The 56,361-nt window shown below is 61.4% G+C and carries 54 protein-coding genes, 1 tRNA gene and 1 pseudogene (1 of these 56 only partly in view); 31 read left to right on the top strand and 25 right to left on the bottom strand.

Annotation, left to right across the window (positions count from 1 at the left end; all coding sequences use genetic code 11):
* On the top strand, positions 1-617 hold the 3' end of the coding sequence (gene accC, locus AB2B41_RS02795; RefSeq protein WP_367876222.1) for an acetyl-CoA carboxylase biotin carboxylase subunit. 736 nt of this gene lie to the left of the window's left edge; only the last 617 of its 1,353 coding nucleotides appear in the window; its start codon lies off the left edge, out of view; its stop codon occupies positions 615-617.
* A 6-nt stretch (positions 618-623) separates the two neighbouring features.
* On the top strand, positions 624-1,259 hold the full coding sequence (aat, locus tag AB2B41_RS02790) for a leucyl/phenylalanyl-tRNA--protein transferase (RefSeq protein ID WP_367876221.1): 636 nt from the start codon (positions 624-626) through the stop codon (positions 1,257-1,259).
* Here the strand turns inward: aat and AB2B41_RS02785 are convergent.
* Together AB2B41_RS02785 and AB2B41_RS02780 are read right to left on the bottom strand one after the other, a co-directional pair.
* Positions 1,223-1,576, bottom strand: a complete 354-nt coding sequence (locus AB2B41_RS02785) for a DUF2155 domain-containing protein (RefSeq protein ID WP_367876220.1) — start codon at positions 1,574-1,576, stop codon at positions 1,223-1,225. The two genes, aat and AB2B41_RS02785, sit on opposite strands and share 37 nt — an antisense overlap.
* Positions 1,577-1,601: 25 nt before the next feature.
* Entirely contained in the window at positions 1,602-1,985 is a 384-nt protein-coding gene (locus AB2B41_RS02780) for an NADH:ubiquinone oxidoreductase subunit NDUFA12 (RefSeq protein ID WP_367876219.1), read from the bottom strand.
* Between the two features lie 180 nt (positions 1,986-2,165).
* Between AB2B41_RS02780 and AB2B41_RS02775 the strand changes: the two genes are divergently transcribed.
* Positions 2,166-3,935 carry an FkbM family methyltransferase gene (locus AB2B41_RS02775; protein WP_367876218.1) on the top strand — a complete coding sequence of 590 codons (1,770 nt, stop codon included), beginning with the start codon at positions 2,166-2,168 and terminating at the stop codon, positions 3,933-3,935.
* On the opposite strand, the gene AB2B41_RS02770 is transcribed toward AB2B41_RS02775, so the two are convergent.
* The 3 genes from AB2B41_RS02770 to AB2B41_RS02760 form a co-directional block, all read right to left on the bottom strand.
* Positions 3,932-4,294: a RidA family protein gene (locus AB2B41_RS02770; RefSeq protein ID WP_367876217.1), complete on the bottom strand. Its 363-nt coding sequence runs from the start codon at positions 4,292-4,294 to the stop codon at positions 3,932-3,934. The genes AB2B41_RS02775 and AB2B41_RS02770 overlap by 4 nt on opposite strands.
* Positions 4,295-4,728: 434 nt before the next feature.
* Positions 4,729-5,994, bottom strand: coding sequence for an ATP-dependent Clp protease ATP-binding subunit ClpX (gene clpX / locus AB2B41_RS02765; protein ID WP_367876216.1), 1,266 nt, complete (start codon positions 5,992-5,994; stop codon positions 4,729-4,731).
* A gap of 123 nt (positions 5,995-6,117) precedes the next feature.
* Complete coding sequence (locus tag AB2B41_RS02760; RefSeq protein WP_367876215.1) at positions 6,118-6,768, bottom strand: ATP-dependent Clp protease proteolytic subunit; 651 nt, start codon at positions 6,766-6,768, stop codon at positions 6,118-6,120.
* 129 nt (positions 6,769-6,897) lie between these two features.
* On the opposite strand from AB2B41_RS02760, the gene AB2B41_RS02755 reads away from it, so the two are divergent.
* Together AB2B41_RS02755 and AB2B41_RS02750 are read left to right on the top strand one after the other, a co-directional pair.
* A complete protein-coding gene (locus AB2B41_RS02755) occupies positions 6,898-8,100 on the top strand; it encodes an FAD-binding domain-containing protein (RefSeq protein WP_367876214.1) in 1,203 nt (400 codons plus the stop codon).
* Between the two features lie 128 nt (positions 8,101-8,228).
* Complete coding sequence (locus tag AB2B41_RS02750; protein WP_367876213.1) at positions 8,229-10,259, top strand: PhoX family protein; 2,031 nt, start codon at positions 8,229-8,231, stop codon at positions 10,257-10,259.
* A gap of 79 nt (positions 10,260-10,338) precedes the next feature.
* Here the strand turns inward: AB2B41_RS02750 and AB2B41_RS02745 are convergent, their stop codons facing one another.
* Complete coding sequence (locus AB2B41_RS02745; RefSeq protein ID WP_367876212.1) at positions 10,339-11,307, bottom strand: zinc ABC transporter substrate-binding protein; 969 nt, start codon at positions 11,305-11,307, stop codon at positions 10,339-10,341.
* Positions 11,308-11,387: 80 nt separating this feature from the next.
* Between AB2B41_RS02745 and AB2B41_RS02740 the strand changes: the two genes are divergently transcribed.
* From AB2B41_RS02740 to pcaG, 6 genes are all read left to right on the top strand, one after another.
* Complete coding sequence (locus tag AB2B41_RS02740; RefSeq protein ID WP_367876211.1) at positions 11,388-11,867, top strand: transcriptional repressor; 480 nt, start codon at positions 11,388-11,390, stop codon at positions 11,865-11,867.
* The gene (locus AB2B41_RS02735; RefSeq protein ID WP_367876210.1) at positions 11,864-12,595 is read left to right on the top strand and encodes a metal ABC transporter ATP-binding protein; all 732 of its coding nucleotides are present in this window, start codon (positions 11,864-11,866) and stop codon (positions 12,593-12,595) included. The genes AB2B41_RS02740 and AB2B41_RS02735 overlap by 4 nt, the downstream gene beginning before the upstream one ends.
* Complete coding sequence (locus AB2B41_RS02730; RefSeq protein ID WP_367876209.1) at positions 12,595-13,389, top strand: metal ABC transporter permease; 795 nt, start codon at positions 12,595-12,597, stop codon at positions 13,387-13,389. The genes AB2B41_RS02735 and AB2B41_RS02730 overlap by 1 nt, the downstream gene beginning before the upstream one ends.
* Positions 13,390-13,452: 63 nt before the next feature.
* On the top strand, positions 13,453-14,622 hold the full coding sequence (pobA, locus tag AB2B41_RS02725; RefSeq protein ID WP_367876208.1) for a 4-hydroxybenzoate 3-monooxygenase: 1,170 nt from the start codon (positions 13,453-13,455) through the stop codon (positions 14,620-14,622).
* Positions 14,622-15,356, top strand: a complete 735-nt coding sequence (gene pcaH / locus AB2B41_RS02720; protein ID WP_367876207.1) for a protocatechuate 3,4-dioxygenase subunit beta — start codon at positions 14,622-14,624, stop codon at positions 15,354-15,356. The genes pobA and pcaH overlap by 1 nt, the downstream gene beginning before the upstream one ends.
* Positions 15,357-15,947 carry a protocatechuate 3,4-dioxygenase subunit alpha gene (gene pcaG, locus AB2B41_RS02715; protein ID WP_367876206.1) on the top strand — a complete coding sequence of 197 codons (591 nt, stop codon included), beginning with the start codon at positions 15,357-15,359 and terminating at the stop codon, positions 15,945-15,947.
* A 46-nt stretch (positions 15,948-15,993) separates the two neighbouring features.
* Here the strand turns inward: pcaG and kynU are convergent, their stop codons facing one another.
* The 10 genes from kynU to AB2B41_RS02665 all read right to left on the bottom strand — a co-directional run bounded on the left by kynU (position 15,994) and on the right by AB2B41_RS02665 (position 27,127).
* A complete protein-coding gene (gene kynU / locus AB2B41_RS02710) occupies positions 15,994-17,184 on the bottom strand; it encodes a kynureninase (RefSeq protein ID WP_367876205.1) in 1,191 nt (396 codons plus the stop codon).
* The gene (locus AB2B41_RS02705) at positions 17,185-18,012 is read right to left on the bottom strand and encodes a tryptophan 2,3-dioxygenase (RefSeq protein WP_367876204.1); all 828 of its coding nucleotides are present in this window, start codon (positions 18,010-18,012) and stop codon (positions 17,185-17,187) included.
* Entirely contained in the window at positions 18,009-19,628 is a 1,620-nt protein-coding gene (locus AB2B41_RS02700; protein ID WP_367876203.1) for an AMP-binding protein, read from the bottom strand. Before AB2B41_RS02700 ends, AB2B41_RS02705 begins: the two co-directional genes overlap by 4 nt.
* A gap of 2 nt (positions 19,629-19,630) precedes the next feature.
* Positions 19,631-20,779 carry an acyl-CoA dehydrogenase family protein gene (locus AB2B41_RS02695; protein ID WP_367876202.1) on the bottom strand — a complete coding sequence of 383 codons (1,149 nt, stop codon included), beginning with the start codon at positions 20,777-20,779 and terminating at the stop codon, positions 19,631-19,633.
* Positions 20,780-20,836: 57 nt separating this feature from the next.
* On the bottom strand, positions 20,837-21,637 hold the full coding sequence (locus tag AB2B41_RS02690; RefSeq protein WP_367876201.1) for an enoyl-CoA hydratase family protein: 801 nt from the start codon (positions 21,635-21,637) through the stop codon (positions 20,837-20,839).
* Positions 21,627-22,100: a MarR family winged helix-turn-helix transcriptional regulator gene (locus AB2B41_RS02685; protein WP_367876200.1), complete on the bottom strand. Its 474-nt coding sequence runs from the start codon at positions 22,098-22,100 to the stop codon at positions 21,627-21,629. The genes AB2B41_RS02690 and AB2B41_RS02685 overlap by 11 nt, the downstream gene beginning before the upstream one ends.
* Positions 22,097-22,816, bottom strand: coding sequence for an SDR family NAD(P)-dependent oxidoreductase (locus AB2B41_RS02680; RefSeq protein ID WP_367876199.1), 720 nt, complete (start codon positions 22,814-22,816; stop codon positions 22,097-22,099). Before AB2B41_RS02680 ends, AB2B41_RS02685 begins: the two co-directional genes overlap by 4 nt.
* Positions 22,813-25,110: a bifunctional salicylyl-CoA 5-hydroxylase/oxidoreductase gene (locus tag AB2B41_RS02675; protein WP_367876198.1), complete on the bottom strand. Its 2,298-nt coding sequence runs from the start codon at positions 25,108-25,110 to the stop codon at positions 22,813-22,815. Before AB2B41_RS02675 ends, AB2B41_RS02680 begins: the two co-directional genes overlap by 4 nt.
* Before the next feature lie 132 nt (positions 25,111-25,242).
* Positions 25,243-26,301 (bottom strand): ABC transporter ATP-binding protein, encoded by a 1,059-nt coding sequence (locus AB2B41_RS02670; RefSeq protein ID WP_367876197.1) that lies wholly within the window; start codon positions 26,299-26,301, stop codon positions 25,243-25,245.
* 4 nt (positions 26,302-26,305) lie between these two features.
* Complete coding sequence (locus AB2B41_RS02665) at positions 26,306-27,127, bottom strand: IclR family transcriptional regulator (RefSeq protein WP_367876539.1); 822 nt, start codon at positions 27,125-27,127, stop codon at positions 26,306-26,308.
* Positions 27,128-27,276: 149 nt separating this feature from the next.
* On the opposite strand from AB2B41_RS02665, the gene AB2B41_RS02660 reads away from it, so the two are divergent.
* The 10 genes from AB2B41_RS02660 to AB2B41_RS02615 all read left to right on the top strand — a co-directional run bounded on the left by AB2B41_RS02660 (position 27,277) and on the right by AB2B41_RS02615 (position 39,146).
* Positions 27,277-28,542, top strand: a complete 1,266-nt coding sequence (locus AB2B41_RS02660; RefSeq protein ID WP_367876196.1) for an ABC transporter substrate-binding protein — start codon at positions 27,277-27,279, stop codon at positions 28,540-28,542.
* Between the two features lie 117 nt (positions 28,543-28,659).
* Positions 28,660-29,592: a carbohydrate ABC transporter permease gene (locus AB2B41_RS02655; RefSeq protein ID WP_367876195.1), complete on the top strand. Its 933-nt coding sequence runs from the start codon at positions 28,660-28,662 to the stop codon at positions 29,590-29,592.
* Positions 29,592-30,440 (top strand): carbohydrate ABC transporter permease, encoded by an 849-nt coding sequence (locus tag AB2B41_RS02650; protein WP_367876194.1) that lies wholly within the window; start codon positions 29,592-29,594, stop codon positions 30,438-30,440. The genes AB2B41_RS02655 and AB2B41_RS02650 overlap by 1 nt, the downstream gene beginning before the upstream one ends.
* Positions 30,437-32,521, top strand: a complete 2,085-nt coding sequence (locus AB2B41_RS02645) for an alpha-galactosidase (protein ID WP_367876193.1) — start codon at positions 30,437-30,439, stop codon at positions 32,519-32,521. Before AB2B41_RS02650 ends, AB2B41_RS02645 begins: the two co-directional genes overlap by 4 nt.
* Before the next feature lie 97 nt (positions 32,522-32,618).
* Positions 32,619-33,389 carry an SDR family NAD(P)-dependent oxidoreductase gene (locus tag AB2B41_RS02640; RefSeq protein WP_367876192.1) on the top strand — a complete coding sequence of 257 codons (771 nt, stop codon included), beginning with the start codon at positions 32,619-32,621 and terminating at the stop codon, positions 33,387-33,389.
* A gap of 2 nt (positions 33,390-33,391) precedes the next feature.
* Positions 33,392-34,294, top strand: coding sequence for a 2-dehydro-3-deoxygalactonokinase (locus AB2B41_RS02635; protein ID WP_367876191.1), 903 nt, complete (start codon positions 33,392-33,394; stop codon positions 34,292-34,294).
* The gene (locus tag AB2B41_RS02630; protein WP_367876190.1) at positions 34,291-34,896 is read left to right on the top strand and encodes a 2-dehydro-3-deoxy-6-phosphogalactonate aldolase; all 606 of its coding nucleotides are present in this window, start codon (positions 34,291-34,293) and stop codon (positions 34,894-34,896) included. Before AB2B41_RS02635 ends, AB2B41_RS02630 begins: the two co-directional genes overlap by 4 nt.
* Positions 34,893-35,750: an SMP-30/gluconolactonase/LRE family protein gene (locus AB2B41_RS02625; protein WP_367876189.1), complete on the top strand. Its 858-nt coding sequence runs from the start codon at positions 34,893-34,895 to the stop codon at positions 35,748-35,750. Before AB2B41_RS02630 ends, AB2B41_RS02625 begins: the two co-directional genes overlap by 4 nt.
* The gene (locus tag AB2B41_RS02620; RefSeq protein ID WP_367876188.1) at positions 35,747-37,663 is read left to right on the top strand and encodes a beta-galactosidase; all 1,917 of its coding nucleotides are present in this window, start codon (positions 35,747-35,749) and stop codon (positions 37,661-37,663) included. Before AB2B41_RS02625 ends, AB2B41_RS02620 begins: the two co-directional genes overlap by 4 nt.
* Positions 37,664-37,727: 64 nt before the next feature.
* A complete protein-coding gene (locus AB2B41_RS02615; RefSeq protein WP_367876187.1) occupies positions 37,728-39,146 on the top strand; it encodes a pyridoxal phosphate-dependent decarboxylase family protein in 1,419 nt (472 codons plus the stop codon).
* Between the two features lie 5 nt (positions 39,147-39,151).
* On the opposite strand, the gene AB2B41_RS02610 is transcribed toward AB2B41_RS02615, so the two are convergent.
* Positions 39,152-40,027 (bottom strand): hypothetical protein, encoded by an 876-nt coding sequence (locus AB2B41_RS02610; protein WP_367876186.1) that lies wholly within the window; start codon positions 40,025-40,027, stop codon positions 39,152-39,154.
* 219 nt (positions 40,028-40,246) lie between these two features.
* Here AB2B41_RS02610 and AB2B41_RS02605 point away from each other — a divergent pair.
* The 3 genes from AB2B41_RS02605 (at position 40,247) to AB2B41_RS02595 (ending at position 42,380) form a co-directional block, all read left to right on the top strand.
* Positions 40,247-40,322: transfer RNA gene (locus tag AB2B41_RS02605), tRNA-Thr, on the top strand.
* Positions 40,323-40,907: 585 nt separating this feature from the next.
* A protein-coding gene (locus tag AB2B41_RS02600; protein ID WP_367876185.1) for an IS5 family transposase occupies positions 40,908-41,665 on the top strand; the annotation gives its coding sequence in 2 pieces (ribosomal slippage) (positions 40,908-41,244 and positions 41,244-41,665; 759 coding nt in all).
* A gap of 118 nt (positions 41,666-41,783) precedes the next feature.
* Positions 41,784-42,380 (top strand): DUF4136 domain-containing protein, encoded by a 597-nt coding sequence (locus tag AB2B41_RS02595; protein ID WP_367876184.1) that lies wholly within the window; start codon positions 41,784-41,786, stop codon positions 42,378-42,380.
* 434 nt (positions 42,381-42,814) lie between these two features.
* Here AB2B41_RS02595 and AB2B41_RS02590 read toward each other — a convergent pair whose 3' ends face one another.
* Entirely contained in the window at positions 42,815-43,282 is a 468-nt protein-coding gene (locus tag AB2B41_RS02590; RefSeq protein ID WP_367876183.1) for a hypothetical protein, read from the bottom strand.
* Positions 43,283-43,486: 204 nt separating this feature from the next.
* Between AB2B41_RS02590 and AB2B41_RS02585 the strand changes: the two genes are divergently transcribed.
* On the top strand, positions 43,487-43,843 hold the full coding sequence (locus tag AB2B41_RS02585; protein ID WP_367876538.1) for an alpha/beta hydrolase: 357 nt from the start codon (positions 43,487-43,489) through the stop codon (positions 43,841-43,843).
* Between the two features lie 84 nt (positions 43,844-43,927).
* Here AB2B41_RS02585 and AB2B41_RS02580 read toward each other — a convergent pair whose 3' ends face one another.
* From AB2B41_RS02580 to AB2B41_RS02560, 5 genes and pseudogenes are all read right to left on the bottom strand, one after another.
* A complete protein-coding gene (locus AB2B41_RS02580; RefSeq protein ID WP_367876182.1) occupies positions 43,928-44,851 on the bottom strand; it encodes an ABC transporter transmembrane domain-containing protein in 924 nt (307 codons plus the stop codon).
* A gap of 395 nt (positions 44,852-45,246) precedes the next feature.
* Positions 45,247-45,360 (bottom strand): annotated as a pseudogene (locus AB2B41_RS02575) (IS110 family RNA-guided transposase); the annotation flags it as partial.
* Positions 45,361-45,381: 21 nt separating this feature from the next.
* A complete protein-coding gene (locus AB2B41_RS02570; protein WP_367876537.1) occupies positions 45,382-46,128 on the bottom strand; it encodes an IS110 family RNA-guided transposase in 747 nt (248 codons plus the stop codon).
* Positions 46,129-46,140: 12 nt separating this feature from the next.
* Entirely contained in the window at positions 46,141-46,848 is a 708-nt protein-coding gene (locus AB2B41_RS02565) for an IS6 family transposase (RefSeq protein ID WP_367876181.1), read from the bottom strand.
* Positions 46,849-47,195: 347 nt separating this feature from the next.
* On the bottom strand, positions 47,196-48,206 hold the full coding sequence (locus AB2B41_RS02560; RefSeq protein WP_367876180.1) for an AraC family transcriptional regulator: 1,011 nt from the start codon (positions 48,204-48,206) through the stop codon (positions 47,196-47,198).
* A 146-nt stretch (positions 48,207-48,352) separates the two neighbouring features.
* Here AB2B41_RS02560 and AB2B41_RS02555 point away from each other — a divergent pair, with 146 nt between their 5' ends.
* The 6 genes from AB2B41_RS02555 (at position 48,353) to AB2B41_RS02530 (ending at position 53,310) form a co-directional block, all read left to right on the top strand.
* Positions 48,353-49,777 (top strand): arylsulfatase, encoded by a 1,425-nt coding sequence (locus tag AB2B41_RS02555; protein ID WP_367876179.1) that lies wholly within the window; start codon positions 48,353-48,355, stop codon positions 49,775-49,777.
* 160 nt (positions 49,778-49,937) lie between these two features.
* A protein-coding gene (locus AB2B41_RS02550) for an IS5 family transposase (RefSeq protein ID WP_367876178.1) occupies positions 49,938-50,695 on the top strand; the annotation gives its coding sequence in 2 pieces (ribosomal slippage) (positions 49,938-50,274 and positions 50,274-50,695; 759 coding nt in all).
* 35 nt (positions 50,696-50,730) lie between these two features.
* Complete coding sequence (locus AB2B41_RS02545; RefSeq protein ID WP_367876177.1) at positions 50,731-50,949, top strand: hypothetical protein; 219 nt, start codon at positions 50,731-50,733, stop codon at positions 50,947-50,949.
* Between the two features lie 36 nt (positions 50,950-50,985).
* On the top strand, positions 50,986-51,657 hold the full coding sequence (locus AB2B41_RS02540) for a sulfatase-like hydrolase/transferase (protein WP_367876536.1): 672 nt from the start codon (positions 50,986-50,988) through the stop codon (positions 51,655-51,657).
* Positions 51,629-52,309: a sulfatase-like hydrolase/transferase gene (locus tag AB2B41_RS02535; RefSeq protein WP_367876176.1), complete on the top strand. Its 681-nt coding sequence runs from the start codon at positions 51,629-51,631 to the stop codon at positions 52,307-52,309. Before AB2B41_RS02540 ends, AB2B41_RS02535 begins: the two co-directional genes overlap by 29 nt.
* Before the next feature lie 539 nt (positions 52,310-52,848).
* Positions 52,849-53,310 carry a hypothetical protein gene (locus tag AB2B41_RS02530; protein WP_367876175.1) on the top strand — a complete coding sequence of 154 codons (462 nt, stop codon included), beginning with the start codon at positions 52,849-52,851 and terminating at the stop codon, positions 53,308-53,310.
* Positions 53,311-54,183: 873 nt separating this feature from the next.
* On the opposite strand, the gene AB2B41_RS02520 is transcribed toward AB2B41_RS02530, so the two are convergent.
* Together AB2B41_RS02520 and AB2B41_RS02515 are read right to left on the bottom strand one after the other, a co-directional pair.
* Positions 54,184-55,239: a DUF1214 domain-containing protein gene (locus AB2B41_RS02520; RefSeq protein ID WP_367876174.1), complete on the bottom strand. Its 1,056-nt coding sequence runs from the start codon at positions 55,237-55,239 to the stop codon at positions 54,184-54,186.
* Between the two features lie 13 nt (positions 55,240-55,252).
* A partial coding sequence (locus AB2B41_RS02515) for a DUF1214 domain-containing protein (protein ID WP_367876173.1) occupies positions 55,253-56,361 on the bottom strand: 1,109 nt, incomplete at its 5' end.

Here is a 56,361-nt window from a genome sequence, read left to right as displayed (position 1 = left end):
TCATCACGCCCGAAGAGCGCGCCCGGATCGGCAAGGTCTGCGCGGATGCGATGGCGGATATCAAGTACATCGGTGCTGGCACGATCGAGTTTCTCTATGAGAACGGTGAGTTCTATTTCATCGAGATGAACACACGTCTGCAGGTGGAGCACCCCGTCACCGAAGCGATCTTTGGCGTGGACCTGGTACGGGAGCAGATCCGCGTGGCTGCGGGCATGGAGATGTCCTTCCAGCAGGACGATCTGAAGATCAACGGCCACGCGATCGAGGTGCGGATCAACGCCGAGAAACTGCCGAATTTCAGCCCCTGCCCCGGTCGGATCACACAGTATCACGCGCCGGGCGGACTTGGCGTGCGGATGGATTCGGCGCTTTACGACGGCTACCGCATCCCGCCCTATTACGACAGCCTGATCGGCAAGCTGATCGTCCATGGCCGCGACCGGCCCGAGGCGCTGGCGCGTCTGAACCGCGCGCTGGGTGAGCTGATCGTGGACGGGGTGGACACGACCGTGCCGCTGTTCCATGCGCTCTTGCAGGAAAAGGACATCCACACCGGGGATTACAACATCCACTGGCTGGAAAAGTGGCTGGAAGCCAATCTGGGCAATGCCTGATCCGCGATGTCCGAGCTGACGCCGGAGCTGCTTTTGCATGGATATTCGGTCGGGATATTTCCCATGGCCGAACACCGGGACGATCCGGAGATCTTCTGGGTCGATCCCAAGCGGCGCGGTGTGCTGCCGCTGGATGGGTTTCACATGTCACGCTCGCTGGCGAAGGCCATGCGCAAAAGCGATCTGGAGGTGCGGATCAACGCCGACTTCGAGGGCGTGGTCGCCGCCTGCGCGGACCGCTCCGAGACCTGGATCAATGACGAAATCGCGCGCCTTTACAGCGGCTTGCACGCCAAAGGTCATGCCCATTCGCTTGAGCTTTGGGAAGGCGCATCGCTGGTCGGCGGGGTCTATGGCGTCACGCTTGGTGCCGCGTTTTTCGGGGAGAGCATGTTCTCACGCCGATCCAACGCGTCCAAGATGGCCCTCGCGGCACTGGTCGAGCGGCTGAACCGGGCGGGGTTCGTGTTGTTCGATACGCAGTTCATCACCGACCATCTTGCCTCGCTCGGGGCGGTTGAGATAACGCGTGCGGCCTATCACGCAAAACTGGAGTATGCGAAGGACCGTCAGGCGAATTTTCTGGCCCCGGAAGTCTTGCCGCTTCACGAGGTGATGCAGCGGATCACCCAGACGTCGTAGCGGCGATGTTCAAGCGCGGAAAGCGCAGGGGACGAGGCAATCATCCAACCGCTGAAGAGTGGCCCCTCGCGGCCGCGTTCGGAAATCTCGAGCAACGCATAGGCATTGCCCGATGGGTTCCCGGCGGGATAACGGCATTCTTTCATGACGATGGTCAGCGGACCAAGTGTCTGCGACTGGCCTGCGGGAATCTCGATATCTCGCGTGTCGCCCGAGGTCTTGTCGAGCGTCCGCAGGACAGCGGCAGGTGCATTGGCGACCTCTTGGGCAGCCAGCGGCATGGCAAGAAAAGCCAGCGTAAACAGATATTTCCACATGGATGCTGATCCACTGCCCGAGGGGTTACTCCGGGCTCCAGGCCTCGTAATCGCTCCGATCCTTCGGCTTTTCCTGCCGGATCGAACCGGCAGGGGCATAAGAAAGCATCGTGCCGGTCAGATTTTCCACATGCGGCTTTTCCCAGCTCTTGCGGACCAGGGGTTTGTCCGTCGGCGGCGCGTCCCATGTCTGGTGCAGCCAGCCGTGCCAATCGGGGCTCACGCGGCTGGCTTCCATATCACCATTGTAGATCACCCAGCGGCGGCTGTCGTCGGCATTGCGGTAATAGACATTGCCCTGGTCATCCTCGCCCACCTTCACGCCCCTGCGCCAGGTGAAAAGCTGGGTGTTGAGCGTCGCCCCGTCCCACCACGTCAACGCCCGGAAGATTGTGTTCAGAATGCCCATGTCGCTCTCCGCTTTCGCTTGGGCCGGTTATGCACCAAGGCGGAGGCGTCGTCCAGCGCACAAGGCAGCCTGGGCGGTGTTGCGGCAAAGACTCGACGCGACCCGCAGAGAATCATCGCTGCCCAAAGTTGTGGCCTTGGTAACCCTGCCCCGCTAGGCTGCCCAAAACGGAGAAAATCTGTGATTGCGAGCAAGAGCAGCAAGAAAGACCACGTGGCGGAGTGCCATGGCGTGAAAGTCCCCGACAGTCCCTTCCTGACCGAGGCACGGATCGAACGCATCAAGGGCGGACGCTATGAGGGACAGGAAATCGACGGAGCGCTCGAGGTGGTTCGAGAAGGCGACAGGGTTCTCGAACTCGGTGCGGGCATCGGCCTTGTCGGTGCGGTTGTTGCCCTGAATGCAAGGCCCGAGAAGGTGATGTCCTTCGAGGCCAACCCGATGCTGATCGAACACACCCGGGCGCTTTACGAGTTGAACGGGCTCGAAGACCGGATTGCGGTGCGCAACGAGGTCTTGATCAGCGCGCCGGATGCGCCGGAGACCATGACATTTCATATCCACCGCTCCTACCTCGGTTCCTCCCTGATCGACCCCGGCGGACGGACGAAGGACAGGGTGGAGGTGCCGACGGCGTCCTACGCAAAGGTGCTCAAAGACTTCAAACCAGACGTTCTGCTGATGGACATCGAGGGCGGCGAGCTGGATTTCCTGCGCCATGCCTCTCTTGAGGGGATCAGGGCGATCGTGATCGAGTTCCACCCCGAGGCCTACGGACGCGAGGGGATGATCGAATGCAAGAATATCCTCCGGCGCGCAGGATTCGCGCAGGTGGAGGACCATTGCACCCGCACCGTCTGGACCTGCCGGTTCGATGAGGCCCTGCGCCCGCCCCAGCCCTCGGACGCCTGGACCTCCGAGATCGTGACACTGGAGAATGCCGTTGTCGTGCCGCCTGCCGAACAGGGATTCACCCAGCCTGCGGGCGTGCTGAGCGAAAAGGGTGCGTATCAGTCCACCGGGGCGCTCTGGCGCAACGGGCGTGCCCTGACCACGCGGCCCAAAATGCCCAAGGGCGATCTGCCGCTGCGCGAGGGGACCTGGCTCTGGGGAGGCGTGCTCTGGATGCACTTCGGGCATTTCCTGGTAGAAAGCACCGCGCGGCTTTGGGCGCTGGAGCATCTGGGCGAAAAGATCGACGGCGTGTTGTTTGTGCCGAAGCGGCCCCGCAACGGGTCGGAGGTGACGGATTTCCAGCGGCGGCTGGTGGCCGCAATGGGAACCGAAGCGGATGTCGCCTGCGCGGGCAGCCCCGAACGTGTTGAGCGGCTGATCGTGCCTGGACAGGGCTTTGGTCTTGGACCGATGATTTCGGGCACGGATGCCTTCCGCAAGGCGATGCGAGACCGGCTGGGCAAGAGCATCACGGCCGATGGCCCCGAGAAGCTCTACATCAGCCGCAGCAAACTGCCGGCGGGACGCGGCAACCTGATTGGCGAGACAGAACTGGAGGCCCATCTGAGCGCCGAGGGGTACACGATCTATCACCCGCAGGAACATGACATCGATCACCAGATTGCCACCTACAAGGCTGCGCGGAAGGTGATCGCCGCCGAGGGCTCGGCCCTGCACCTGCTGGCGATGGTCGCCGACCACAAGACAGATGTGGCAATGGTCGTGCGCCGCCCCTCCGGGGCGACGCGGAACCTACAGGTCCATCTTGAGTCCTTCATGGGCAAGGCACCGCTGACCGTGTCGCACCTCAAGCGGTCGTGGAAGCCGCTTGGCGCTGCCAAGGCACGCACGTGGAAAGGGGAGCTCGATATGCCGTTGGTGCAGGACAGTCTTGCGACGGCTGGTTTTATCGGAAAAGGCGGCAAGACGTGGAGCGGTCTTGATCCCGAAACCGTGCAGGACCAGTTGGGACCGAAGTTCGAGGAAGTGGCCTAGGTTGGCAGCAGGGCCGTCACCTCGATCTCAATCCGGTACTTCGGATCGATCAGCCCGCACTCGATCATCGTGGCCGCGGGCGGGTTCAGACCGAAGGTTTCGGAAAGCACCGGCCAGCACGGCTCGAACTCGTTGCGATCAGGCAGCATGTAGGTCACACGTACCACATCCGCGAAGGACGCTCCCGCCTCGGCCAGCGCGCGCCCGATGACGGCCAGCGCATCGCGGCATTGGGCGACAACGTCGTCGCCCTGCCCGACGGTGCCCGCCACGTGGACAAAGCCGCCCGCCACCACCGCGCGGCAATAGCCGATCCTGGGCTCGAAGGCCCCGCCCGAATGAATGCGCCTGATCGCCATCTTCAAATCCTCCTGCTGGTTTCGGAGCCGCCCTTGCGTGGGACCAGACGGCCGCTTTGGCGCGGCGACGTCAAGAGAAATCGCGGAGGACGTCGCGCTTGCCGCGACGCGTGGGACCCTACGCGCGCTTGCGCGCCAAGGTCAGCACCCGGTGCAGTAACAGCAACCGATTCTGCAACGGAGTGGGAACGCGGGTTTCAGAAAACCCGCTGCCTCCCACTGGACCGGACCCGAAGGTCCGTCCGGGATACCGCTATTTCTCTTGATGGCGGCGAGACAAAGCGGCAGGCAGGGCACGCGCAAGGGCGGGTCCGAAACCTTGGCTGGTTTTGGTGGGACCCGCAGCGCCTTCCTCCCTGTCAGACAAGAAAAAGGCGCGCCCGAAAGCGCGCCCCGTTTTTCGCATTCCCGTAAGGTGGACGTGTCGTCCACCCTCAGCCGGCGGTGGCCGATTCCTTCTCCGCCTCGCCGTGGATCATCAGCGGGGCGGCGTCCGACATGACCGCTTCCTCGTTCACGACCACTTCCGTGACCGAGTTGAGGCCAGGCAGCTCGAACATCGTGTCGAGCAGGATATCCTCGAGGATCGACCGCAACCCACGCGCGCCGGTCTTGCGCTCGATTGCGCGTTTGGCGATGGCGGTAAGCGCGTCGTCGGTGAAGGTCAGTTCCGTGTCTTCCAGTTCGAAAAGGCGCTGGTACTGCTTCACCAGCGCGTTCTTGGGCTGGGTCAGGATCGTGACAAGCGCGTCCTCATCGAGATCCTCGAGCGTTGCCAGCACCGGCAGGCGGCCGACGAATTCAGGGATCAGGCCGAATTTCAGCAGGTCCTCGGGCTCCAGATCGGTGAAAATCTCGCCCACGCCACGCTCGTCGTTGTCACGCACATCGGCGCCAAAGCCCATGGCCGAACCCTTGCCGCGCGCCGCGATGATCTTGTCGAGGCCCGCGAAAGCGCCGCCGCAGATGAAGAGGATGTTCGTCGTGTCCACCTGCAGGAATTCCTGCTGCGGATGCTTGCGCCCGCCCTGCGGCGGCACGGAGGCCACGGTGCCCTCCATCAGCTTTAGCAGCGCCTGCTGCACGCCCTCGCCCGACACGTCGCGGGTGATCGAGGGGTTCTCGGACTTGCGGGTGATCTTGTCGACCTCGTCGATGTAGACGATGCCGCGCTGCGCGCGTTCGACGTTGTATTCGGAGGCCTGCAGGAGCTTGAGGATGATGTTCTCCACGTCCTCGCCCACGTAGCCCGCTTCGGTCAGGGTGGTGGCGTCGGCCATGGTGAAAGGCACATCGAGAATGCGCGCCAACGTCTGCGCCAGCAGCGTCTTGCCGCAGCCGGTGGGCCCGATCAGCAGGATGTTGGATTTCGCCAGCTCGATATCCCCGCCCTTCTGGGCGTGGTTGAGGCGCTTGTAATGGTTGTGCACGGCAACCGACAGCACCCGCTTGGCCGTGGCCTGCCCGATCACGTAATCGTCCAGTACCGCGCAGATGTCCTTCGGGGTCGGCACCCCGTCGGTGGCCTTGAGGCCGCTTGCCTTGGTCTCTTCGCGGATGATGTCCATGCAAAGCTCGACGCATTCATCGCAGATGAATACGGTGGGGCCCGCAATCAGCTTGCGTACCTCGTGCTGGCTCTTCCCGCAGAAGCTGCAGTAGAGCGTGTTCTTGCTGTCACCGCCAGAGTTCGTCGCCATCTCAGCCCTTTCAGGTCTGTCGTGAATTTCGCACCGGGCGCTTTGCCCCGCACTTTCCCTGCCCCAACCCTAGGCCAGAGCCCCGGACGCTACAATCGCAAAATCGCCGCGTCCGCCTCATGCTTACTTGTCGTCCTTGCCCTTGGCATCGTCCTCGCCCGCCTTGCCACGGCTTTCGACGATCTCGTCGATGAGGCCCCATTCCTTGGCGTCCTCGGGGGACATGAAATTGTCACGCTCAAGCGCATCCTCAACCTTTTTAAGGGTTTGGCCCGTGTGCTTGACGTAGATCTCGTTGAGCCGCGTCTTGAGTTTCTGCGTCTCCTGCGCGTGGATCATGATATCCGTCGCCTGACCCTGGTAGCCGCCCGAAGGCTGGTGCACCATCACGCGGGAGTTCGGCAGCGAAAAGCGCATGCCCGGCTCACCGGCGGTCAGCAGGAGCGAACCCATGGAGGCCGCCTGCCCGATCACCAGCGTCGACACCTTGGGGCGGATGTACTGCATGGTGTCGTAGATCGACAAACCGGAGGTCACCACGCCGCCGGGGCTGTTGATATACATTGAGATTTCCTTGGACGGGTTCTCCGCCTCAAGGTGCAGAAGCTGCGCCACGATCAGCGAGGACATGCCGTCGTGAACGGGACCCGAGAGAAAGATGATCCGCTCTTTGAGCAGGCGCGAAAAGATGTCGTAGGCGCGTTCGCCGCGGCTGGTCTGCTCGACCACCATGGGAACGAGCGTATTCATGTAGGTGTCGATGGGATCGTTCATGTGCGCTTGCCTGTGTTTTCCTTCGCCGGACCATACCCGCGAAACCGTTAGCGTGAGATTAGTCGCGGGTTCTGGCAGCTTCAAGGGGGGGGACATTGCCGCGGCCGGGCCGCGCCCTATCTGCGGCGCATGAGCGACGCCCTGACCCATTTCCCCCCGACCTTTGCCGCCGCCCGGCAGCGGCTCGACGCCTTTGTGCCACGGGCCGCTGCGGCTTATGCCCGCAGCCGCAACTTCGATTTCGGCCCCGGCAATCACGACAACGTCTCGATCCTGTCGCCCTACGTGAAGGCGCGGATGCTCGATGAGGTGGCGATCATCCGTGCGGTTCTGTCGCAGCACGACGAGAGCAGCGCCGAGAAATATATCGCCGAAGTTTTCTGGCGCACCTACTGGAAAGGCTGGATGGAGCTGCGGCCCTCGGCTTGGCTGCAATATACAAGCGATCTCAACCGCTTGCGGGACGACATTCAAACCCAGTCGGGATTGCGCGGCCGCTGGGACGAGGCCTGTCACGGGCAGACGGGCATCGCGCCCTTTGATGCCTGGGCGCGGGAACTGGTGCAGACGGGATACCTGCACAATCACGCGCGAATGTGGTTTGCCTCGATCTGGATTTTCACGCTGGAACTGCCCTGGCAACTGGGGGCGGATTTCTTCCTCCGGCATCTGCTGGACGGAGATGCTGCGGTGAACACGCTGAGCTGGCGATGGGTGGCGGGCATCCAGACCAAGGGCAAGACTTACCTCGCGACGGCGGAGAATATCGCGAAATACACCGACGGGCGGTTCCGTGACGTCAAGGGGCTGGCGCAGCACGCGGTCCCCCGCGAAGGGCCGGGCGACATACCCGCGGGCGCGTTGCCGCCCAGCGATCCCTTTCCCCTGCCCGGGCGTTACGGCATCCTGCTGCACGGCGATGACCTGGACGTCGACCGTTTGCTGCTGCGGGCCGAAGATCCGGTGGCTTTCGCCTATGCCGAGGCTACGCCGGGTCATAGCCCTTGGCAGATGGCGCCCCATGTGGCGGCATTTCGCGAGGCCGCCGCGCGGGATGGGGTGCCGGAGGACGCGGAGATGGAAACGCTGGCCACGGCGCAGGCGATTGCAGACTGGGCAGCGGCGCACGATCTGGAGCAGGTGGTTGCCCCCTATGCGCCGACAGGACCGATGCGCCAGATGCTCGACGCCTACCGCGCCATCGACGGCTCGGTACCGCTCAGCCTTTATCGCCGCGCCCTCGACACCGCTGCATGGCCCCTTGCGACCAAGGGGTTCTTTCCATTCAAGGAGAACATCCCCGACCTGATCGGCCAATTCGTGCGCAGATAGGGGCCGGTACAGAAAAAGCTTGCCTTTTCGACTATCGGTTGCATCCCCTTGTCCGGGGGGATGTCACAAAACCATAACAGACTCAGTGCAACCCCCCGCTCAAGCATTGGCCAGCGGAGGGATACGCCATGAAGCGCTCAGACATCATCAACGACCCGGAAATCGGCAACAAGGCAGAGGCCTATGAGGCGTTTGACGATATTCCCACGAACCCGAACCTGAGCCGCACCATCGGCGACGTGATCAACGCGCGCTATGGGCGCCGCGAGGTGCTGCGCGGGGTGTTGGGCGTCTCCGCAACGACAGCGCTTTTCGGTACATCCGCGATGATCGCGCCCCGGCAGGCGGCAGCGGGCGGGCACGGGGCCAGCCGCTATGTCTTTGATGAACTGAGCGCGGGCAATGACGAGACGCATCATATCGCGGCGGGCTACGACGCGGACATCCTGCTGCGATGGGGTGATCCGATCACGGCGGATGCGCCGGAATTCGACGTGATGAACCAGACCGCCGAGGCGCAGCTGAAGCAATTCGGCTACAACAACGACTACGTGGGGTTCACCGCGCTGAATGACGAAGGCACGCGCGGGCTGCTGTGCGTGAACCACGAATACACCAACGAGGAAGTTATGTTCCCCGGGCTGGGCCGTCAGGACCGCGATGGCTTTGCAGGGATGACCAAGGAGCTGGTGGATATCGAGATGGCCGCCCATGGCGGCACCGTGGTCGAGATCGCCAAGGGCGCGGACGGGAAATGGGCGCTGGTACGCGACAGCAGATACAACCGCCGGATCACGCCACACAGCACCGAGATGACAATCTCGGGACCCGCAGCCGGGCATGACCGTATGAAGACCAACGCAGACCCCGAGGGCATGACCGTTATCGGCACCGTGAACAACTGCGCGGGCGGCATGACGCCCTGGGGCACCTACCTGATGGCCGAGGAGAACTTTCACGGCTACTTCTGGACGGACGTCGTCGACGGCGAAGGCAAGCCGGACATTTCCGCGCATGCAGATGCGGCATCGAAGAAGCGCTATGGCGTGCCCGGCATGTGGTACAATTGGGGCCAGCACCACGACCGCTGGAACATCGACAAGGAGCCGAATGAGCCCAACCGCTGGGGCTGGATCGTCGAGGTCGATCCGCGCAATCCGGATGCGCCGCCGATCAAGCACACCGCGCTGGGTCGGTTCCGCCATGAGGGCGCAGAGACGACCATCGCCTCGGACGGCAAGCTGGTGGTCTATTCCGGCGACGATAACCGGTTCGACTACATGTACAAATACGTCTCGAACGGGACGGTGACGGAAGACGCGGGCTTTGGCTCGGACCTGTTGTCGGATGGCACGCTGTATGTCGCGCGTTTTGACGCCGACGGCACGATCACCTGGATGCCGCTGGTGCATGGCGAGGGGCCGCTGACGGCGGAGAACGGCTTTGCCTCACAGGCGGATGTGCTGATCGACACGCGGATCGCCGCGGACCTTTTGGGTGCGACGCCCATGGACCGGCCCGAGGACGCGCAGCCGCGCGGGGATGGCACGGCCTATGTCATGCTGACCAACAACACCCGCCGCAAGGCCGACCAGATCAATGCGGCGAACCCGCGGCCCGAGAGCAGCTTTGGCCATATCATCGAGATCAAGGAAGAAGGCGGGAACCACTCGGCCACGACCGGTACCTGGTCGATCCTTGTCAAATGCGGCGATCCGGCGATTGCCGAGGTGGGCGCACAGTGGAACCCGGAGACCTCGGAGAACGGCTGGTTCGGCTCGCCCGACAATTGCGCGATCGACGCGGACGGGCGGCTGTGGATTTCGACCGATCAGGGATCAAGCTGGGGCAAGACGGGCAAATCCGATGGCCTTTATGCGCTGGAGACCGAGGGCGCCGGGCGCGGCACGTCGAAGCTCTTCTTCCGCTGTCCCATCGGCGGCGAGTTGTGCGGGCCCTATTTCACCGAAGACCAGGAGACCCTGTTCCTTGCCGTGCAGCATCCGGGCACGGACGGCACCAAGGATTTCAAGGGGTTCGAGCGCGACTCCGTCTTCGAAGACCCGGCGACACGCTGGCCGGACTTTGATCCCAACATGCCGCCGCGCCCCTCGGTGCTGGTGGTCACCAAACAGGGCGGCGGCAAGATCGCCGTCTGATATTCCAGAAAAGTCCCTTTCAGCACTTTCGGCCCCGCGCGTCCCCCGCGGGGCCTTTTCCTTGCGCAGGCTTCATCAATCAGCCTTGCAGGCAGGAAACCATAGTCGCCGCAAGCGCGCCCAGCAGGTCCGGATAGAGATCGGGACCAAGCGGGAGGCTCGAACCCAGTGGATCGAGCACCGCAACCCGGGTTCCCTGGCCCTCGATTACCGTCTCGAGAACACCGACGTTCATCTGAGGCTCCGAAAAGGCGCACTTGGCTTCGGTCTTGGCCAGATGCGCGCGGAGTTCGGAAATCCGGGCGGCTCCCGGCTCGGCTGCGTCGCCCGCGCTGACAGCTCCCCGCGCTTCGATGCCAAAACGCGCTTCGAAATAATGAAAGGCGTCATGGAAAACGATGAAGGGCCGACCTGAAACTGGTTCGAGCGTCGCAGCCAGTTCCTGAGTGAGCGCGGCAAGGCGGTCCTGCCCGGCCCTGGCATTGGCGTGGTAGCGATCTGCGTTTTCGGGGTCCGCATCAGCGAGCGCCCCGGCGATCAGGGCAAGCGCTTGCGCGCCGTTCACCGGATCGAGCCAGAGGTGCGGGTCGGCATATCCGTGATGCGTCTCGGAATGGCCGTGATCATGGCCGTGCTCATGCTTTTCGTGGGCATGGTCGTCGTGACCGTGGTCATCGTGCCCATGATCATGCGCATCTTCCCATGCCGCCCCTTCGCGGAATGGCAGAAGCGTCAGGCCCTGCCCCTCCATCAGGCTCAATCGCCGCGCATGGGGTGCAAGCGAGTCCAGCGGCTCCTCCAGCCATGGCGTCAGTGCGGGGCCAACCCAGACGACAAGATCGGCGGCACCGAGCGCGCGGGCTTCCGACGGGCGCATGGCGTAACCGTGGGGCGACGCACCGGGCGGGATGACGAGGTCAGGCTCGCCGACACCCTGCATGACCTGCGCAACCAGCGAGTGCACCGGTGCGATATCGGTGGCAACACGGGGCGCCTCGGCGTGGAGAGGCGAGGCAACGAACAAGATAAGGCAAAGCAGGCGGCGCATGACGATTCCCGAATTGTTATAGTATTACGCTTGCTAGCGCGTATGTTATAACATATCAATCCGAAAAAGCCGGAACCCACATGACCACCATCGGATTTGAACCCCACGATCATTCCAGCTGCGTCGCAGACACCCTGCACCGGGCGGAGGCGGAATGCGCGAAGAACGGCCTTCGCCTGACGCCAGTGCGTCGGCGCGCGCTTGAGATCCTGCTCGCGGAGCACCGCGCGCTCGGGGCCTACGATCTCCTGGCCGTTCTTGCCGAAGAAGGGCTGGGCGCGCAGCCGCCCGTCGCCTACCGGGCGCTTGATTTTCTGGTCAAGGCGGGCTTTGCCCATAAGATCGAAGCGCTGAACGCCTATATCGCCTGCGCCCATCTCGGAACGAACCACACCCCCGCGTTCCTGATCTGCCGTAAGTGCAAATCCGTGGCGGAAGCCGACACCGCCCCGGCGCAGGGCCGCCTCGGCGATGCCGCGCGGGAAGCCGGCTTCAAGATCGAGCGCGCCGTGGTCGAGGCCGAGGGGCTTTGTCCGCATTGCCGGGATGCCGCCGCATGAGCCTGATCGAGACGAACGGCCTTTGCCTTGGCTACGGGACCGATATCGTTCTGCGCGATGTCACCTTCAGCATCGACCGGGGCGAAATCGTCACCATCGTGGGGCCCAACGGATCGGGAAAGTCGAGCCTGCTGAGGGCGCTGATCGGGGCGCTGAAGCCGGTTGCGGGCACGGTGACCCGCGCAAGGGGCCTCAAGATCGGCTACGTCCCGCAAAAGCTGCAGATCGACGCCACGCTTCCCCTGCCCGTCCGGCGGTTTCTCAACCTGCCCCACCGCAGGAAGCCCGAAGAGATCGGGAGAGCCCTGCGCCGCGCAGGCGTTGCCGACCTTGCGGACGCGCAGATGGCGCAGCTTTCGGGCGGCCAGTTTCAGCGCGTGCTTCTGGCCCGCGCGCTGCTGGGACGGCCCGATATCCTGATCCTCGACGAGGCGACACAGGGGCTCGACCAACCCGGTGCGGCAAGTTTCTACCGCCAGATCGAGGAGGTCCGACAGGAAATGGGGCTTGCTGTCCTGATGGTGAGTCACGATCTGCACGTCGTCATGGCGGCATCGGACAGGGTTCTTTGCCTCAACGGCCATGTCTGCTGCGAGGGGACCCCCGACGTGGTTGCCGGCGCGCCCGAGTATCGCGCGCTCTTCGGCACCGGGACCCAGGGCACGCTGGCGCTTTACCGCCACGATCACGACCATGGGCATGATCAAGACCACGGACACAGCCACTGATGTTGGATGACTTCCTGATCCGCGCGGCCCTTGCGGGTTTCGGTGTGGCGCTGGCGGCCGCCCCGCTGGGGTGTTTCGTTGTCTGGCGGCGCATGGCATATTTCGGCGATGCCACCAGCCACGCGGCCCTGCTTGGCGTCGCGCTCGCCCTCGCGATGGACCTGCCGATCCTGATGGGCGTCCTGCTGATGGCGCTGGTGATGGCGCTGATCGTCAGCAGCCTGTCCGAGCGGCACGTGAGCACCGATGCGCTTCTGGGGGTGCTGGCGCACGCCGGGCTTGCGCTTGGTCTTGTGGCTGTCTCGTTGGTGCCGGGGCAGCGGGTGGACCTGTCTGCCTATCTCTTCGGGGATATCCTCGCCGTTTCCAAGGCCGACCTCGCCGTGATCTGGATTGGCGCACTTTTGGTCGCCGTCCTTCTGGTGACACGCTGGCAGGCGCTGCTGACCGCTACGCTCAATCCTGATCTTGCCACGGCATCGGGCGGCCATCCGCACCGCGAGCAACTGGTCCTGACGCTGGCGCTTGCCATCATGGTCGCGGTTGCGCTCAAGGTCGTGGGAGCGCTGCTGATCGCCGCCATGCTGATCATTCCGGCAGCGGCCGGCCGCCCCTTCGCGCGCAGCCCCGAGGGCATGGCGGTTACGGCGATCGCCGTGGGAGCCGCAGCGGTGGCCGCCGGGCTATTCACTTCCTTTGTCTTCGACACCCCCACCGGACCCAGTATCGTCTCGGCAGCCGCGCTGTTCTTTGTGCTGTCAACCGGTCTCGCTCCGGTCTTGCGCCGAAACTGACGAAGTTATGCTATGGCCTTCGCGGCACCATCGGCTAAGCTGGTGGATACGAGGGGGAAATTCATGCGCACACAGGTGGTGATCATCGGCGGCGGCCCGTCGGGCCTGCTTCTGGGCCAGCTTCTGCACGGCATCGGTGTCGAGGCCGTCGTGCTGGAACGCCGCACGAAGGACTATGTGCTGAGCCGCATCCGGGCGGGCGTTCTGGAGCGCGGCACCGTCGGGCTTCTTGCGCAGGCGGGTGTCGATGCACGGCTGAAGAAACACGGGCTGCCCCACGACGGCACGCTGATTGCCAACGGAAACGACAGCTTTCGGGTGGATTTCGCCGAACACACCGGGACCTCCGTGATAGTCTACGGACAGACCGAAGTGACGCGCGACCTTTACGACGCGCGCGAAGGCGCTGGCGCAAGGACAATCTTCGAGGTCGAGAACGTCGTGATCGAAGGCGCGGACACCGACTCGCCCAGCGTCAGCTTCGGACAGGGCGGCCTGGGGCATTCGATTGCCTGCGATTTCGTGGTGGGCTGCGACGGATTTCACGGCGTGAGCCGACGGTCAATCCCCGAAGACCAGCGCCGCGAGTTCGAAAAGGTCTACCCCTTCGGCTGGCTCGGCATCCTGTCCGAGACCCCGCCGGTGGATGACGAACTGATCTACGCCAATTCCGAGCGGGGCTTTGCACTCTGCTCGATGCGCAATGCGAACCTGAGCCGCTATTACGTGCAATGCTCCATGGCCGATCACGTGGACAACTGGTCGGACGAACAATTCTGGTCCGAATTGAAACGCCGCCTGCCCGTAGAGGTGACCGACAGACTTATCACCGGCCCATCGATCGAAAAATCCATCGCGCCCTTGCGGTCTTTCGTGACCGAGCCGATGCGCTGGGGGCGGCTGTTTCTGTGCGGTGACGCGGCGCATATCGTGCCCCCGACCGGGGCCAAGGGGCTGAACACGGCGGCGTCAGACGTGCATTACCTCTTCGAGGGTCTCAGCCAATGGTATGGCGAGGGCGACAGCCGAGGCCTTGACCGGTACTCCGAGCGCGCGCTTGACCGGGTGTGGAAGGCCGAGCGATTCAGCTGGTGGTTTTCCTCGCTGATGCACCGGTTCCCCGATCAGACCGATTTCGATCTGCGCATGCAGCGTTCAGAACTTGATTTCCTGCGCACCAACAAGGCGGCGCAGAAAGCCTTTGCCGAAAACTACGTGGGACTGCCCTACTGATGACTGATACGCCCAAGGGCGGCTATGCCGCCCGCCTGCCCCAGAACCATCCCGTGGCCCTGCACCCGCCCTACCGGACGTCGGTCAAGCGGAGCCCGCAGGCGGCACCGCTGTCCTTTCCCACGACTATCAGCGAAGAGACCGGGCCGGTCTTTGGCCATGGGTTGCTGGGGCCGAAGGACGCCGACCTTTTGCACAATTTCGGGCCGCAGGATCAATCGGCCATCGGCCAGCGGATCATCGTCTACGGTCATGTGCGCGACCAGTTCGGCCGCCCGGTCGAGGGCGCGCTGGTCGAGGTCTGGCAGGCGAATGCAGGGGGGCGCTACCGCCACAAGAAGGAAGGGTATCTGGCGCCGCTCGATCCCAATTTCGGCGGCTGCGGGCGGGTGATCACCGATGCGGAAGGGGCCTACGCGTTTCGCACGGTGCTGCCCGGCCCCTACCCCTGGCCCAATGGGCCGAACGACTGGCGGCCCTCGCATATCCATTTCAGCATCTTCGGCCACGGCTTTGCCCAGCGGCTGATCACACAGATGTATTTCGAGGGCGACCCCCTTATCTGGCGCTGCCCGATCGTGGGGTCGATCCACGACCGTGCGGCGGTGGAGCGGCTGATCGCCCCGCTCGACATGGAGCGGACGCTGCCGATGGACGCGCGTGCCTATCGTTTCGACATCACGCTGCGCGGGCGCAGGCAGACCATGTTCGAGAACCGGATGGAGGGGCTTTGAATGGCTGAGTATCACGAGACCGCAAGCCAGACGGCGGGGCCTTATGTGCATATCGGCTGCACGCCGAATTTCGCGGGCATTGAAGGAGTGTTTCCGGAAGACCTCGGCGCGCGGATGATCACCGGCGATGTGGCAGGAGAGCGGATCACGCTAACGGGCCAGGTTTTCGACGGCACCGGGACTCCTTTGCGCGATGCGCTGATCGAGGCCTGGCAGGCGGATGCCAACGGGCTTTATGCCGGTCAGGAGGGGGCGGATGCGCATTTCACCGGTTTCGGGCGGTGCCCCTGCGATGCGGAGGACGGGACGTTCCGCTTCGAGACGGTGAAGCCCGGTGCCGTACCATGGCCTGCGGGCGGGATGCAGGCGCCGCACATTACGCTGTGGATCGTGGCGCGGGGGATCAACCTTGGCCTGCATACGCGGGCCTATTTCGCGGACATGGAAGAGAACGAGAGCGACCCGGTGCTGGGCCGGATCGAGCACCGGGTGCGGGTCAAGACCTTGCTGGCGCAGCCGGATGGCGCTGGTGTCTATCGGTTCAATATCCACCTGCAAGGCCCTGAGGAAACGATCTTTTTCGACGTCTGAGGCTGAAGGCGCGGCTCCGGATCGGGTCCGGGGGCGCGGCTGTGCGTCAGGTGACGCGGCTTTTCACCTTGTAGGCCGCGTTGTCCCAGAGGCGGTTGTCCATGACGTCCCTGATGACTTTCACCGCAGCGGTCACGTCATCACTGTCAAGGTAGAGCGGCGTGAAGCCGAAGCGCATGATATCGGGCGCGCGGAAGTCGCCGATCACACTCCGGTCGATGAGCGCCTGCATCGCGGCATAGCCGTGCTCGAAACGAAAGGAGACCTGCGAGCCGCGAACGGCTGAATCGCGCGGGCTGGCAAGGGTGAGTTGCGGCACATCGCGCTCCACCTCTGCGATGAACTGCTCTTGCAGGGCAATGGAGGCCGCACGCACGTCCGCCATGTCCACCCCTTCCCAGACCTTCATCGCTTCTTCCAGCGCGGCCATTTGCAGCACCGGGGGCGTGCCGACCCGCATCCGTTCGATGCCCTTGGCGGGGCGATAGTTCAGGTCGAAATCGAAGGGGCTGTCATGCCCCAGCCAGCCGCTGAGCGCGGGTTGCGCGGCGTCGGCGAGGTCGGGGCGGATGTAGATGAAGGCAGGCGCGCCGGGGCCGCCGTTGAGGTACTTGTAGGTGCAGCCGACGGCGAATTCGCAGTTGGAGGCGGCCAGATCGACAGGGATCGCGCCCGCAGAATGGGCGAGGTCCCAGACCATCACCGCACCCGCCGCATGGGCCAGCTCGGTGATCGTCTTCATGTCATGCTTGCGGCCGGTGCGATAATCGACCTCGGTCAGCATCACGACGGCGATATCATCGCCAATGGCCTCGGCCACCTCTTCGGGGGCGACAGTGCGCAATTCGTAGCCCTGACCCAGCAGCCCGACGAGGCCCTCGGCCATGTAAAGATCGCTCGGGAAGTTACCGGTATCGCTCAGAATAATCTTGCGCTCGGGCCGCATCTTGAGCCCCGCCGCCAGCGCCTGGTACACCTTGACCGAGAGCGTGTCACCCATCACCACGCTGCCCTTCGGCGCGCCGATCAACCGGCCCACGGCATCGCCCACGCCCGAGGGCATCGCCATCCATCCAGCCTTGTTCCAGCCCCGGATAAGCATCTGCGCCCATTCTTCGGTCATCACGCCGCCCAATCGCTGGGGCACGGTTTTGGGCATCGGACCAAGGGAGTTGCCGTCGAGGTAGATCACCCCCTCGGGCAAGATGAAATGCTCTTTCTTAAGAACCTTGTTCACTTATAGTGCTCCTCTGACGTGCCACAGCTCGGGGAACAGTTCGACCTCGAGCATCTTGCGCAGATAGGCCACGCCGGAGGTGCCGCCAGTGCCGCGCTTGAAGCCGATCACCCGTTCGACCGTGGTGACGTGGTTGAACCGCCAGCGGCGGAAGTAGTCCTCAAGATCGACCAGCTTTTCCGCGAGTTCGTATAGTTCCCAATGGGTTGCGGGGTCTTGGTAAACCTTTTTCCAAAGGTCCTGCACGGCATCATCCGCGTCCCAGCTGCCGGTGCCCGGTTCGCCCGCAAGGGAGGGGATGTCGAGACGGTCGCAGGCGACGGCGATGGCCACCTGATAGAGGCTCGGCTGCGCCAGCTCAGTTTGCAGCGCCTCAAGGGCATGCGGCTTGTGCTCATGCAGCTTCATCAGCGCGGTGATCCGGTTGCCCAGCAGGTATTCGATCAGCCGGTACTGGTGCGACTGAAAGCCGGACGAATTGCCAAGAGAGGGGCGAAAAGCCGTGTATTCGCTGGGCGTCATGGTCCGCAGCACGTCCCAGGCGGAGTTGAGCTGTTCGAAGATGCGCGCCACCCGCGTCAGCATCTTGAAGGCCGGTTGCAGGTCGTCCTTCTGCATCACGGCGCGCGCGGCCTGTAATTCGTGGATCACCAGCCGCATCCAGAGCTCCGAGGTCTGGTGCTGCACGATGAAGAGCATCTCGTCATGCGCCGCGCTCAGCGGATGCTGCGCGTCGAGAATCGCGTCGAGGCCGAGGTAGTCGCCGTAGGACATGTCGCGCGCGAAATCCATCTTGGCCCCTTCGGAGGCGGTGTCGAAGGTGCTCATGGCGCTTCCCGCAGGGCAAAGCGCTGGATCTTGCCCGTCTGGGTCTTGGGCAGCGCGTCGATGAACCTGATCTCGCGGGGGTACTTGTAAGGCGCAATGGTGTTCTTGACGTGGTCCTGCAGGTCCTTGACCAGCGCCGCGTCGCCGATAAACCCTTCGATCAGCACGACATGCGCCTGCACGATGGCCCCGCGCGCCTCATCCGGCTTGCCCACCACGCCGCATTCGCTGACCGCCGGGTGGCTGAGCAGGGCCGCCTCCACCTCGGGTCCGGCGATGTTGTAGCCCGACGAGATGATCATGTCGTCGTTACGCGCGGCGAAATGCAGATAGCCGTCCGCGTCCATGGTGAAACTGTCGCCCGTGATGTTCCAGCCGTCCTGCACGTAAACCGTCTGTCGGTCGTCGGCGAGATAGCGGCAGCCGGTGGGGCCCCGTACCGCCAGACGGCCCACGGTCCCGCGCGGCACCTCGTCGCCGTTCTCGTCGATGATCTTCGCCTCGTAGCCCGTCACCGGCTTGCCCGTGCAGGCCGCGCGGTGATCGTCGAAGCGGTTCGAGATGAAGATATGCAGCATCTCGGTCGCCCCGATCCCGTCGAGCATAGGCTTGCCGGTCTTGGCCTTCCAGTCCTCGTAGACGGGTGCCGGCAGCGTCTCGCCCGCGCTGACAGCGGCACGGAGCGAGCTGAGGTCCGCCCCTTCTTCCATCGCCTGCAGCATGGCGCGATAGGCGGTGGGCGCGGTGAAGCAGACAGTCGCGCGGAACTTCTCGATGATCTCGATCATGTTGGGGGGGCTCGCGGTTTCCAGCAGCGTCGCCGCAGCGCCAAAGCGCAGGGGGAAGATCGCCAAGCCGCCGAGGCCGAAGGTGAAGGCGAGCGGCGGCGAGCCGACAAAGACGTCCTCGGGGGTCACGCCGAGCACTTCCTTCGCGTAGCCGTCCGCGATGATCAGCAGATCGCGATGGAAATGCATCGTTGCTTTCGGATCGCCCGTGGTGCCGGAAGTGAAGCCCAGCAGGGCGACATCGTCCTGCGCGGTGTCCACCGCATCAAAGCGCACGGGCTTTTCAAGTGCCAGCCGGTCGAGTTCCGCGTCGTGGTTCGAGGTGCCGTCGAAACCCACAACCGTCTTTAGGTATTTCGAGGTCTTCGCGCAGGTCGCCAATTCATCCATCAACCGTGTGTCGCAGAGCGCATGGGTGATCTCGGCCTTGTCCACAATCGCGCTGAGTTCGCCCGCCCGCAGCATCGGCATTGTGTTCACTACGACCGCGCCTGCCTTGGTCGCCGCCAGCCAGCAGGCCACCATCGCGGGGTTGTTGGCCGAGCGGATCAGCACCCGGTTGCCCGGTTTCAGATTCAGGTTCTCGACCAGTGCATTCGCCAGCCGGTTCGTCCAGTCGCTGAGTTCCTTGTAGGTGCGGCGGCGGCCATTCCCGATCAGGGCAGTGTGATCTCCGAACCCCTTTTCCACCATCTTATCGGTCAGTTCCACGCCGACATTCAACCGATCCGGATAGTCGAACCCGTCGAGCAGCAGGTCCGGCCAGAGGCTTTCATCCGGCAGGTTGTCCCGCGCGAAGGTATCCACATGCGCCGATGGTCCGAGCATCCCTATCTCCCCCCCAATGTCTGCCGCGCGATCACCACACGCTGCACGTCCGACGCGCCCTCGTAAATGCGTAGGGCGCGGATTTCACGGTAGAGACTCTCGACCATCTGCCCATGCCGCACCCCGTCGCCGCCGTGCAGCTGCACCGCCTTGTCGATCACCTGTTGGGCGTGGTCGGTGGCGAAAAGCTTGGCCATGGCGGCCTCGCGCGTGACGCGCGGCGCGCCGCTGTCCTTCGTCCAGGCCGCCCGGTAGACCAGCAGCGCCGAGGCATCGACGTCCAGCGCCATGTCGGCGATATGCCCCTGCACCATCTGCAAATCCGACAGCGGCGCGCCCTGCACGGTGCGGCTGGTCACCCGGTCGATCGCCTCGTCGAGCGCCCGGCGCGCGAACCCGAGGGCCGCCGCCGCCACGGTAGAGCGGAAGACGTCGAGAACCGACATCGCGATGGCGAAACCTTTTCCACGCTCCCCGATCAGCGCCGATCCCGGAATGCGCACATCGTCGAAATGCAGCGTCGCCAGCGGATGCGGCGCCATGACCTCCAGCCGCTCTTCCACCTTCAGCCCCGGCGTATCGGCGGGCACGACAAAGGCCGACAGCCCCTTGGCCCCAGGCGCCTCGCCCGTACGGGCGAAGACGGTATAGACATCCGCAATCCCGCCGTTGGAAATCCACGTCTTGCGGCCGTTCAGCACGAAACCGTTGCCATCTGTCTCCGCCGTCATGGTCGAGGCGGCGACATCCGATCCCGACTGCGGCTCGGTCAGCGCAAAGGCCGAGATCGCCTCGCCGCTGCGGGTCTTCGGCAGCCATTCCGCCTGCTGCTCGGGCGTGCCGAAAAGCGAGATCGCCCCGGTCCCCAGCCCCTGCATGGCAAAGGCGAAATCCGCCAGCCCATCGTGCCGCGCCAGCGTCTCTCGAATGAGGCAAAGCGTGCGCACATCGAGGCTCTCTCCGTTCGCTGCCCCCGAATGCTGCAGCCAACCGCCCTCGCCCAGCATCCGAACGATCTGGCGGCAGGCCGCATCGGTGTCGGAATGATCGACCGAGGACAGCTTATCTGCCGCCCAGACATCCAGCGCCTCGGCCAGCGTGCGGTGACGGTCCTCGAAAAACGGCCATGTCAGAAAACTGCGGTCAGGCAAGGCACACCCCCCTCGCTTCATCTTTCCAATACAACTCCGATCCCCCCGCAGCCACGCTCAATTCCCCTCGAAAACCGGGCGCTCCTTGGCCACGAAAGCCTTGTAGGCGCGCTCGAAATCCCCGGTCTGCATGCAGATCGCCTGCGCCTGGGCTTCGGCCTCGATGGCCTGTTCGATCGACATGGACCATTCCTGCGCGAGCATGGTCTTGGTCATCATATGCGCGAAATTCGGGCCCGCCTGTATTTTCTTTGCCAGATCCAGCGCTTCGGCCTCCAGATCACCGCCGTCGACAAGCCGGTTGAAAAAGCCCCAGCGCTCGCCTTCCTCGGCGCTCATGGACCGGCCGGTATAAAGCAGTTCCGCCGCCCGCGTCTGGCCGATGATGCGCGGGAGGATGGCACACGCGCCCATATCGCAGCCCGCCAGCCCCACCCGCGTAAACAGAAAGGCCGTCTTCGCCTCGGGCGTCCCGATGCGCAGGTCGGAGGCCATGGCGATGATCGCCCCGGCACCGACGCAGATGCCGTCCACGGCGGCGATGATGGGCTTGCCGCAGTTCACCATCGCCTTGACCAGATCGCCGGTCATGCGGGTGAATTGCAGCAGTTCCTTCATGTTCATCCGCGTCAAAGGCCCAATGATATCATGCACATCCCCGCCGGAGCTGAAGTTGCCGCCGTTGGAGCCGAAGATCACAACGTCCACGTCGTCGGCATAGACAAGATCGCGGAACCAGTCGCGCAGTTCGGCGTAGCTGTCGAAGGTCAGCGGGTTCTTGCGGTCCGCGCGGTCGAGGCGGACGGTGGCGATGCCGTCCTCGATCTCGCAGAGGAAATGCTTCACGTCACTGCGCATGGGCGTATTCCTTCTTTCTGTCTTCCTTGGCCTCGGCGGCGGCGGCAAAGGCCTGCAGCCGTTCGGCCATGGCGCGGGCGTCCTCGGAGCTGACGCCCTTGAGCATGTCGTCGATCCAGTCCTCGTGGGCCTGGGCCTGGGCTGCGAATTCTGCCTGTCCCGCCTTGGTCAGGCGCAGCACCGTGGCGCGGCGGTCGCCGGGGACAGCCATGCGTTCCACGAGGCCCTCCTCGCTCAGCCTATCGGCGATGCCGGTGACATTGCCGTTCGAGACGCGCAGGACACCGGAAAGCTGGCTCATCTTCAGCCCCTCGGGGTGGCGCGAGAGCGCGGACATCACGTCAAAGCGCGGCAGCGTCGTATTATGCTCGCGCCGCAGCTTGTCGCGCAGCTCCTGTTCGATGCCGCGCACCACCTTCAGGAGCCGCAGCCAGAGGCGGACGCGATCCTTGGCGGCGCTCATATCTCGCCGCCCGAGACCACCAGATCGTGGCCGTTGATCATCGACGCCTCAGCCGAGGCGAGGAAACGCACGGCGGCGGTCACCTCGTCCACAGTGATCATGCGGCGCATGGGGTTGTTGGAGACGAGCATTTTCTCCGCCGTCGGCTGATCCACTTCCATGCGCTTCATCACGTTTTTCACGGCCCCCGCCGCCATGTCGGTATCGACGAAACCGGGGCAGACCGCGTTGCAGGTGATGCCCTGCCGCGCCACCTCGATGGCGAGCGAGCGGACAAGGCCCAGCACCCCGTGTTTGGCGGCGGCATAGGCGGCGAGGTTTGCGCCGCCCTTGAGGCTGGCGATGGAGGCCATGGCAATGAGCCGCCCGCCCGGCTGCATGTCCTGCAGGGCGGCGCGGAAGGTGAGGAAGACGCCGGTGAGGTTCACGGCCAGCGTGTCGGTCCAGATGCTGGTGGGCATGTCCTTGACGGGCATCGCGTGGCCCGCGCCCGCGTTGGCAACGACCACGTCGTAGGGCTTGTCAAAGAGCGCCTTGACTGAAGCCTCGTCGGTCACATCGACCGACATACAGCGCATGTCAAAGCCCTTTGCCGTTTCCTCAAGCGCCTCCATCCGGCGGCCCGCGATGGTGACCTGATCGCCAGCTTTGGCGAAATCCCGTGCGACGTCCCGGCCGATGCCCGATCCGCCGCCTGTAACCAATACCTGTCTCATACTTTCATCTGCTCCATTTCTGCGGCGCGGTCGGCCAGCCGCCAGGCCTGATCCCGGCCCGCCTCGTAGGGCTTGGGCCATTTCGCGTGACGATCCCCGATTTCGGCGCCCGCGTGCAGCGTCCAATAGGGGTCACTCAGGTGCGGACGCGCAAGGCAGACAAGGTCCGCGCGGCCCGCCATCAGGATCGAATTGACGTGGTCGGGCTCGTAGATGTTGCCCACGGCCATGGTCCTGATCCCGCCTTCGTTGCGGATGCGGTCCGAGAAGGGGGTCTGGAACATGCGGCCGTAGACAGGTTTCGCCTGCGTCGAGGTCTGACCGGCGGAGACGTCGATGATATCGGCCCCTGCCTCTTCGAACCTGCGTGCGATTTCAACTGCTTCCTCGGGGGTGACACCATCGTCACCTGCCCAGTCGGAAGCGGAGATGCGGACGGACATGGGCTTGCCTTCGGGCCATGCGGCGCGCATCGCCTTGAAGACCTCCAGCGGGTAGCGCATGCGGTTCTCGAGGCTGCCACCGTATTCATCCGTGCGCTGGTTCGACAGGGGCGAGATGAAGGACGAGATGAAATAGCCGTGGGCAGCGTGCAGTTCGATCATGTCGAAGCCAGCGCGCTCGGCCATTTCCGCGGCCGAGACGAAATCGGCCTTGATGCGGTCCATGTCCGCCCGCGTCGCTTCCTTCGGCACCGCGTTTTCGTCCGACCATGGGATCGCGGATGCGGAAACCAGTGGCCAGTTGCCCTCCAGAAGCGGCCTGTCCATGCCTTCCCAGCCGATCCGGGTCGAGCCCTTGCGCCCCGCATGGCCGATCTGGCAGCAGATCTTCGCCTCCGTCTCGGCATGCACGAATTCCGTCAGCCGTTTCCATGCCGCCTCATGTTCGGGGGCATATAGCCCCGGACAGCCCGGCGTGATCCGCCCGTCGGCAGAGGTGCAGGTCATCTCGGTATAGACCAGCCCCGCCCCGCCCTTGGCGCGTTCGCCGTAGTGGATGAGGTGCCAGTCGGTGGGGCAGCCGTCGACGGCCTTGTATTGCGCCATGGGCGAGACGACGATGCGGTTCTCAAGCTTCATGTCGCGCAATTGGAAAGGCGCGAACATCGGCGCACGCACGGGGCCGTTGGCCCTTGCCCCCGCCTGCTCCATGAACCACTTCTCGGCCCCTTCGAGCCATTTCGGGTCGCGCTGGCGCAGGTTCTCGTGGCTGATCCGCTGGGAGCGGGTCAGCATCGAGTAGTTCAATTGGACCGGGTCGAGGTCGAGATAGCGCTCCACATCCTCGAACCATTCCAAGGAGTTGCGCGCCGCCGATTGCAGGCGCAGCACCTCAAGCCGCCGCTCGTCCTCGTATTTCTCGAAGGCCTTCTCGATGGTGCCTTCGGATTGGATGTAATCGGCCAGCGAGATCGCCGATTCCATCGCCAGCTTGCTGCCCGAGCCGATGGAGAAATGCGCGGTTGCCGCCGCGTCGCCCATCAGGACGACATTCTCGTGATGCCATTTCTCGCAGAGCACGCGCGGGAACTTGATCCAGGCGGAGCCGCGGATGTGGCTGGCGTTGGTCATCAGGCTGTGGCCGCCGAGGTGGTCCTTGAAGATGTCCTCGCAGACGGCGATGGATTCCTGCTGGCTCATCTCGCCGAAACCGTAGTTGTCGAAAGTCTGCTGCGAGCATTCCACGATGAAGGTCGCGGTGTCCTTGTCGAACTGGTAGGCATGGGCCCAGACCCAGCCCTTGGCGGTTTTCTCGAAGATGAAGGTGAAGGCGTCGTCGAACTTCTGGTGGGTGCCGAGCCAGACGAATTGGCATTTGCGCACGTCGATGTCGGGCTTGAAGGTGTCCTCGAACTCCATCCGCGTCTTGGAATTCAGCCCGTCGCAGGCGACGACGAGGTCGTAGTCATCCATGTAGGCGGAGGCGGATTTGACCTCGGTCTCGAACTGCAGGTCGACGCCTAGCGCGCGGGCGCGGTCTTGCAGGATCAACAGCAGTTTCTTGCGCCCGATGCCGCAGAAGCCGTGGCCTGAGCTGACAGTCTTGGTGCCCTTGTAGATCAGGGCCATGTCGTCCCAATAGGCAAAATTGCGGCGAATCTCGGCGGCGGAGACGGGATCGTTCGCTTCAAGATTTTCAAGCGTTTCATCCGACAGCACCACGCCCCAGCCGAAGGTGTCGTCGGGCTTGTTGCGCTCCAGCACGGTGATATCGGCCGATGGATCGCGCAGCTTCAGTGAGATCGCAAAGTAAAGACCGGCAGGGCCGCCACCCAGACAGATTGCGCGCATATCGCTCTCCCCAGAACAGATTGTTTGGTCAGACGCTACGCCTGTCCGGCCTATATTTCAAGCAAGAACATTTCATGCATAAAGTAATTGGCCGATTTAACCCTGACCTGCCCTCAGGGCGGAACGCCAAGCTCAACGAATCCGCAGACCGGTCCCCGCCTCAAACAGCATCGCCCGGCGCGGCTCGAAGGTGATGTCGACGGTGTCCCCTTCGCGGGCGCGGTCGTCTCCGCGCTCTTCCGCGATGATCCGCTCGTTCGTGTGGGTCGCCAGATGCAAGTAGCTCACCCCGCCCAGCGCTTCGGACAGGTCCGCCGTCAGCCCGCCCTGCCCCTGCTGGACCTCGATATGTTCGGGACGGATGCCAAGGACCACTTCGGTCCCCTCGGCAGGCAGCGAAGCGGTGACCTCCACCGACCGGCCCAGCGCGGGAACCGACACGGCACCGCCCAGCACCTTGCCCTGCAGGAAGTTCATGGCAGGCGAGCCGATGAACCCCGCCACGAAACGGTTGTCGGGATCGCGGTAGAGGTCAAGCGGCGCGCCCACCTGCTCGATCCGGCCCGCGCGCAGCACGACGATCTTGTCCGCCAGTGTCATCGCCTCGACCTGATCGTGGGTGACGTAGATCATCGTCGCCCCGATTTCCTTGTGCAGCCGCGCGATCTCCACCCGCATCTCCACCCGCAATTCCGCGTCGAGGTTCGACAACGGCTCGTCGAAGAGGAACACCTCCGGCCCCCGCACGATGGCGCGCCCGATGGCGACGCGCTGGCGCTGGCCACCGGAGAGGTTCGCGGGCTTGCGCTTGAGATACTGGTCGAGCTTCAGGATCTCCGAGGCCGCCTTGACCTTCTGCGCGATCTCGGCGCGCGGCACGCCGTTCATCTTCAGGCCAAAGCCCATGTTCTGCTCGACCGTCATATGCGGGTAAAGCGCGTAGGTCTGGAACACCATGGCCACCCCGCGCTCGGACGGGTCGGCCTTGGTGACATCCCGGGCGCCAATGCTGATCGTGCCTTCGGTCGTTTCCTCAAGCCCCCCGATCATCCGCAGCAGCGTGGATTTCCCGCAGCCCGATGGGCCGACGAAGACGCAGAATTCGCCGTCCTGCACCTCTAGGTCGATGCCGTGAATGACCTGCACATCGCCGTAGCGTTTGATTGCATTCTGCAGTTTGACGCCTGTCATGCTCTCATGTCCCCGTCTTTCTGTTGCTCTGACCCAGCGCGCCGTCTTTCTGCGCCAGGTAGGCGGGCGCGCGCCATGCCTCGGCCTCGGCCGCGATCGCCTGCGCGGTCGCGCCCAAGTCAGGCACGAGCGCGTCAAGCTGATCAAAGCCTGTGGTCCGTGTCGAACCGGTGATCGACAGCCCCCCGAGAACGTGCCCCCGCGACGACAGGATCGGCACGGCAATGCAGATGATCCCCGGCTCATGCTCCTCCCGGTCGTAGGCGTGTCCGCGCGCCACGATCCGGGCAAGCTCGGCCCGGAGCGATGCCGGATCGGCGAGCGTATGCTCGGTGAAGCGGTGGTAGCTTTGCTGGGCAAGCATCTGGCGCTGCTCAGCTTCGGGCAGGAAGGCGAGCATCGCCTTGCCCACGCCCGTGCAATAGGCCGGGCCGATTTTTCCGGCGTCCGAGAACATCTCGACGGGTTGGGTCGCGTTGCGCTTGTCGACATAGAGCACCTGCCCGTGATCGAGCTGCGCCAGATGCACGGTCAGCCCGATCCGGCGGCTCAGCGCGTCGAGGTGCGGGCGCGCGATGGGGGCCAGGCTGGACTGGTTCCAGGCCGCATGGGCCAGCCGGACGAGACGCACCCCGAGGGAATAGGTCTGATGATCGGGATCGTAGGCCAGAAGGCGTTGGTTGGTCAGGGTCTGCAGGAAGCGGTAGAGGGTCGCCTTCGGAAATGGGCTGTCTTCCAGCAAGGTGGCAAAGCGGACCGGGCGGCCAAAGGCGGCCACCTGATCAAGCACATCCATCGCTTTTCCGACCGTTCCGTCCCCGGACATGGTATCCTCCTCGATGTGGCCGTGACCTGCCTGCCCCCCGGTCACACCCGCATCTTCACTTGACAAGATTGGCAGGCTGCGCTGTAGTTTTCAATATATAAAACCAAGTTTCAAATATTGGAACAAGAACCGATCTCGGGAGGATCCACATGACGTCACTGAAATCAACGGTTGCAAGTCTGCTGGCAGGCTCGACCCTGCTGGCCGGTGCCGCGCTGGCGGACGGCCATGAGAAACTATCGGGCGACCTCGTCGTCTTTTCGGACATGTCCAACCCGGCGCCCCGCGCGGTCATGGAAGGAATGGTCGCACGTTTTGGCGAGATGCACCCCGATCTCAATATCGAGCTGACGGTGATCGACCGCGAGGCCTACAAGACGCAGATCCGCAACTTCCTGACCGCCGACGCGCCGGATGTGGCGAACTGGTACGCGGCCAACCGCATGCGTCCTTACGTCGACGCGGGGCTTTTCGAGGATGTCTCGGACATCTGGGAAGGGCAGCTGTCGGAAGAGCTGGCCTCGACCAAGGGCGCATTGACTTTGGACGGCAAGCAGTGGGGCGTGCCCTATACCTACTACCAGTGGGGCGTCTACTACCGGAAGGATATCTACGTAGAGCTGGGGCTCAGCGAGCCCGCGACATTCGAGGAGATGAAGGCGAATTGCCAGGCGATGCTGGATTCAGGTCGCAAGTGTTTCACCATCGGCACCAAGTTCCTTTGGACCGCGGCGGGCTGGTTCGACTATCTCAACATGCGCACCAACGGATATGACTTCCACGCCGCCCTCACCAATGGCGAAATTTCCTGGACAGACGACCGGGTCAAGGCCACCTTCGCTAACTGGCGCGAACTGATCGACATGGGCGCTTTCATCGACGATCACACCGCCTATAGCTGGCAGGAATCGCTGCCCTTCATCACTAACGGTGATGCGGGCGCGATCCTGATGGGCAACTTCGCCGTGGCACCGCTGCGCGAGGCGGGGCTGGATGACAGCAAGCTTGACTTCCACCAGTTCCCGGCGATCAATGCGGACGTGGCGATGGCCGAGGACGCGCCGACGGATACCTTCCACATCCCGGCCAATGCCAAGAACAAGGATGCGGCACGGGCGTTCCTGAAGTTCGTCGTATCGGCCGACAACCAGACGATGATCAACGCAGGCGACGCGCTGGGGCAGTTGCCGGTGAACAGCAATTCCTCGGTGGATGACGACAAGTTCCTCAAGGAAGGCTTCGCGATGCTGTCCTCCAACAGTCCCGGCGGCGTGGCGCAGTTCTTTGACCGCGACGCACCCGCCGAGATGGCCAAGGTGGCGATGGAGGGCTTTCAGGAGTTCATGGTCAAGCCCGACAACCTCGACAGCATCCTGTCCAAGTTCGACCGGGCGCGCGAGCGGATTTACCGCTGAGGATCCGGGCGCGCGGCACCGCCCGCGCGCCCGCCTTCGGTGCAGCAGGCTGCACCTTACGATGTCGCGTGATGCTGTAAGGTGCAGGCATCCTGCACCCCGCCCTGAGGACCCAAGATGACCCAGGCCGTCCTGCCCACCCCCTCCGCCCCCGCGCGCAGCTTCTGGCAGCGCAACCAGCAGACGCTGGCGCCGTGGTTCTTCCTGACGCCCGCGATCCTGTTCTTTGTCTTCTACGTCATCTACCCGGTGTTCCAGTCCTTCAACCTGTCGCTTTACGAATGGGACGGGCTGGGGGCGAAGGAATACATCGGGCTGCGGAACTACGAGGGCCTCTACTGGGAATGGGTCGACCGGGACGCTTTCTATGTCTCGCTCAGGAACAACGTCATCTGGCTGATCCTCTACCTTGCCGCGATCCCGGCGGGGCTGTTCATCGCGCTCTTTCTAAATCAGACGGTGACGGGCATCCGGCTTTACAAGTCGCTGTTCTTCTTTCCCTTCGTGATTTCCCAGGTGGTCGTGGGCCTCGTCTTCACATGGTTCTATGACCCCGCTTTCGGATTTCTGAATGTCTTTCTGGGGTGGTTCGGCCTTGGGCCGATCAACATGTTGGGCGACGAACGTTTCGTCACCTATGGCGTGATCATCGCGGGGCTCTGGCCGCAGACGGCCTATTGCATGATCCTCTACCTCACGGGCCTGAACGCCGTGGACCCCGAGCAGATCGAGGCGGGGCGGCTGGATGGGGCCAAGGGCTGGCGGATGCTCTGGCACGTGGTGCTGCCGCAATTGAAGCCCGCGACCTTCATCGCCTTTGTCGTGACGATCATCGGGGCGCTGCGGTCCTTCGACCTCATTTCCGTCATGACAAGCGGCGGGCCCTTCGGGTCTTCCCGCGTGTTGGCCTATTACATGTTCGAGGTAGCCTTGAGCGAATACGGCTTCCGCATGGGCTATGGTGCCGCGATTGCGGTGGTGCTGTTCGCGATCATGATGGTCTTCATCGCCTACTTCCTCTTCTCGATGTACCGCGAGGAGAAACGCTGATGTTCCCCACCCCGCTCGACAAACGCGGGCCGATGGCCAAGCCGCTTTACCAGGCGATGCTGCCGCTGGCGCTAATCGCCTGGCTGCTGCCGCTGCTCGCGGTGGCGGTGTTCTCGATCAAGCCGGGGGCGGATTTTACCAATGCGAATTACTGGGGGATGCCGTCGTCCTTCGATCTGCTGGAGAACTACGGGCAGGTCTTCTTCAACTCCGACATGCCGCGCTACTTGCTGAACTCCTTCTTGATCACCATCCCCACGGTGATCGGGGCGGTGGCGCTGTCGGCGATGGCGGGCTTCGCCCTCGGTATCTATAGGTTCAAGGCGAACATCTGGCTTTTCTTCATGTTCGTGGCGGGCAATTTCGTGCCTTTCCAGATCCTGATGGTGCCGGTGCGCGACCTCACGCTGGAGATGGGGCTTTACAATACCAAGACCGGGCTGGTGCTGTTCCACATCGCCTTTCAGACTGGGTTCTGCACGCTTTTCATGCGTAACTTCATCCGCGCCCTGCCTTTCGAGTTGATCGAGGCGGCGCGGGTCGAGGGGATATCGGAGGTGCGCATCTTCTGGTATGTGGTGCTGCCGCTGATGAAGCCCGCGCTGGCCGCACTCGCCGTGCTGATCTTTACCTTCATCTGGAACGATTATTTCTGGGCGGTGGTGCTGACCCAGGGGCCGGAGAGTCAGCCGGTGACGGCGGGGATCACGGCCTTCAACAGCCAGTTCCGGGCGATGTACCACCTGATGAGCGCGGGCAGCATCGTGGCCGCCCTGCCCCCGGTGGCGATGTTTTTCCTGATGCAGAAGCATTTCATCGCGGGGCTGACGCTGGGTGCCGTGAAGTGATCGAGACATGGCGGCTTGACGACGGACAGCAGACGCTGGCGCTGGCCAGCCGGGACCGCGGCTGTCCTGAGGTGATCTACTGGGGTGCCCCGTTGCCAGAAATTGAGGATCTTGCCGCGCTTGCCGCCGCGGCGGAGACCGATTTCACTGGCGGGGCGCTCGACGCAGTGGCGGGATTGTCGCTTTGCCCGACCGGAGCCGAAGGGTTCCAGGGTCAACCGGCACTGGTGCTGCGGGACGGTGACGGCACGCATGTCATGCCCCGTTTGCGGTTCGACAGCGCGGCGGTCGCGGCAGAGGCGCTGACGCTGACATGCCGAGACGACGCGCTTGGCGTGACCTACATCGCGCGTCTTGCCACCGATCCCGCGACCCACGTGATCACCCTCACTGCGCGGCTGGAGTGCCCGCGCCCCATGCGCCTGCACTGGTTGTCGGCCCCCGTCCTGCCGGGATCGCAGGCGGCGGAGGAGATGATCGATTTCTCGGGGCGGTGGTGCGGTGAGTTCCAGCCCCTCCGCAGCCCCTGGGCCACCGGTATCCGCGCGCGCGAAAGCCGTGCCGGGCGGCCTGACCATGCGCATTTTCCGGGGCTCTTGGTGCCAGCACGGGGTGCCACCAACACCGCAGGCGAGGCCCATGCCTTTCACTATGGCTGGTCCGGCGGGCACCGGATGGTGGCAGAGGAATTGCCGGACGGACGGCGGCAGGTGCAGTTCGGCCACGCGAGCGGTTCGGCACTCGAACCTGCGGAGAGTTTCGAGACCGCACCGCTTTTCGTCACTTTCTCAGCCAATGGCCTCAATGGTTGTGCCACAGCCTTTCAACGCCACCTGCGCGACCGGATCGTGACCTGGTCCGAGCCCAGGCGCCCCCGGCCTGTTCACTACAACTGCTGGGAGGCTGTCTATTTCGACCATGACCACGACACGCTCAAGGACATCGCGACGCGCGCCGCCGCACTTGGGGCGGAGCGTTTCGTGCTGGACGACGGCTGGTTCGGGCAGCGGGATGATGACACCTCTTCATTGGGCGATTGGACAGTGGATGCGCGCAAGTATCCCGATGGGCTAACGCCGCTGATCGACCACGTGCATGGCGTGGGCATGACCTTCGGTCTCTGGGTCGAACCCGAGATGGTGAGCCCGGATAGCGATCTCTTTCGCGCCCACCCCGACTGGGCGCTCGGGGCGGCGGATCAGGTTCTGGGGCGCAATCAGATGGTGCTGGACATGAGCAAGCGGGAGGTGCGCGCGCATCTCTTCGAGCGTCTCTCCGCGCTCCTCGCCGCGCATCCGGTCGATTACCTCAAGTGGGACCACAACCGTGTGCTGCCCGCGCCGGATGCAACACAGACGCGCGGCACCTACGCGCTGCTCGACCGGCTGCGCGACGCCTTCCCGCAGGTCGAGATCGAAAGCTGCGCCTCGGGCGGCGGCAGGATCGATTTCGGCATCCTCGGTCGGACACAGCGTGTCTGGCTGTCGGACAGCAACGATGCGCAGGAGCGGTTGAGGATGCAGCACGAGGCCGCGCTTTTCCTGCCCGGTGCGGTCACCGGCAGCCATGTGGGACCCCGCCGCTGCCACACCTCGGGCCGCACGCTGAACATGGAATTCCGCGCCTGGGTTGCCGCGCAGCGCCACATGGGGTTCGAGATGGACCCGCGGGAACTGACGCCTGATGAGGCCGAGGTGCTGCGTGAGGTGACGACGTGGTGGAAAGAGAACCGCGACTGGCTGTTCGACGCCGATATCCTGCGCCTCGATTCGACCGACCCGTCGGTAACGGCAGAGCAGCAACTGTCCCGGAGCGGCGAGCGCTTCGTCGTCTTTGCTGGCCAGACAGCGCCCTCCCGGCAAACCGCGCCACGCCCCCTGCGCCTGACCCGGCTATCGCCCGAGGCCCGTTACCGGATACACCTGCGCAACCGGTCTGTCGCGTCACATCTGTCGCGGGCCGCGTTGGCGCTGAAGGACGGCCCTCTCGTCCTGAGCGGGGCCGCATTGATGCAGAGCGGGATCACCCTGCCCTGGAGTTTTCCCGAGACGATGTGGGTCGTGGAGGGGGAATGGCTGTGATAGGTCCGGGTACACCGAATGACAGCGGGCCCGGCCAGTTTCCAGCCACAGGAATTAAGGGGGGTCTTGCAGGGTTTTTGCCCCCGAGGAGAGCGAGATGACACAGACTGCCACGTTTCACGATCTGAAGGGAAAATCCGTCTACATCACCGGCGGCGGGTCAGGCATCGGGGCCGCGCTGACGGATGGCTTCCTCGCTCAGGGGGCGAAGGTGGCCTTCATCGGGCGTTCAGATGCGTCTGCTTTCGTCGACGAGATGGCCGAAAAACACGGGACCGCCCCACTGTTCCTGCAGGGTGACATCACCGATTCCGCCCGGCTAAAAGAGACCGTTGCACAGGCGGCCGACGCCCACGGCGCAATCGACGTGCTTGTCAGCAATGCCGCGAACGACGCGCGGCATACCACGGCAGAGCTGACCCCCGAGGAGTGGGACCGGTTGCAGGCGGTCAATCTCAAGGCCTATTTCTTTGCCGCGCAGGCCGCCCTGCCCGGCATGCAGCAAAAAGGCGCCGGGTCCGTTATCAATTTCAGTTCGATCAGCTACATGATGGGCAACGCGGGCTACCCGGCCTACACCGCCGCGAACGGCGCGATCACGGCGATGAGCCGTTCGCTTGCCCGCGAATTCGGACCCGACGGCATCCGCGTCAACGCACTGGCTCCCGGCTGGGTGCTGACGCAAAAGCAGCTCGACATGTGGGCCACGCCCGAAGACCTCGCCGCGCATCTCGACCGTCAATGCCTCAAACAGCATCTCGCGCCGCAGGATATCGTCGACGCAGTGCTGTTCCTGGCCTCCGATGCCAGCCGCATGATCACCGGCCAGTGCCTCGTGGTGGATGGCGGCGTCGTGACGACGGGGTAGCGATGGACGGCAGGATCACACCGGATTGGATCGCCCTGGACTGGGGCACGAGTAACCTGCGTGGCTGGGCCATGCAGGGCAGTGCCGTGCTTGCCAGGGCCCGATCCGCCGATGGGATGGGCAGCCTTGAGAAGGGCGGCTACGAAGCCGCGCTCGAAGCTCTCGTGAAGGGCTGGGAGGTGACGCCGGACACTCCGGTGATCGCCTGCGGCATGGTCGGGTCGCGTCAGGGCTGGACGGAGGCACCCTACCGCACGGTGCCCTGCACGCCACTGTCGGAAGCAATGGTCGCGGCACCGACGAACGTCTTCGATGTCCGGATCGTGCCGGGCCTGCGACAAAACAATCCCGCCGACGTGATGCGTGGGGAGGAAACGCAGATCGCGGGGTTCCTGTCGCTGAACAGGAACTGGGACGGGGTGATCTGCCTGCCGGGTACCCATACGAAATGGGTTCAGGTTTCGGCGGGTGAGGTCGTGAGTTTTCAGACCTACATGACCGGAGAGCTGTTCGCGTTGCTGACCGATCATTCCGTTCTCAGGCATTCGCTGACCGGCGAAGGCTGGGAAGCGGAGGCCTTCGCCGATGCGGTCTCCGACAGCATGAGCAAACCCGAGAAACTCGCGGCGCGCCTTTTCGCGATCCGGGCCGACGATCTTGTTCACGGCATGCCGCCTGCCCGAAGCCGCGCGCGTCTCTCTGGCCTGCTGATCGGGGCGGAACTGGCCGCGGCGCGCGCCTATTGGCTGGGCATGAACGTGGCGATCGTCGGAGCGACTGAACTGGCTTCCGCTTACGAAGAGGCGCTGCGCCAGCAGGGCGTTCCCGCAACCGTCGCGGACGCGGAACGCATGACCCTAGCCGGTCTCACCGAAGCCTACCGTCAGCTGGAGCATGCGACATGAGCCTTCCCATCATCGCGATCCTGCGGGGGATTACCCCGTCCGAGGCACCAGCCATCGGGCGGGCCATCGTCGCGGCGGGGATCACCACAATCGAGGTGCCGCTGAATTCACCCGATCCGCTTGACAGTATCGCCGCTCTGGTCGCGGAGCTGGGCGAGACTGCCATCATAGGGGCGGGCACCGTGCTGCGTGTCGAAGAAGTGGACGCCGTGGCGGATGCCGGGGGGCGCATCATCGTTTCGCCCAATTGCAACCCCGCCATCATCGCCCGCACCAAGGCGCGTGGTTTGCACAGCTGGCCGGGCGTCTTCACCCCGACCGAGGCACTGGCGGCGCTCGATGCGGGCGCGGACGGGCTTAAGCTTTTCCCCGGTTCGATGGCCGGTCCCGCGGGCCTTGCCGCTCTGCGGGCCATCCTCCCCCCCGGAACGAAGGTTTATGCCGTTGGTGGTGCGGGTCCGGAGAATTTCGGGGACTGGATCGCGGCCTCGGCCGATGGTTTCGGGATCGGGTCGGCGCTTTTCAAACCGGGCATGGATGCCGGGGAAACCGGCGCGCGTGCACGGCGCATCGTCGCCGCCTACAAGGAGGCTGCCGCATGAAATCCTACGATGAGAGGCTTTGTGCGCTCGGAGAAGGGCCGCTCTGGCATCCTGAGCGCAAGGAGTTGTTCTGGTTCGACATTCTGGGAAAGCGATTGCTTTCGCGCGACGGGGATCAGGCTCTGGAGTGGCAGTTCGACGAGCATGTCTCGGCGGCGGGATGGGTGGATCGGGACAGCCTGATCATGGCGTCTGAAACGGCACTTTGGCATTTCGACATCGACAGCGGCACACGCGAGCAGCTTTGTCCGCTGGAGGCCGACAACTCTGTGACCCGCTCGAACGACGGTCGCGCCGATCCCTGGGGTGGATTCTGGATCGGGACCATGGGCAAACAGGCGGAGCCACAGGCCGGGGCGATCTACCGGTATTACAATCGCACGCTCCGCAAACTCGTCCCCGACGTGTCGATCAGCAACGCGATCTGCTTCGCCCCGGACCGGACCAGTGCCTATTACACCGATACGGTCACTCAGCAGATCATGCGACAGCCGCTCAGCCGCGACGACGGCTGGCCGGACGGCGCGCCCGAGGTCTTTGCCGATCTGAAAGAAGCGCGCCTGAACCCGGACGGCGCTGTGACGGACGCGGCAGGAAACCTCTGGTGCGCGATGTGGGGGGCAGCCTGCGTCGTCTGCTTCTCACCGGATGGCACGGAACTGCGCAGGATCGACGTTCCGGCGCGCCAGCCCACCTGCCCCGCCTTCGGCGGCCCGGAACTGCGGGACCTGCTAGTCACCTCAGCGACACACGGTCTGAGGGACAGCGAGATCGAGAAGCGGCCGCTGAACGGCGCAACCTTCGTTTTTGAGGGCCTTGCCGAGGGCTTGCCGGAGCCAAGGGTAATCCTGTGAAGCGCGCCCTCGGTGTCTGTTATTATCCGGAACACTGGCCGCAGGAGATGTGGGCAGAGGATGCCCGCCGCATGGCAGAAGCGGGGATCAGCTGGGTCCGCATAGGCGAATTCGCCTGGTCGCGGCTGGAGCCCTCGCCGGGACGGTACGATTTCGAATGGCTGGATGAGGCGATTGAGACCCTTACATCCGCAGGACTGAAGATCGTCCTCGGCACACCTTCGGCCACGCCGCCGCGCTGGATGCTGAAACGCTTTCCCGACATGCTGGCTGTCGATGCCGAGGGACGGCCGCGCGGTTTCGGATCACGCCGCCACTACTGCCACAGCCATGCGGGATACCGCCAGGCCGCCGCCGAAATGGCAGCACACCTCGGCCGTCGGTACGGACGCAACCCGCGCGTCGCCGCCTGGCAGATCGACAACGAGTACGGCTGTCACGAGACGGTCCTGAGCTACTCAGACGCGGCGCGGCACGCGTTCCGCGATTGGCTGGCCCAGCGCTACCAGAGCACCGATGCGCTGAACCGGGCATGGGGCAACGTGTTCTGGTCGATGGAGTACGACGATTTCGACGACATCGACCTGCCGAACCTGACCGTGACGCAACCCAACCCCGCCCATGAGATGGCGTTCCGGCGGTTCTCATCGGACCAGGTCATCGCCTGGAACGCCGCGCAGGTCGCCGCGCTGCGACCACTGACCGATGCGCCGCTCATCCATAACTACATGGGCCGGGTGATGGAATTCGACCATTTCAAGCTGGCGCGCGATCTCGATATCGCCTCGTGGGACAGTTATCCCATCGGGTTTCTCTCCGACCGGCTGGAAAGCGATGCCGCGCACAAGAAAACCTACCTGCAGCAGGGCGATCCGGACATGCAGGCGTTTCATCACGACCTCTACCGCGCCATGAACAACGGTCGCTGGTGGGTGATGGAGCAGCAGCCCGGACCGGTGAACTGGGCCCCCTACAACCCCGCTCCCCTGCCCGGCATGGTGCGGCTCTGGTCCTGGGAGGCCTTTGCGCACGGGGCCGAGGTGGTGAGCTATTTCCGCTGGCGGCAGGCGCCCTTCGCGCAGGAACAGATGCACGCCGGACTGCGCCGGGCCGACGATGCCCCCGCACCTGCCCTCGAAGAGGTGGCGCAGGTTGCCGCTGAAATCGCCGGGATGCCCGAGATCGCCCATAAGAAGGCGCCGGTGGCGGTCATCTTCGACTACGCTTCGGACTGGGCGTGGAAGACGCTGCCACAGGGCGCGGATTTCGACTATTTCCGGCTGGTCTTCGATACCTATCGGGCGCTGCGCCGACAGGGGTTGTCGGTTGATTTCCTGCCGCCGGACGCCACGGGGGATGACCTGAGCGGCTACCGCGCCGTCCTTGTGCCCGGCATGGCCCATATGCCGGGGCCGCTCCTCGCGGCGCTTGAGGGGGCAGACATTACATGCCTGATCGGCCCGCGCAGCAATCTGATGACGGCCGAGATGTCCACCACCCTGCCTCTGGGCCCCGGCATCCCGGGGCTTGATCTGGCCGTGACGAGGGTCGAAAGCCTGCCACCTGGCACGACACGTCCGGTCGAAGGCGGCGGTGCGCTGGTGCATTGGGCGGAGACATTGGAAGGTGGGGCTGACTGCCTGATCCGCGCGACAGACGGGCGACCGGTGCTTTGCCGTGCGGGCCGATTCCACTACGTCGGAGGTTGGCCCGACGCCATTCTTTGGGACCGCCTGATCGCAGAGATGCTGGAGGAGGTGATATCCGGTCCCCTGCCCGACGGCCTGCGCCTGCGCGATACGGGCAAGCATCTCTTCGCTTTCAACTACTCCCCCGAACCCGTCCGCTGGCGGAACCGCGAGATCGAACCTGCCGGCGTGGCCTGGTGGGCGCATGACGAGACCGAGACCTGAGCGTTGACAAGGGCCGGCCCCCGCGCCCAGACAGAGGGCGGGAGATTGGCAAGGGATAAGGCAGATGGATTGGGAAGAGTTTCGCGCACGCGGTCGCGCGGCGGCGGATTGGGCGGCGGACTATCATCTCACCCTGCGGGATCGCCCCGTACGCGCACAGACCAGACCGGGCGAGATCCTGCGCCGGCTTCCCGCAAGCGCGCCCGAAACGGCGGAGCCGGTAGACGACATTCTGGCCGATCTCGACCAGGTCATCATGCCCGGCATGACCCATTGGCAACATCCCCGGTTCTTCGCCTATTTCCCCGCGAATGCCGCGCCCGTCTCGGTGCTCGCCGAAAGCTATGTCAGCGCCATCGCGGCGCAATGCATGCTCTGGCAGACCTCTCCTGCGGCGACCGAGCTCGAGACGCGGGTCTGCGACTGGATGCGGCAGGCCGTGGGGCTGCCCGCAGGTTTTGCCGGTGTGATCCAGGACAGCGCCAGCACCGCCACGCTCTGCGCCGTGCTGGCGATGCGCGAACGCGCCCTTGGCTGGGCGGGCAACCGCGAGGGGCTGAGCGGCCAGCCCACGCTGCGCGTCTACGCCAGCGCCGAGGTGCACAGTTCCATCGACAGGGCCATCTGGATCGCCGGGATCGGCGAGGCGAACCTCGTGCGTATTCCGTCCGGAGGTCCTGACCGCGCCATGGACTTGAGCGCCCTCAGCCAGGCCATCGAGAAGGACCGCGCCGCGGGTCTCATGCCTGCCGGGATCGTGGCCTGCGTCGGCGGCACCAGCGCAGGGGCCACGGATGACATCGACGCGGTGATGGACGTGGCGGAGGCCGAGGGCCTCTACGTTCATGTCGATGCCGCCTGGGCGGGGGCCGCGATGATCTGCCCCGAGTTCCAGACGCTCTGGCAGGGCGTCGGTCGTGCCGACAGCGTCGTGCTGAACCCCCACAAGTGGTTGGGCGCACAGTTCGACTGCACCACTCATTTCCTAAAGGACCCCGAAACACTGGTCAGGACGCTCGCGATCCAGCCGGAGTACCTGAAAACCCACGGCGCGGACGGAATCATCAACTATTCGGAGTGGTCCGTCCCGCTGGGCCGCCGCTTCCGCGCGCTCAAGCTCTGGTTCCTGCTGCGGGCCCACGGACTTGAAGGTCTCCGCCAGATGATCCGCAACCACGTCAGTTGGTCCGAAGCGCTGGCGCGGCGGCTGAACGAAACCGAGGGTTTCGAGATCGTCACGGCACCGATGCTCTCGCTCTTCACGTTCCGCTACGCGCCGAAAGGCGCAGCGGACCTTGACACCCTCAACCAGCGGCTGGTCAACACGATCAACGACGATGGCCGCATCTACCTGACGCAGACCCGGATCGACGGGGCGCTGGTGATCCGCTTTCAGGCTGGTGCCTTCGGCGCGACCGCGGAAGATGTGGACGCGGCCTATGACGTGATCATCGAGATCGCGGCGACCTTCAAGCCAGACTGACGGTCTCAGGGCGCAATCAACGTCACCCCGGGCAGGCGGCCGACGTGAAAGACATCCTCGTCATAGGCTGCGGTCAAATCATCGACGAGTTCCTCGGTCCAGCCAGGCATGTCCAGCTCTTCCTCGATCTTGTCTTCGATGGCGAACTTGTCGAGGAGGGCCGCGATCACCCGCCGCTTCTGAACCTCGGACATGTCGGGGTGGCTGTGCAGGTAGCTCCTGAAACGTTCCATCCCTTCCTTCGACATGATCGAGGCCAGCAGGTCAAAGCTGCCCACGATCTTCTCCTGCGGGTCGATCCCGGCCATCTCGCGGATCACCTGTCCCCAGATGAAGGGCGTATCCTCGACGCACCAGACGGTGATGGGAACGCGCGGCGCGGCCTCCCGGATATCGGCAATCGTGTCGGACCAGCGGATATCGAAGGGCCCGCGCCCGTCCCAGAATGCCTGATCAGACTTGTCGATCGCGTTGTCGTGGAGCAGCGGAATCAGCGTCGCCGGATTGCGGATGGCAAGGAAGATCTCCAGATCGTCGTCGGGAAAAAGCTCGGCCATATGGGCCATCCGGTCAGCAGCAGCGGGATAGAGCACGCCTTTCTGAATGGCCGTCCCGGCAGTGCGGAAGAAATTTGCATCCGACAGGATCACCCTGTCCGCCGGCGTGTCGTCGAGGATCACCTCCAGAAGAACGTCACGGGCGTCGGGCGACGCCGGCGCGCGGCTCATCGCGTTGAGCGTGTCGCGTACCAGACGGCGATAGCTGTTGGGCCCGGGCACGATGATCCCGCGCTTGGCAAAGTCGTCCTTGTTCCGCAGTACCGATTTGATCAGCCGCTCCTGCTCGGTGAAGTGGGCTCCTGTCTGCAAAACAAGCTGCATCTCTAGGTCTCGGAACGTGGCTCGGTTCCGCCGTCAATACAGTCTCTCGAAAGGCGTGTAAAACGGCAATCTTGCAGCGATGGCGGACGCCGCCGCACACATCGTAAAATGATCGTTGTCCATCCCGAGAAGTCTTGCATCGCACAGGCGCATCCACTAAGACGCCTCACGCAGCGGGGGTGCAAGACACTTCTGCCTCAAGCGCCCGCGCGGGCGCAGGCCCCTATAGCTCAGCTGGTAGAGCAACTGATTTGTAATCAGTAGGTCCGCGGTTCGAGTCCGTGTGGGGGCACCATTAAAATCAATCACTTACCGAACCACAGCCATCTCCTTAGGCTCTTTCTAGGCTCTCGATCTGTGATGTCTGACAGGTGCTGTCAGACAAATGCGAACTTGTCTTCGCTAATCGGGTTGCATCTGTGAAGTCCTTGAGGCGGATTTCCCGCGACCACTTCACATTGCACGACCTTCGCAGAACATACTTCACCATGCACGCGCAACTCGGTCCCCCATTCACGTAACGGAACGACTATTGAACCATGTGACAGGCACAATCAGCGGTGTGGCGGCCGTGTACAATCGCTACTCCTACCAAGACGAATGCATGCAGCGGTTGCTCAATATGACGGATTCATCTCTAAGTTGATTTCAGCTTGATAGACAAAGGCTTGCCCACCTTGAAGGCTGGTCAAGATTTCCATCGCATTCCGGAAATCACGGCGCGGCCTGAACGAAAATCCATGACAATACTCGAATAGGTATATCGGCGCAGCACTCCAAATACTTCAACATTTCTGCTATCGATCTGCTAGGGCCTGTGGACATTCAGGATTCCCATTTTGCCTGATTTCTGATTCAAACTTCCAAAAAGGAGGTTTGTATGAACGAGCAGCGGTTTGTGGTGTCGGACGTATTGTGGCAACGGCTTGAACCGCATCTTCCGGGAAAGGTAAGCGATGCCGGAGCCTCGGCGAAGGACAATCGCCTGTTTCTGGAAGCGGTCTTTTGGCGGGTGCGCACCGGGTCGCCGTGGCGCGACCTGCCGCCCACCTTGGGCAATTGGAACAGCCAGTTCCGGCGGTTTCGTCGGTGGGCCAAGTCCGGCGTATTCGAGAGTCTTTTCAATGCTATGAGCAGTGATCCCGACCTCGAATATGCGCTCATTGACGGGACCATCGTTCAGGTCCACCAGAAGGCAACCGGCGCAAAAGGGGGACTCAGGCTCAGGCCATTGGGCGCTCGCGTGGCGGGCTGACGACCAAGATCGTTGCATTGGTGGATGCGCTCGGTAATCTGGTGCGCTTTCTGCTGCTGCCGGGACAAGCGCATGATATGAAAGGTGTCGCGCCGTTGATCAGGGGTGTTTCTTTTGATGCGCTGCTCGCGGACAAGGCGTTTGATGCGGACTGGTTATTACAAAACTTCGACGAGCGCGGCGCAACCGCCGTTATCCCGCCCAAAGCCAACCGCAAAATCCAGCGCGATTATGACACTGAGGTCTACAAGTGGCGACATCTGGTGGAGAACTACTTCGCAAAGATCAAAGAGTTCAGAGGGATAGCCACAAGATACGACAAAACGGACTGTAGCTACACCGCTTCCTGGAACTTGGCAGCGACCCTCGTCGCATCAAGATGATTGTCCACAGGCCCTAGACAACAGGCAAGCAAAACGAATTGGACGTCGCGTTGGGCTCGTGCGATAGTTTGTTTACACTGAACTTGAAGGTAACAGCTCTATGGGACGTATACATTTTTTGGCAATCTACGCGGTAGCGCTTCTCATTTTGTCCGCATGTGCGCCAAATGTGTATTCTCGCGCGGATCCAAGCCAAGACTTTTCGCAATTGAGGACGTTTACTTGGGCAAAAGTGCCACCTCTGATTAAGACTGGTGACCATCCTATCTCTCCACAGGTCGAAGTAATAATAACCGAAGCGCTGAAGGCAGAGTTCGAGAGCAAAGGATATCGCTTCGTATCGACCGACACTGCAGACTTCGCGGTGTCATTCACCTTGGGTGCGCAGAATGAGATTGAACTGCAGGAGCGTCCTACCAATTATCACAAAACGTACGACGATTGGGGATGGGGTGGGAGGAACTACGGACCAGGCTATGATGGTCCCGCCGGCAGTTTTAGTACCACGAGAACTGAACCAGTGGAGGTTACAGAAGGCACACTTTCTGTCGATGCGTTTGATGTGAGCACACAGCGGCCAATCTGGCACAGCCAAGCAAGCAGACGATTAAGCGAAGCAGAACTTGCAGGAGCGTCTAGGGAAAGGTTGGCTGTGGCCGCATCAAACATTCTCTCGGATTTCCCTAGCAGAACGGCTGTGGCGGCCAAGCAATGATCCAAATGCGTTCCCACCAAGCGCATATCAAGCACACGGGGGATTATTCCGGGACCTTCGTGAAGCCCCATGAAGTCCAAGATGGGCAAGCCTATTAGAGCATTAACAACTAATCGATTGAACACTTTCCTGTCGTCGGGATGGCAAGTTTGAATTCTCTGCTCGCTTCTTAATCAAACGACCCGTGTTCTGCAGAGAGCCACCAACAATCTCTGTCAACGCTGCACCATAGGATTGAAGTTTCTCAGCAATAACAACTTCCGGCTAATCATCTTTACACATTTCTTTGGGTGGGATTCCAATGCGGCTTTCTTGTCCAGTATCTTCGTCACGGTGCTCTTCACAACTTCACGCCCTTGGTGGACGGCGTGCCGCGCCTTTCTCGATCACTTCATCTAGCGGGATCTACCCACTAAGGGTCACAAAAGGCGCTGTCAGGAATTGACTTGTCTGAGACGCATCGTCCTGCGTGCCCCTCCTTGCCTTGCGTCCGCTCGTACGCCATCCTCATTAAACAAGAACTCAAATAAGTCATATTCAAAATACCATCCTGTGTCCGCCTCTCTACCTTCAACAAATCTCAACTGAACGTTTTCCGCTTGCTTACCCGCTTTTTGCGCTAGGATTGAAGAACAGTCTGTGTCGAACGTGAAATTGAAGTCGACCCTGCCCTCGATGCTAGCTTTATAGGAATTAGCTGCCCACGGACAGGCTGATGCCGTTCCCGCAACAAGAGTCATAGCGGCAAAAAGAATGGCAGACTTCATGGTAAATGCCTTTTCTGATACTTCGCGATACAACGGATAACCAAAGATATTTTTGTGTGAGATACAATCTGCAAGTGCAACATCTCTCTCGGACAAACTACTTGTGTCTATCGTAGTATAGCGCTTGCCGAACATTAAACCAGCACTAACCGACATTTCGGTGAGAATATCCGATACTTTCCGTAAGATTTGAATATTGTGCTAGGATTAAGTGTTGGCACAGACGAGCGTTTCAATTAGTCACTCGAGAATATTGACGACGGAGCGCGGCGTTCGCTCCCTTGGCCATCGGCGACATTATCTCACAGTTATCTCCTACGTTGATGGCGTCAGCCGGACATCGATCTTGATCTGTTTCGATCTCAGCTTGCACAATTCGACGACAGGCCGGAGAACTTCTTTGTCCTGCTTTCGGAAGATGACCAAGCACTAAGAGTGTCGCGATTCATTGCCGGTGGTGTGCCTAGAGTAGGTGCCGCAAATGCGGAAGAGTTGGCATCGCTTGGGGTCACAGTGGTTGATCTTTCGAAAGTAGATGATAATAGGACCCTTAGTCACTCAAAGTTTGCGGCGTCACCGGAGATTGTCAGGCTGATTGGTAGAGGCTTGAATAGGATCGACCGTTTCGACGAGTCTGAAGCGACGCCACAACTAGAAGATGCGTTAATGGCCCTGTCCGTTCGCATCCTGTTCTGAATGGCTTCTTTAGAATATCGATGTAGTCGACTGAGAGGCCGGAAAGGTCACTGGCTTAACCTTTTGTCATAGCTGTTTGTCCCATTACTTGGCGTGAGGCCCCATGAACTCCAGATCAAGGAGCAGGTCAAACTTCACCCGATTTGCACTGACTTCACGATAAAAAGATAATAGAAAGGCCGTTGGGCCGTGCAGCCTGGTTAAGCCCAAAGTTGCGGCCACGACGGTTCCAACATCGGTTTTCCCCTGCAAAACCAGTGACCCACCAAGGAAAAAGACGAGCACTGTGCCAGCACCATTGATGGCACTGAGCAGAAACTTTGTTGAAAGCTTCCATTTAAACATCGACTGCCTCGCGCCATAGATTTCATCGAAGTCCTGGAGCACCCGGTTTGTTGTGTCCTCAATGTCGTTTGCTGTGATCGTATCCGTTGCTCGTCGCAGCAAACGGACGCGCATTGCTAACATTTCGTTTACTTTTCGCTGTGTGAATAGAACGATAGCGACCTGAGGGGCGATCATAGAAAAGGCCACAACGCCCAGACCAGGCTGTGCCGAAGCAACAAAACCAACTACGGATATTAGTGTTCCGATCTGCATCACTGGTTGCGCAAATGCGCCACCGGTGAATTTTCCGAGTTCTTCTGCTTCACTTGTTATCGCGGTTGAAAGTGTTCCGGTTTGGAGTGCTGCGTTGGCATTTTCGGGATCTCTCGCGCTGGTGAGCAGAAGCCTACGGATGTAGCGAATGACATCTTCACCCAAAATCTGTGAGCGGTACCCCATGATCCACTTGAGACTGAGGCTCAAAATGATCACTCCCATCATCCCTGCGCAGAGCAAGTAGAGCCGTTTAGGTTCATAACTCCCATCTGTGAGCAAATTGACAATATCTTGCTGGAATCTTAGCGGCACGACCGCGAGTACTGCGATTGCAACTGAGAGGAGCACCAGAAAGATTTGACGTTTGCCGCTCACTCGCCAGATTTCCCGATAAAGCGCTAACATCACTTTGTCCTTTGGTTTCAGTTTTGTTCACGACATAAACGCCGACGAAAATCGATTATATTTCTGAAAATCTAACGCTAAAGGCACCCAATCTAATTGATCTAAGTCAGCAATTTTCCTCTCGAGATCAAGTCTGACATTTCTTCGAAGCAGGAAGAAAAGCGCGTCGAAGCGACTGCTTTCAATTGGGGCTTTTGTCGCTCATCCGGGTGACGCTTCTCTTCGCAGTCTGGTTGATGCCACGTGGGACATCGCTGCACGCATATGTCGGATTGGCAGTGGAGAGCCTCGCTTTGGGACGCACGTCTCGTTGCGCAGCAGCCATATTCGGCTTCGTCCACGAACCTTGTCCGGTGAGGACGACCCCGTTCGGTTTTGGTGTCAGGCGGTTCAGATCATGCTGTGCCCTCCACCTTCACCGGGCGGAACTCGGTGGCATCTGCCCACATGCGATGGAGCAGAACAGCCAGTTTGCGCGCGACCGCGACAACAGCGCGACATAGACCTTTGGTGCACACTAGCAACTGTATCTATTTTCCGGGCTGAGTCAGCCACGGCTTACCAGTTTTGATGATCGCGTTGGCGATTGTGACCAACCTCCGCGCTATTGCGATAATGATCAGCTTGTGTGGCTTTCCGCGCTCTTTGAGACGCTTTGCGATCGGCTTGAGAACTGGATTATGACAGGCGGCAGCGAGGGCAGCTTGGAACAGCACATGTCGCAGAGACCGTCGTCCACCCGCGATCATTCTCCTGCCTCGCATCGCTCCGCTGTCATGTGGAACTGGTGCGAGGCCGGTAATGGCAGCGGCTTCGCCTGATGTCATTCGGCCGAGCTCAGGCAATTCAGCGATCAACATCGCCGCGGATACGGGCCCAATTCCGGGGATTGAACGTAGGAGGTTCGCTTTTGAAGCAAGTTGCTCAGTCTGTGCAATTACGTTTTCGATCCTTCGTTCGATGACAGAGATCTGGGCGTCGAGCACTTCTTGAAGATCATCCTCCATGCCCTCGACGTCGGCAGATACACCCTGCTCCTTTCGAGCACCGATCTGAGCTTTCAGCCGCTTGCGCATGTCGACAAGTTGTCCTCTCCTCGTCGTCAAAGTCCTGAGGATACGTAGGTTTTTACCTGGCAGCTCTCGCCCAGCCTCAGGTCTGAATGCCATGAAGCGTGCGATGAGTTCTGCGTCGATCCGGTCCGTCTTCGCCCGCTTGCCCCGAGATAACGCGAAGGGTGGTGTCAGACGGATTCGAACCAGTCTCTGTTGTGCCAGTAACTCTGTCCCTTATGCCGCGCCAAGTTCGCGCCACTCGGCCAGAGCAGCGTTGCGTGTCAGCTTGAAGGTGTCTCTGCTGGTGAGCGATCTTTCCTGATTGAAATGGTTGTAAACGGAGGAGTGAACGGCGGCGAATTTCTGCAAACTTCGCATGCGCCGGAAGCGCTGCATGGCACGCTCCCTTCGTCGGAATGGCAGGTGTGAATTCTCGACGCGGTTGTTGAGCCACCTGCCCGTCTTTTGTTTTTCCAATGCACCCAGTTCTCGCAGAGCCGCTTTGTAGGACGCAAATCGATCCGTTACGATTTCCTCAGCACAACCGTGCCGCTTCATTAATTTCTTGAGAAATTTCAATGCGGCAGCTTTGTTTCGGCGCTTCGTTACAACTACGTCCAGCACCTCTCCTTCGTGATCGACGGCCCGCCAGAGATAGTGACGCTTGCCATTGATCTGCACGTAGACCTCGTCCACGCGCCACTTCCATTTGGAGAATGCACGCAGCTGCTGGACCCGCTTTCTGCGGATCTCCGCAGCGAACATTGGACCGAGCCTGTTCCACCAATAGCGGACGGTTTCATGGCTTATGTCGATACCGCGTTCATGCAACAGATCTTCGACATTCCGAAGCGAAAGAGGGAAACGGATATACAGCATCACCGCCAGGCGGATGATTTCTGGGCTGCTTTGAAAGCCCTTGAAAGGATCAGGTTTGGTCATGTTGAGACGCTACGAGGCCGCCCTGCCCGTCTCAACTGGAATCTTTCTGACAACACCCTCAAGACATGTTCTACCGGGGGTCAGGAGAGTATCTGACCGTTGTGCAGCACTCTTCAAAACCGGGCGTCGAAGCGCTTGCAAACTAAGTTGTTCCAATGTGTTCCGCGCAATCTGAGTGGATTCACTACTGACGGTCTTGATCAAGTTACGCCCTTGACAGGCACAGAGGTGGCGATGGTGTCCGCACCGAAGCACCTGCCTTTCGACACCAGGACCGTCGTGGGTTAGCATCTTGCGTCCTCGTTTCCGTTCTTGGCACTTGGAGATTCCCATGAACAGAGGCGAGATCACAACGAGGACGCCGAACGTCCATACCACCTGTAGCAGGCAGAGGTGAGATTTTGCGGGTGGTCATAGCCAAGCAGGAAGGCTGTTTCGGTGACGCTTTTTCCGTTCCTGAGTTCACGCAATGCAATCGATTTCCTACTGGCCTCGATTATTTGGCGAAAGGATGTTCCTTCCTGCTTGAGAGCGCGCTGTAATGCGCGTGGGCCCATTCCCAGCATCGAAGACACCAACCGCTGCGCGGGCTTCGCGATCCCCATCGAATGCTCGACGAGTTCTCTCACAGTGTCGGTCAAGCTCATTGTAGATGCCTTCGAGATCGAATGCGTTCCCAGAAAACGCCTCAGCACCTCTGACCGGTCACCGTTTGACTTAGGCATCGGGCTTTGCAGCAAGCGCTGGTCAAATTCGACAACCGCTGTCTGCGAGTCCTGAAACCTGGCGCTGGATTGCAACGCCTCGACGGAAACGTTCTTCGCGCCGGGGCAAGATATCTTCAGCTCCATGTCGTACTTGTGCTGTGCTAGGCTGATCAGGTTCGAAAAGACGCCGATCGAGTACTGTAGGTCCGGTGCGATTTCGCCGGATTGGCCGAAGTCCGCATTATATCGAAGCTGACAACGCCCCCGGCGGTAATCAATCTCGATCGAAGAATTGCTTTGCAGGTAGCCGAGGATTTGCCCTGTCAGCTCAATGGCTTCGCCGAGCGTCGAGGCACTCTGCACGGCTTGTCCGGTCAAACCGAATTCGTCCAGCGATGTGTTTAGGCCAGCTTGAAACAGAAACATGTCACCGCCGGAATGTCCGATCCGCGCCATCACTTCAAGATACTGGTCGGTATCGAGAACCGCTTCCTGTTCCTCGATGATGCGAGCGCTCAAGCCGCAATCCGACAGAGTATTCGGAAGATCCCCATGTCTAAAAGCATAAGCCGCGCACGGACCCGCCAGCACAGCCGAACGGATTAGACCACGGGGGACCTCGCGCGCGGCGTCCTCAGGCTTTTTCAACATGATGGGGCGCCTCCTCGAAGTGGTTTGTCTCAGCCAGCATAAGGGGCATCGTACCCCGACTTCGACGATTGCCAAAACACTGTCGCAAAATCAGAGGTCGCCGACGGCATCTGCTAGTAACCTTCTGAAAAAGAATGGGGGCCGCAATGAAATTTCGCAAGGCTTCGCTGGCTCTGAGAGCCACGATCGCAATTTTTTCGTTTCTGGTCATCCAGACCGCCGCACAGGCGCAGGACAAACCGAACGTTGTCATCATGATGGTTGACAACCTCGGCTGGGGCGAGATCGGCACCTATGGCGGTGGGCTATTGCGCGGCGCAGAGACGCCGGTGCTCGATGCGCTGGCAGAAGAGGGCACCAAGCTTCTGAACTTCAACGTCGAAAACCAGTGCACGCCCTCGCGCTCTGCGCTGATGACCGGACGCCATCCGATACGATCCGGCACCACGCGTGTGGTCTGGGGCGTTCTCTACGGCATGGTCAGCTGGGAGGTCACAATGGCCGAGCTGTTCTCGGACGCGGGCTATGCAACCGGTATGTTCGGCAAGTGGCATCTTGGCGATGTACCGGGGCGATTCCCGACCGACCAGGGGTTCGACGAATGGTACGGCGTGGCCAACACCACAGACGAGTCCTGGTACCGCGAGCAATTGCAATACGATCCGGAGGTGGGTGTACAACCTTTCGTGCAGGAAGCAGTCAAGGGTGAAACGCCAACCACGGTCGCACCCTATACGGTCGAAAAACGGCGACTGATCGACAGTGAAGTCAACGAACGCGCAATCGATTTCATCGAACGCCAGGCGAACGCGGACAAGCCCTTCTTTGCCTTCATCCCTTACACACAGCCGCATCTGCCGACGCTGCCACATCCGGATTTCGAGCAAATCACCGGCAACGGGCATTACGCCGACGTGCTGGCTGAAATCGACCATCGTGCCGGGGAAATCCTCGACACGCTCGATGAACTCGGGCTACGCGACGATACCATCGTGATCTGGACCAGCGACAACGGCCCCGAGGAGGCGCGCGGTTGGCATGGCACTGCCGGGTTCTGGCGCGGGCAGTATTTCACCGCGCTGGAAGGCTCGATGCGCACGTCGTTCCTTGTCCGGTGGCCGGGCATGATCCCCGCAGGGCGTGTGTCGAACGAGATCGTCCACATAACCGACCTGTTGCCCACGCTGGCCTCCATCGCGGGATACGAGGTGCCGTCAGACCGGATCATCGATGGGATAGACCAGCTCGATTTCTTCACCGGCAAGCAGGAAACGTCCAACCGCGAGGGCTTCCCGATCTATGTCGGCGACGATATCTTTGCCTACAAATGGCGAAACTGGAAAGTCCACTTCTGGCAGCTGGACAACATGTTTTCGGCGGCGCAGAAGCTGAACGTGCCGAACGTGCACAACCTTCTGAGCGATCCCAAAGAGCTTTACCCCGACCGTACAGGTGAGACGACCTGGGTCCTGCCGCCTATCCTCAAACGCGTCGTCGCCCACCAGGCCACGTTGCTTCAAGAACCCCCCATTCGGCTCGGAACCCCCGATCCCTACACACCGCCGGAGTAGAGAACTTTGTTGCGCCGGCAATGTCGGCCACCTAACCTTAAGACACACCGCTGGAGCGTGTTCAGCGCAAATTCACGAATGGAGAAACCTAGGGCCTGTGGACATTCAGGATTCCCATTTGGCCTGATTTCTGATTCAAACTTCCAAAATGGAGGTTTGTATGAACGATCAGCGGTTTGTGGTGTCGGACGTATTGTGGCAACGGCTTGAACCGCATCTTCCGGGAAAGGTAAGCGATGCCGGAGCCTCGGCGAAGGACAATCGCCTGTTTCTGGAAGCGGTCTTTTGGCGGGTGCGCACCGGGTCGCCGTGGCGCGACCTGCCGCCCACCTTGGGCAATTGGAACAGCCAGTTCCGGCGGTTTCGTCGGTGGGCCAAGTCCGGCGTATTCGAGAGTCTTTTCAATGCTATGAGCAGTGATCCCGACCTCGAATATGCGCTCATTGACGGGACCATCGTTCAGGTCCACCAGAAGGCAACCGGCGCAAAAGGGGGACTCAGGCTCAGGCCATTGGGCGCTCGCGTGGCGGGCTGACGACCAAGATCGTTGCATTGGTGGATGCGCTCGGTAATCTGGTGCGCTTTCTGCTGCTGCCGGGACAAGCGCATGATATGAAAGGTGTCGCGCCGTTGATCAGGGGTGTTTCTTTTGATGCGCTGCTCGCGGACAAGGCGTTTGATGCGGACTGGTTATTACAAAACTTCGACGAGCGCGGCGCAACCGCCGTTATCCCGCCCAAAGCCAACCGCAAAATCCAGCGCGATTATGACACTGAGGTCTACAAGTGGCGACATCTGGTGGAGAACTACTTCGCAAAGATCAAAGAGTTCAGAGGGATAGCCACAAGATACGACAAAACGGACTGTAGCTACACCGCTTCCTGGAACTTGGCAGCGACCCTCGTCGCATCAAGATGATTGTCCACAGGCCCTAGATGATATTCAGAAGCTTTTTGTCAGGCGGCCTTCACGCTGTCGCAATTGCACTTGCGACGGCGGTGTCGGCCGTCGCCGCTTTTGCGCAGTCGGCCGACAAGCCGAACATACTGGTGATCTGGGGCGACGATATAGGGGTGCATAATATCAGCACCTACAATCACGGAATCATGGGCTACCAGACGCCCAATATCGACAGGATCGCCGCCAAGGGCGCCCTATTCACGGATGCCTAAGCGCAGCAGTCTTGTACTGCCGGACGAGCGGCGTTCATTCTGGGTCAACACCCATTCCGGACTGGTCTTTTGACGATCGGAATGCCGGGCTCGGACCATGGCATCCCGGACTGGGCGCCAACAATTGCCGACATGGTCAAGAACCACGACTACATGACCGCACAATATGGCAAGAACCACTTGGGCGATCAGGACAATCATCTGCCGACCAAACACGGATTCGATGAGTTTTTCGGCAATCTCTACCACCTGAACGCTGAAGAAGAACCGGAAAGCTACTACTACCCCAAAGACCCTGCCTTCCGCGAAAAGTATAGCCCGCGCGGTGTCATCAAAGCGTTTGCCGACGGCACCGTCGAAGACACCGGCCCTCTCACGAGGAAACGGATGGAAACCATCGACGAGGAGATGCTGGAAACCGGCCTCGATTTCATCCAGCGCGCCCATGACGAAGGCAAGCCGTTCTTCCTGTGGCACAACACGACCAGAATGCATGTCTGGACGCATCTCAAGCCGGAATCGGAGGGCGTAACGGGCATTGGTCTCTACCCCGACGGCATGGTCGAACATGACGGCATGGTCGGTCAACTGCTGGACAAGCTGGACGAGTTGGGTATCGCCGACAATACGATAGTTGTTTACTCGACCGACAACGGTGCCGAGACGATCACCTGGCCTGATGGCGGCATCAACTCCTTTCCTTGGTGAGAAAGGGACGACGTGGGAGGGCGGCTTCCGTGTTCCTCTGGTCGTGCGCTGGCCCGGTGTCATCGAACCGGGCAGAAAGATGAATGGCATCATCAGCCATGAAGACTGGTTCCCGACCTTTGCCGCCGCCTTGGGCGAGCCCGATATCGTCGAAAAGTTCAAACAGGGCCATGAAATGAACGGCAAAGAATTTCGCGTTCATCTCGATGGCTTCAACATGGTGCCTTATCTGTCCGGCGAGCGTGAGGACAGCCCTCGCAAGGAGATCTTCTATTTCGACCAGGCCGGAAATTTGAACGCCGTTCGGGTGCAGGACTGGAAGGCGCATTTCGCGACGCTGCACGGCGGAATCAACACTGCCATCCGTGAAACACCCGCCTGGCCGGTAGTGGTGAACTTGAAGGCCGATCCATATGAGCGAGCGTGGGAGGAATCGGAACTCTACATTCGCTGGTACGGCGAAAACACAATGTGGATTTTCGTACCGATTCAAGAACGGATTAAGCAGTTTTTTACGTCCTTTGCGGACTTCCCGTTCCAAGCTGGCTCGTCGCTGTCGGCCGGCAATATCGGCTACCAGACGCTACGGCAACAACAGCTGTTGCAGCGCCTCAACGACGTTGAAACGATCATGCCCGGCTACCGGCAATAACGCGAAGATCAACCGTTGCAGAACGGCCTAGACCGCCGTCACAAAAACACCAAGATGGGCCGCTGGTCGGCCCATCCTTTCGACCCGCTGTCGTGAATAGGGAACGAGAAACGTGAGCGATCTCGTCAATTCAATTTCCGACTTCATCAGCGAAGTGCTGACAGTGGCAACCGCAAGCGCAGCAAACCCTTTCGCAACCGATGGACGACGCGGATCGGTCACGCGTTATTTCTGGGCCAAATCCCTGCAACGTTGTTGTTCGGCATCGCACCCAAGGGAAGGATTACACCGTCAACGACGTTCTCCGTCTCACCATCGGTACGGATTATTACGGCTCGCCCCTGGGGCTGAGTTTCACGCATTGATCCAGCAAGTTGAAGCTTGCCAGCTTCGGGCAGCCGCCCATCAGCGCAAGAGAGCTTGCAAGTTACAGTCAGATGTCCTTGCTTTTTTCGGCCGTCTGCATTCCGCCGATCTTGAATGCGGTCCTTACAATCGGTCCGTCTCATCACCTATCCCTGTCGCCGGGAGCCTGAGGCATGACACAACCTGACAAGACCAATTTCATCCGTGCCGTCGGTCATTTGGCGATAGCACTACTGAACGCTACGCTGATCCTGCTGGTATTGGCGCTGTATTTCGGCTGGCGCCTCATGGGAGCCGTTGACAGCGCAACGGAAACGGCTGTGACCGCTGCAAGCGCTCAGGTCGAGCGCCTCACGTCCGTGCAGAATGAGCTGCAGACGGTGCGACGCCAGCTTGAGGATTTGAAGAACGCCGAGGATCTCCGAATAACGGCTGCGGTGGAGCCAACTTCAAAAAGGCTTTCTGACATTGGCGCAAGACTTGCAGTTCTGCGTTCCGGGATTGGCAATTCGGTCGATGCGGTCGCGGCTGATCCCGGGATCATCTTCGACCGCGCAATGAAAGCGGGGATGGCAGAGTTTGGATACTGGCTCACAACCGTCACAAACTGCGATGCGCCCAGGCTTGCTAATTGATTGGTTGCGGCCCAAGGAACAAACTCTTTGATGTTCTAAGCTTTTGTGCGCTGATCCAATGATCCGGTCGTTCAGTATGCCGCGCGAACGTCTGCTTTTTGACAAATACTGAGTTAAGCAGCCCGATCTAAGTGGTCGACGTTGATTAGCAAGTGCATGATTGTACTGTTTTCCATCGGTATTATGGTTTCAAGAGCCGGAGGACGATAGCCCAGTGCATTGAATGGTCTACTTAGTATTGTGGTGTTTCCGACATTGCTCGAACAGGATCAGAACCTCGCGCAGGCTGGAGAAGATCTCGCCGATTAACAGCCCTGACAAATCCGAGATATCCGAACAAACATCGTTGTGAGTTTACCAACCGTAATGTCGGATTTGTCCGCAAGACGCTTAATCATTTAGCTAACAGTGATAAAACTGCGGCGAAAGCCCGCTTCAGCCGCGAAGCGGGCATTCTTGGACAGTCGATCGCGCGTTTGCTTTTCGTGTTCTTCTTGCGTGCTGAGGCCCAAACAGTCCAGCCCGACCTGTCTGAAAGGCTCTGTCGTAGGGACAAAAGCGGACACACGGTGGTTTGAAAACCGGGATAAGCCCAAACCGGCCTGCATGCCGTGGTTTCATGTCATCGCAAGCGCGAACCACCTACCCTGCCCTCACGCTCGCTAACGCACGCCTCAAAGCACAAGTGCAACTGCGCAATACCCAGCTTGACCTCGTGCGAGAGCGGCGGGTGGAGACGCTCAGCGATGCAGATTCACAGTTTTCGCAGCTCTCAACCAAGCTACGTAATCCGGACTGGCCCACCTAGCAGCGACCATTAATGGCAAAAGCAATCGCGGGTCCACCGATGGCCTGAAAACCTGTCCTTGCGGCCTATTCCACTGGCGTGAGCTCCGGCATTTCATAAGCCTGAAATTCTTCTACTTCCGGGCGATAAGCGCGCAGCAAGAGGCTCCATCCATCGTCTGGCGTGTACACGTAGTTTGGCGCAAGCTCGCGGCACTCTTCACCGCCAAAGGCCACTGTGAACGAGCCATCGTCGTTCGTCTCGACGCCACGATTTGAACTGACGATGTTGTCGACATTCGACATCAGGTACTTCTCTGCCCCGTAGACAGTGATCGAGAAGAACGCCTTCACCGGCACAGGCGGATAGGTCGCCGTGTAGCATTTGCCACCAATCGCCTCCGGCAATGCGTAGGGCGCATACATGGCGTTCTCATCGGCCGACAGACCCCAAGCGCCTGCGGTGACGTATGTAAAGAACTCCCAGTCCTCGACCAGTTCCGTGCGCGGCTGCATCGCGCCCGAGGTGGTGCTCAGCTTGCCGTATTCGGCCACAAGAGCTGACCGGACTCGTGCCAGAACATCGAGGTCCGGGCGCGGCATCTCGTCCACGTTCGACGCCCCGGTGATGGCGTAGTTTGGGTGCAATTCCTCTTTGATGAATCGGACGTCTTCTTCGGACGCGTCTGTTCCGGTGCGGATGCCAACAGCCACATATTCGGTTTCGAACTGGTCCGCGGTAAATTCACGCGTCCCGCCACCATAGAGGTAGAATGGTGACATGTGGTTTTCATCGACGATGTGGACTGACACGAAACGGTCACCCGTCTCCGGAAGCTCCAGCGTGAAGCCCTCCGTCACATTGACGACCGCGACGGAATAAACCGTGTCGTTGTTTGGCGACACGACAAAACGGTCCTCAGCCGAAGCGACCCCGGGGAAATGGTAGAAGGTGTTGAGCCCGACCCGACCGATAAAATCGGCGAAGAAGGCGCGGCTTTCGGCCTGGATGTACTCTTTCGCGGTCATACCGTAATCGCGCGGATCGGTGGCCCAGTCAGAGCTGTCGATTTCCGGGATTTCAGCAAGAGCGGCAGGTGCGGACATTACACCGCAAAGCACCGCGACAAGGATACGTTTCATCTGGGGACTCCAATCACTTCGTTTCGACCTTGACCGTGGTATCCGCTCCTGGCAACGGCATATAGGACCGAAGAATGCCATAGAACGGCTTGCCGGTTGGGATGCCATTCAGCCCTTCTCCGCTCGGGCTGAGCGTTACCGTTGTTGTTCCGTCGGCATTGGGCTCTGATGTGTACGATGTACGGTCATATCGGCCCGCCTCGTTCGGGATCAGCAGCTTGTTGTCGGTCCCGTAGAGAGTGACCGAGAAATAGCCCTCGGGCTTCACGATGCCGGCTGGAACTGTGAGGACATAGGTATCTTCGCCGTTGAACGGTTCGCCGTCTTCGTTGACTGCCAGCAGGCCATAGCGCACCACGTGTGACGGGGTGCCAAGCTGGCCCTGAAACACGCCGGCAGCCAGGTGAATTTCGCCTGTATCGCCGGAGACCGTCCCGAACACTTTGTCCGTGTCGACCAACGGCACCGCGGCCTCGATGAGCTTAAGTGCCGCGGCCTCGACTTCCGGCGAAAACCTTTGCACATCGCGGCCCATGTCACCGATGCCACCCTCCATGACGATTTCATGGCTGAGCGCCATGACCTCGTCGAGGTTGTCCACAACCACCATTCGAGTGAAGGCGAGTCCCTGATCGGTCTCAAGCATGACTCTGTTGAAGTCGCCTTCGGGCAAAGTCTGTCCTGGCCGGTATAGGAGTATCGGCACCTCGGGGTTCACGATGACCCCCGGCACGTTGTGTTTCATGTCGAAAATCGAAACCGAGAAGAACCGTTCATATTGTGGCGTGCGGATGATCGCCGGCCCCTCCGAAAGGCTGAACCAGTTGTAGCCGTAGTTCACAGTCGCCTGCGGTGTGATGACCGTGTCGTCGGTGGGGTCGACGAGCCCCGTGAACTGGAAAGTGCCTGGCTCGTTTGTTTCGAGCCAACGTTGCATCATCCGGACCTGTTCCTGGTTTGGATACTCCCGGATGTAGTTCTCAAGAGTATCCTGTGCGCTCGCCGCCGACAGGGAGAACAGAAGCGGCGCTACCAGCGCAACAATACTAGGCAGCACACCCATTAATTCTTGTTTAATCGTTCCGATTTGTGATTCAATCTCGAGCAAACATTGGGCGGGAG

Source organism: Sulfitobacter sediminis, assembly GCF_040811725.1.
In the GTDB taxonomy this organism is placed as follows: domain Bacteria; phylum Pseudomonadota; class Alphaproteobacteria; order Rhodobacterales; family Rhodobacteraceae; genus Sulfitobacter; species Sulfitobacter sediminis.
Note: the sequence above shows the minus strand (reverse complement) of the source record. Positions and strands in the feature narration are given on the sequence as shown.

What these genes read in the sequence shown, in the direction of transcription:
- AB2B41_RS02610 (WP_367876186.1), bottom strand. Translation starts at nt 40,027, where the DNA reads ATGCAGCTTGTTTTGCAGACAGGAGCCCACTTCACCGAGCAGGAGCGG.
- AB2B41_RS02755 (WP_367876214.1), top strand. Translation starts at nt 6,898, where the DNA reads ATGAGCGACGCCCTGACCCATTTCCCCCCGACCTTTGCCGCCGCCCGG.
- AB2B41_RS02665 (WP_367876539.1), bottom strand. Translation starts at nt 27,127, where the DNA reads ATGTCCGGGGACGGAACGGTCGGAAAAGCGATGGATGTGCTTGATCAG.
- pcaH (WP_367876207.1), top strand. Translation starts at nt 14,622, where the DNA reads ATGACTGATACGCCCAAGGGCGGCTATGCCGCCCGCCTGCCCCAGAAC.
- AB2B41_RS02655 (WP_367876195.1), top strand. Translation starts at nt 28,660, where the DNA reads ATGACCCAGGCCGTCCTGCCCACCCCCTCCGCCCCCGCGCGCAGCTTC.
- AB2B41_RS02530 (WP_367876175.1), top strand. Translation starts at nt 52,849, where the DNA reads ATGACACAACCTGACAAGACCAATTTCATCCGTGCCGTCGGTCATTTG.
- AB2B41_RS02670 (WP_367876197.1), bottom strand. Translation starts at nt 26,301, where the DNA reads ATGACAGGCGTCAAACTGCAGAATGCAATCAAACGCTACGGCGATGTG.
- AB2B41_RS02735 (WP_367876210.1), top strand. Translation starts at nt 11,864, where the DNA reads ATGAGCCTGATCGAGACGAACGGCCTTTGCCTTGGCTACGGGACCGAT.
- AB2B41_RS02685 (WP_367876200.1), bottom strand. Translation starts at nt 22,100, where the DNA reads ATGAGCGCCGCCAAGGATCGCGTCCGCCTCTGGCTGCGGCTCCTGAAG.
- AB2B41_RS02590 (WP_367876183.1), bottom strand. Translation starts at nt 43,282, where the DNA reads ATGTTCGGCAAGCGCTATACTACGATAGACACAAGTAGTTTGTCCGAG.
- pcaG (WP_367876206.1), top strand. Translation starts at nt 15,357, where the DNA reads ATGGCTGAGTATCACGAGACCGCAAGCCAGACGGCGGGGCCTTATGTG.
- clpX (WP_367876216.1), bottom strand. Translation starts at nt 5,994, where the DNA reads ATGGCGACGAACTCTGGCGGTGACAGCAAGAACACGCTCTACTGCAGC.
- AB2B41_RS02625 (WP_367876189.1), top strand. Translation starts at nt 34,893, where the DNA reads ATGAAATCCTACGATGAGAGGCTTTGTGCGCTCGGAGAAGGGCCGCTC.
- AB2B41_RS02640 (WP_367876192.1), top strand. Translation starts at nt 32,619, where the DNA reads ATGACACAGACTGCCACGTTTCACGATCTGAAGGGAAAATCCGTCTAC.
- AB2B41_RS02700 (WP_367876203.1), bottom strand. Translation starts at nt 19,628, where the DNA reads ATGCTCGGACCATCGGCGCATGTGGATACCTTCGCGCGGGACAACCTG.
- AB2B41_RS02535 (WP_367876176.1), top strand. Translation starts at nt 51,629, where the DNA reads ATGGCGGCATCAACTCCTTTCCTTGGTGAGAAAGGGACGACGTGGGAG.
- AB2B41_RS02660 (WP_367876196.1), top strand. Translation starts at nt 27,277, where the DNA reads ATGACGTCACTGAAATCAACGGTTGCAAGTCTGCTGGCAGGCTCGACC.
- AB2B41_RS02630 (WP_367876190.1), top strand. Translation starts at nt 34,291, where the DNA reads ATGAGCCTTCCCATCATCGCGATCCTGCGGGGGATTACCCCGTCCGAG.
- AB2B41_RS02760 (WP_367876215.1), bottom strand. Translation starts at nt 6,768, where the DNA reads ATGAACGATCCCATCGACACCTACATGAATACGCTCGTTCCCATGGTG.
- pobA (WP_367876208.1), top strand. Translation starts at nt 13,453, where the DNA reads ATGCGCACACAGGTGGTGATCATCGGCGGCGGCCCGTCGGGCCTGCTT.
- AB2B41_RS02705 (WP_367876204.1), bottom strand. Translation starts at nt 18,012, where the DNA reads ATGAGCACCTTCGACACCGCCTCCGAAGGGGCCAAGATGGATTTCGCG.
- AB2B41_RS02615 (WP_367876187.1), top strand. Translation starts at nt 37,728, where the DNA reads ATGGATTGGGAAGAGTTTCGCGCACGCGGTCGCGCGGCGGCGGATTGG.
- AB2B41_RS02690 (WP_367876201.1), bottom strand. Translation starts at nt 21,637, where the DNA reads ATGCGCAGTGACGTGAAGCATTTCCTCTGCGAGATCGAGGACGGCATC.
- AB2B41_RS02635 (WP_367876191.1), top strand. Translation starts at nt 33,392, where the DNA reads ATGGACGGCAGGATCACACCGGATTGGATCGCCCTGGACTGGGGCACG.
- AB2B41_RS02680 (WP_367876199.1), bottom strand. Translation starts at nt 22,816, where the DNA reads ATGAGACAGGTATTGGTTACAGGCGGCGGATCGGGCATCGGCCGGGAC.
- AB2B41_RS02650 (WP_367876194.1), top strand. Translation starts at nt 29,592, where the DNA reads ATGTTCCCCACCCCGCTCGACAAACGCGGGCCGATGGCCAAGCCGCTT.
- AB2B41_RS02730 (WP_367876209.1), top strand. Translation starts at nt 12,595, where the DNA reads ATGTTGGATGACTTCCTGATCCGCGCGGCCCTTGCGGGTTTCGGTGTG.
- AB2B41_RS02555 (WP_367876179.1), top strand. Translation starts at nt 48,353, where the DNA reads ATGAAATTTCGCAAGGCTTCGCTGGCTCTGAGAGCCACGATCGCAATT.
- AB2B41_RS02750 (WP_367876213.1), top strand. Translation starts at nt 8,229, where the DNA reads ATGAAGCGCTCAGACATCATCAACGACCCGGAAATCGGCAACAAGGCA.
- AB2B41_RS02675 (WP_367876198.1), bottom strand. Translation starts at nt 25,110, where the DNA reads ATGCGCGCAATCTGTCTGGGTGGCGGCCCTGCCGGTCTTTACTTTGCG.
- AB2B41_RS02780 (WP_367876219.1), bottom strand. Translation starts at nt 1,985, where the DNA reads ATGGGCATTCTGAACACAATCTTCCGGGCGTTGACGTGGTGGGACGGG.
- AB2B41_RS02770 (WP_367876217.1), bottom strand. Translation starts at nt 4,294, where the DNA reads ATGGCGATCAGGCGCATTCATTCGGGCGGGGCCTTCGAGCCCAGGATC.
- AB2B41_RS02565 (WP_367876181.1), bottom strand. Translation starts at nt 46,848, where the DNA reads ATGACCAAACCTGATCCTTTCAAGGGCTTTCAAAGCAGCCCAGAAATC.
- aat (WP_367876221.1), top strand. Translation starts at nt 624, where the DNA reads ATGTCCGAGCTGACGCCGGAGCTGCTTTTGCATGGATATTCGGTCGGG.
- AB2B41_RS02520 (WP_367876174.1), bottom strand. Translation starts at nt 55,239, where the DNA reads ATGAAACGTATCCTTGTCGCGGTGCTTTGCGGTGTAATGTCCGCACCT.
- AB2B41_RS02580 (WP_367876182.1), bottom strand. Translation starts at nt 44,851, where the DNA reads ATGTTAGCGCTTTATCGGGAAATCTGGCGAGTGAGCGGCAAACGTCAA.
- AB2B41_RS02745 (WP_367876212.1), bottom strand. Translation starts at nt 11,307, where the DNA reads ATGCGCCGCCTGCTTTGCCTTATCTTGTTCGTTGCCTCGCCTCTCCAC.
- AB2B41_RS02560 (WP_367876180.1), bottom strand. Translation starts at nt 48,206, where the DNA reads ATGTTGAAAAAGCCTGAGGACGCCGCGCGCGAGGTCCCCCGTGGTCTA.
- AB2B41_RS02785 (WP_367876220.1), bottom strand. Translation starts at nt 1,576, where the DNA reads ATGTGGAAATATCTGTTTACGCTGGCTTTTCTTGCCATGCCGCTGGCT.
- AB2B41_RS02740 (WP_367876211.1), top strand. Translation starts at nt 11,388, where the DNA reads ATGACCACCATCGGATTTGAACCCCACGATCATTCCAGCTGCGTCGCA.